General features: G+C 65.8%; 50 protein-coding genes and 1 pseudogene (2 of these 51 cut by a window edge). 33 read left to right on the forward strand and 18 right to left on the reverse strand.

Going from position 1 to position 57671, the window contains the following annotated elements; genetic code table 11:
* From ACTDI4_RS01050 to ACTDI4_RS01085, 8 genes are all read left to right on the forward strand, one after another.
* A protein-coding gene (locus tag ACTDI4_RS01050; RefSeq protein WP_442839359.1) for an ABC transporter permease crosses the window boundary here: on the forward strand, positions 1-320 show its final stretch. 544 nt of this gene lie to the left of the window's left edge; the window shows 320 of its 864 coding nt (coding positions 545-864); the start codon falls outside the window, past its left edge; it ends in the stop codon at positions 318-320.
* Positions 317-2041, forward strand: coding sequence for an ABC transporter ATP-binding protein (locus ACTDI4_RS01055; protein WP_442839360.1), 1725 nt, complete (start codon positions 317-319; stop codon positions 2039-2041). The genes ACTDI4_RS01050 and ACTDI4_RS01055 overlap by 4 nt, the downstream gene beginning before the upstream one ends.
* A gap of 35 nt (positions 2042-2076) precedes the next feature.
* Entirely contained in the window at positions 2077-3642 is a 1566-nt protein-coding gene (locus ACTDI4_RS01060) for an FAD-dependent oxidoreductase (protein WP_442839361.1), read from the forward strand.
* Between the two features lie 5 nt (positions 3643-3647).
* A complete protein-coding gene (locus ACTDI4_RS01065; protein ID WP_442839362.1) occupies positions 3648-5000 on the forward strand; it encodes an NAD(P)/FAD-dependent oxidoreductase in 1353 nt (450 codons plus the stop codon).
* Positions 5001-5043: 43 nt separating this feature from the next.
* Positions 5044-6474, forward strand: coding sequence for an FAD-binding oxidoreductase (locus tag ACTDI4_RS01070; RefSeq protein WP_442839363.1), 1431 nt, complete (start codon positions 5044-5046; stop codon positions 6472-6474).
* 77 nt (positions 6475-6551) lie between these two features.
* Positions 6552-7955 carry a 2-oxoadipate dioxygenase/decarboxylase HglS gene (gene hglS, locus ACTDI4_RS01075; protein WP_442839364.1) on the forward strand — a complete coding sequence of 468 codons (1404 nt, stop codon included), beginning with the start codon at positions 6552-6554 and terminating at the stop codon, positions 7953-7955.
* A 12-nt stretch (positions 7956-7967) separates the two neighbouring features.
* Entirely contained in the window at positions 7968-8315 is a 348-nt protein-coding gene (locus tag ACTDI4_RS01080) for a RidA family protein (protein WP_442839365.1), read from the forward strand.
* Positions 8316-8336: 21 nt separating this feature from the next.
* A complete protein-coding gene (locus tag ACTDI4_RS01085) occupies positions 8337-8696 on the forward strand; it encodes a cupin domain-containing protein (protein ID WP_442839366.1) in 360 nt (119 codons plus the stop codon).
* Between the two features lie 88 nt (positions 8697-8784).
* Here ACTDI4_RS01085 and ACTDI4_RS01090 read toward each other — a convergent pair whose 3' ends face one another.
* The 5 genes from ACTDI4_RS01090 to ACTDI4_RS01110 form a co-directional block, all read right to left on the reverse strand.
* Positions 8785-9879 carry an ABC transporter ATP-binding protein gene (locus ACTDI4_RS01090; protein ID WP_442839367.1) on the reverse strand — a complete coding sequence of 365 codons (1095 nt, stop codon included), beginning with the start codon at positions 9877-9879 and terminating at the stop codon, positions 8785-8787.
* The gene (locus tag ACTDI4_RS01095) at positions 9876-10712 is read right to left on the reverse strand and encodes an ABC transporter permease (protein ID WP_442839368.1); all 837 of its coding nucleotides are present in this window, start codon (positions 10710-10712) and stop codon (positions 9876-9878) included. The genes ACTDI4_RS01090 and ACTDI4_RS01095 overlap by 4 nt, the downstream gene beginning before the upstream one ends.
* Positions 10709-11554 carry an ABC transporter permease gene (locus ACTDI4_RS01100; RefSeq protein WP_442839369.1) on the reverse strand — a complete coding sequence of 282 codons (846 nt, stop codon included), beginning with the start codon at positions 11552-11554 and terminating at the stop codon, positions 10709-10711. The genes ACTDI4_RS01095 and ACTDI4_RS01100 overlap by 4 nt, the downstream gene beginning before the upstream one ends.
* Positions 11555-11777: 223 nt before the next feature.
* A complete protein-coding gene (locus ACTDI4_RS01105; RefSeq protein WP_442839370.1) occupies positions 11778-12917 on the reverse strand; it encodes a polyamine ABC transporter substrate-binding protein in 1140 nt (379 codons plus the stop codon).
* 92 nt (positions 12918-13009) lie between these two features.
* Positions 13010-13924 carry a LysR substrate-binding domain-containing protein gene (locus tag ACTDI4_RS01110; RefSeq protein ID WP_442839371.1) on the reverse strand — a complete coding sequence of 305 codons (915 nt, stop codon included), beginning with the start codon at positions 13922-13924 and terminating at the stop codon, positions 13010-13012.
* A gap of 96 nt (positions 13925-14020) precedes the next feature.
* On the opposite strand from ACTDI4_RS01110, the gene ACTDI4_RS01115 reads away from it, so the two are divergent.
* Entirely contained in the window at positions 14021-14800 is a 780-nt protein-coding gene (locus ACTDI4_RS01115; RefSeq protein WP_442839372.1) for a creatininase, read from the forward strand.
* A 58-nt stretch (positions 14801-14858) separates the two neighbouring features.
* On the opposite strand, the gene ACTDI4_RS01120 is transcribed toward ACTDI4_RS01115, so the two are convergent.
* From ACTDI4_RS01120 to ACTDI4_RS01130, 3 genes are all read right to left on the reverse strand, one after another.
* Positions 14859-15086, reverse strand: coding sequence for a hypothetical protein (locus ACTDI4_RS01120; protein ID WP_442839373.1), 228 nt, complete (start codon positions 15084-15086; stop codon positions 14859-14861).
* An 18-nt stretch (positions 15087-15104) separates the two neighbouring features.
* Positions 15105-16319 (reverse strand): M24 family metallopeptidase, encoded by a 1215-nt coding sequence (locus ACTDI4_RS01125; RefSeq protein ID WP_442839374.1) that lies wholly within the window; start codon positions 16317-16319, stop codon positions 15105-15107.
* Between the two features lie 278 nt (positions 16320-16597).
* Positions 16598-17170, reverse strand: coding sequence for an NADPH-dependent FMN reductase (locus ACTDI4_RS01130; RefSeq protein WP_442839375.1), 573 nt, complete (start codon positions 17168-17170; stop codon positions 16598-16600).
* A 211-nt stretch (positions 17171-17381) separates the two neighbouring features.
* Here ACTDI4_RS01130 and ACTDI4_RS01135 point away from each other — a divergent pair, with 211 nt between their 5' ends.
* On the forward strand, positions 17382-18317 hold the full coding sequence (locus ACTDI4_RS01135) for a mechanosensitive ion channel family protein (protein WP_442839376.1): 936 nt from the start codon (positions 17382-17384) through the stop codon (positions 18315-18317).
* Positions 18318-18371: 54 nt separating this feature from the next.
* Here ACTDI4_RS01135 and ACTDI4_RS01140 read toward each other — a convergent pair whose 3' ends face one another.
* Positions 18372-19313: a LysR substrate-binding domain-containing protein gene (locus tag ACTDI4_RS01140; RefSeq protein WP_442839377.1), complete on the reverse strand. Its 942-nt coding sequence runs from the start codon at positions 19311-19313 to the stop codon at positions 18372-18374.
* A 124-nt stretch (positions 19314-19437) separates the two neighbouring features.
* Between ACTDI4_RS01140 and ACTDI4_RS01145 the strand changes: the two genes are divergently transcribed.
* From ACTDI4_RS01145 to ACTDI4_RS01215, 15 genes are all read left to right on the forward strand, one after another.
* Positions 19438-20484, forward strand: coding sequence for a putative 2-aminoethylphosphonate ABC transporter substrate-binding protein (locus tag ACTDI4_RS01145; RefSeq protein ID WP_442839378.1), 1047 nt, complete (start codon positions 19438-19440; stop codon positions 20482-20484).
* Positions 20485-20569: 85 nt separating this feature from the next.
* Positions 20570-22285: a putative 2-aminoethylphosphonate ABC transporter permease subunit gene (locus ACTDI4_RS01150; protein ID WP_442839379.1), complete on the forward strand. Its 1716-nt coding sequence runs from the start codon at positions 20570-20572 to the stop codon at positions 22283-22285.
* Between the two features lie 47 nt (positions 22286-22332).
* Positions 22333-23160 (forward strand): inositol monophosphatase family protein, encoded by an 828-nt coding sequence (locus ACTDI4_RS01155; RefSeq protein WP_442839380.1) that lies wholly within the window; start codon positions 22333-22335, stop codon positions 23158-23160.
* Positions 23144-24280, forward strand: coding sequence for a putative 2-aminoethylphosphonate ABC transporter ATP-binding protein (locus ACTDI4_RS01160; protein WP_442839381.1), 1137 nt, complete (start codon positions 23144-23146; stop codon positions 24278-24280). The genes ACTDI4_RS01155 and ACTDI4_RS01160 overlap by 17 nt, the downstream gene beginning before the upstream one ends.
* Before the next feature lie 34 nt (positions 24281-24314).
* Positions 24315-24884, forward strand: a complete 570-nt coding sequence (locus tag ACTDI4_RS01165) for a peroxidase-related enzyme (RefSeq protein ID WP_442839382.1) — start codon at positions 24315-24317, stop codon at positions 24882-24884.
* A gap of 262 nt (positions 24885-25146) precedes the next feature.
* Positions 25147-26037, forward strand: a complete 891-nt coding sequence (locus ACTDI4_RS01170) for a helix-turn-helix domain-containing protein (protein WP_442839383.1) — start codon at positions 25147-25149, stop codon at positions 26035-26037.
* Positions 26038-26173: 136 nt separating this feature from the next.
* The gene (locus ACTDI4_RS01175; RefSeq protein ID WP_442839384.1) at positions 26174-28366 is read left to right on the forward strand and encodes a TonB-dependent siderophore receptor; all 2193 of its coding nucleotides are present in this window, start codon (positions 26174-26176) and stop codon (positions 28364-28366) included.
* A gap of 94 nt (positions 28367-28460) precedes the next feature.
* Positions 28461-29234 (forward strand): ATP-binding cassette domain-containing protein, encoded by a 774-nt coding sequence (locus ACTDI4_RS01180; protein WP_442839465.1) that lies wholly within the window; start codon positions 28461-28463, stop codon positions 29232-29234.
* A gap of 2 nt (positions 29235-29236) precedes the next feature.
* Entirely contained in the window at positions 29237-30118 is an 882-nt protein-coding gene (locus ACTDI4_RS01185; RefSeq protein ID WP_442839385.1) for an iron-siderophore ABC transporter substrate-binding protein, read from the forward strand.
* A complete protein-coding gene (gene fhuB, locus ACTDI4_RS01190) occupies positions 30111-32081 on the forward strand; it encodes a Fe(3+)-hydroxamate ABC transporter permease FhuB (protein ID WP_442839386.1) in 1971 nt (656 codons plus the stop codon). The genes ACTDI4_RS01185 and fhuB overlap by 8 nt, the downstream gene beginning before the upstream one ends.
* Entirely contained in the window at positions 32074-33171 is a 1098-nt protein-coding gene (locus tag ACTDI4_RS01195) for a DUF2218 domain-containing protein (protein ID WP_442839387.1), read from the forward strand. Before fhuB ends, ACTDI4_RS01195 begins: the two co-directional genes overlap by 8 nt.
* 39 nt (positions 33172-33210) lie before the next feature.
* Entirely contained in the window at positions 33211-34977 is a 1767-nt protein-coding gene (locus ACTDI4_RS01200) for an ABC transporter ATP-binding protein (RefSeq protein ID WP_442839388.1), read from the forward strand.
* A 180-nt stretch (positions 34978-35157) separates the two neighbouring features.
* Positions 35158-36171 (forward strand): tonB-system energizer ExbB, encoded by a 1014-nt coding sequence (gene exbB / locus ACTDI4_RS01205; RefSeq protein WP_442839389.1) that lies wholly within the window; start codon positions 35158-35160, stop codon positions 36169-36171.
* Between the two features lie 8 nt (positions 36172-36179).
* Positions 36180-36632 carry a TonB system transport protein ExbD gene (gene exbD / locus ACTDI4_RS01210; protein ID WP_442839390.1) on the forward strand — a complete coding sequence of 151 codons (453 nt, stop codon included), beginning with the start codon at positions 36180-36182 and terminating at the stop codon, positions 36630-36632.
* A gap of 2 nt (positions 36633-36634) precedes the next feature.
* On the forward strand, positions 36635-37588 hold the full coding sequence (locus ACTDI4_RS01215; protein WP_442839391.1) for a TonB family protein: 954 nt from the start codon (positions 36635-36637) through the stop codon (positions 37586-37588).
* A gap of 28 nt (positions 37589-37616) precedes the next feature.
* On the opposite strand, the gene ACTDI4_RS01220 is transcribed toward ACTDI4_RS01215, so the two are convergent.
* The 6 genes and pseudogenes from ACTDI4_RS01220 to ACTDI4_RS01245 all read right to left on the reverse strand — a co-directional run bounded on the left by ACTDI4_RS01220 (position 37617) and on the right by ACTDI4_RS01245 (position 44331).
* Positions 37617-38375: an iron ABC transporter ATP-binding protein gene (locus tag ACTDI4_RS01220; RefSeq protein ID WP_442839392.1), complete on the reverse strand. Its 759-nt coding sequence runs from the start codon at positions 38373-38375 to the stop codon at positions 37617-37619.
* Entirely contained in the window at positions 38372-39325 is a 954-nt protein-coding gene (locus tag ACTDI4_RS01225; RefSeq protein WP_442839466.1) for an iron chelate uptake ABC transporter family permease subunit, read from the reverse strand. The genes ACTDI4_RS01220 and ACTDI4_RS01225 overlap by 4 nt, the downstream gene beginning before the upstream one ends.
* Positions 39326-39335: 10 nt before the next feature.
* Positions 39336-40295: an ABC transporter permease gene (locus ACTDI4_RS01230; RefSeq protein WP_442839393.1), complete on the reverse strand. Its 960-nt coding sequence runs from the start codon at positions 40293-40295 to the stop codon at positions 39336-39338.
* Between the two features lie 100 nt (positions 40296-40395).
* Positions 40396-41322, reverse strand: a complete 927-nt coding sequence (locus tag ACTDI4_RS01235) for a siderophore ABC transporter substrate-binding protein (protein ID WP_442839394.1) — start codon at positions 41320-41322, stop codon at positions 40396-40398.
* A 45-nt stretch (positions 41323-41367) separates the two neighbouring features.
* Positions 41368-42327 carry an alpha/beta hydrolase gene (locus ACTDI4_RS01240; RefSeq protein WP_442839395.1) on the reverse strand — a complete coding sequence of 320 codons (960 nt, stop codon included), beginning with the start codon at positions 42325-42327 and terminating at the stop codon, positions 41368-41370.
* Positions 42300-44331 (reverse strand): annotated as a pseudogene (locus ACTDI4_RS01245) (TonB-dependent receptor domain-containing protein). The gene ACTDI4_RS01240 and the pseudogene ACTDI4_RS01245 overlap by 28 nt, the downstream one beginning before the upstream one ends.
* Positions 44332-44561: 230 nt before the next feature.
* On the opposite strand from ACTDI4_RS01245, the gene ACTDI4_RS01250 reads away from it, so the two are divergent.
* Entirely contained in the window at positions 44562-46124 is a 1563-nt protein-coding gene (locus ACTDI4_RS01250) for a glycosyl transferase family protein (protein ID WP_442839396.1), read from the forward strand.
* A 58-nt stretch (positions 46125-46182) separates the two neighbouring features.
* Here the strand turns inward: ACTDI4_RS01250 and ACTDI4_RS01255 are convergent, their stop codons facing one another.
* The 3 genes from ACTDI4_RS01255 to ACTDI4_RS01265 all read right to left on the reverse strand — a co-directional run bounded on the left by ACTDI4_RS01255 (position 46183) and on the right by ACTDI4_RS01265 (position 49277).
* A complete protein-coding gene (locus tag ACTDI4_RS01255; protein WP_442839397.1) occupies positions 46183-46800 on the reverse strand; it encodes a ParB-like protein in 618 nt (205 codons plus the stop codon).
* Between the two features lie 3 nt (positions 46801-46803).
* Positions 46804-48513, reverse strand: coding sequence for a SulP family inorganic anion transporter (locus tag ACTDI4_RS01260; RefSeq protein ID WP_442839398.1), 1710 nt, complete (start codon positions 48511-48513; stop codon positions 46804-46806).
* Positions 48514-48809: 296 nt separating this feature from the next.
* Positions 48810-49277 carry an NUDIX hydrolase gene (locus tag ACTDI4_RS01265; RefSeq protein WP_442839399.1) on the reverse strand — a complete coding sequence of 156 codons (468 nt, stop codon included), beginning with the start codon at positions 49275-49277 and terminating at the stop codon, positions 48810-48812.
* 157 nt (positions 49278-49434) lie between these two features.
* On the opposite strand from ACTDI4_RS01265, the gene ACTDI4_RS01270 reads away from it, so the two are divergent.
* The 7 genes from ACTDI4_RS01270 to ACTDI4_RS01300 form a co-directional block, all read left to right on the forward strand.
* A complete protein-coding gene (locus ACTDI4_RS01270; protein WP_442839400.1) occupies positions 49435-50997 on the forward strand; it encodes a CYTH and CHAD domain-containing protein in 1563 nt (520 codons plus the stop codon).
* A gap of 302 nt (positions 50998-51299) precedes the next feature.
* Complete coding sequence (locus ACTDI4_RS01275) at positions 51300-51893, forward strand: ankyrin repeat domain-containing protein (RefSeq protein WP_442839401.1); 594 nt, start codon at positions 51300-51302, stop codon at positions 51891-51893.
* Between the two features lie 16 nt (positions 51894-51909).
* Positions 51910-52383, forward strand: a complete 474-nt coding sequence (locus ACTDI4_RS01280; RefSeq protein WP_442839402.1) for a nucleoside deaminase — start codon at positions 51910-51912, stop codon at positions 52381-52383.
* A gap of 4 nt (positions 52384-52387) precedes the next feature.
* Positions 52388-53632 carry a cyanate transporter gene (locus ACTDI4_RS01285; protein ID WP_442839403.1) on the forward strand — a complete coding sequence of 415 codons (1245 nt, stop codon included), beginning with the start codon at positions 52388-52390 and terminating at the stop codon, positions 53630-53632.
* A gap of 151 nt (positions 53633-53783) precedes the next feature.
* Positions 53784-55586, forward strand: coding sequence for an acyl-CoA dehydrogenase (locus ACTDI4_RS01290; RefSeq protein WP_442839404.1), 1803 nt, complete (start codon positions 53784-53786; stop codon positions 55584-55586).
* A gap of 64 nt (positions 55587-55650) precedes the next feature.
* Positions 55651-56898, forward strand: coding sequence for a TetR/AcrR family transcriptional regulator (locus ACTDI4_RS01295; RefSeq protein ID WP_442839405.1), 1248 nt, complete (start codon positions 55651-55653; stop codon positions 56896-56898).
* Between the two features lie 93 nt (positions 56899-56991).
* Positions 56992-57671, forward strand: the 5' portion of a protein-coding gene (locus ACTDI4_RS01300; RefSeq protein WP_442839467.1) for an SDR family oxidoreductase. 103 nt of this gene lie beyond the right edge of the window; only the first 680 of its 783 coding nucleotides appear in the window; its start codon is at positions 56992-56994; its stop codon lies beyond the right edge, outside the window.

Raw genomic sequence — 57671 nt, forward strand, 5'->3', positions numbered from 1 at the left:
CGCGGGCGCGCGGCGAAGGGCTCGGCTGGATCCTGTTCGGCGAGATGTTGCCGCATGTCGTGCGGCCGCTGGCCGCCGACTTCGCCATCCGCATGAGCTTCGCAATCCTGTTCATGAGCGGCCTGAGCTTTCTCGGGCTCGGCGTGCAGCCGCCGCTCGCCGATTGGGGCGGCCTGGTGCGCGAAAACCTCCAGGGACTGGCAGGCGGCTCGTGGGCCCCCCTCTATCCGGCCGCCGCCATTGCCATGGTCTCCATAGCCCTCAATCTCCTCGTCGATGCGCTGGGCGAGCGCAGCGACGCAGCCGTGGCACAACAATGAACGTCTCTTCTCCTCCATTGCTCGACATCAACGGCCTTGTGGTCACGCCGGCTTTCGGCGGGCGGCCGGTCGTCAACGGCATCTCGCTGCAGGTGGCCAGGGGCGAAGTGCTGGCCCTGATCGGCGAATCCGGCTCGGGCAAGACCACCTTGGCGCTCACCGCGCTCGGGCGCGTTCGCCCCGGTCTCGCCATACGCCACGGCGCCGTGAGGCTCGACGACCGCGACATGCTGACGGCGTCGTCGCGCGAGTTGCGCCGGCTGCGGGGCAGCAAGGTGGCCTACATTGCCCAGAGCGCGGCCATGTCGTTCAACCAGCGCATGCGGCTCGACCGTCAGGTGACCGAGCCCGCGCGGATGCATGACGCCATGCCCTCCGTGCAGGCGTTGCGCCAGGCCCATGAGCTTTACCGCAAGCTCGGCCTGCCGTCGCCGGAGATCATCGGCTCCCGCTATCCGCACCAGGTCTCGGGAGGACAGTTGCAGCGTTTCATGATCGCCATGGGCCTGCTGCTGAATCCCAATCTGGTCGTCTGCGACGAGCCCACCAGCGCGTTGGACGTCACCACCCAGGTGGACGTGCTGCGCGCGCTCAAGGCCGGCATCAGGGAAAACGACACCGCCGCGCTCTTCGTCAGTCACGACCTTGCCGTGGTGGCGCAGGTCGCCGACCGCATTGCGGTGCTGAAGAAGGGCGAACTGGTCGAATGCGGAACCACCGCCGAAATCCTCCACGATCCCAAGGCCGACTATACGCGTGAGCTGATCGCCGCCTGCCGGCGCTGGCCGGCGGCCGATAAGCCGGCGCGCGTGCAGGCTTGCGACGGCGACCTGCATCTCGAGGCATCCGGTATCGTCGCGGGCTATGGGGCGGGCAGCGCGGGCCAGCCCGCGATCCGCATCCTCGACGAGGTTTCACTCAAGGTGAAACGGGGCCAGGTGGTGGCGGTGATCGGCGAATCCGGTTCCGGCAAGAGCACGCTGGCCAGGGTGATCGCCGGCCTGCTTCCCCAATCGGCCGGCACGGTCCGCCTTGCAGGGGCCGATCTGCCGCGGGGCGTATCCAGGCGCTCGCGCGACCAGTTGCGGCGTGTTCAGATGGTGTTCCAGTCGGCCGATACGGCCCTGAACGCCAAGCACACGGTCGGTCATATCCTCGATCGCGTGCTGCGCTTCTTTGGCGATGTCGCGCCTTCCCGGCGTCAGGCTCGCGTCGCCGAACTGCTGGAGATGGTACGGTTGCCGGCCGAATATGCGCGCCGCCGCCCGAGCCAGCTTTCGGGAGGCGAGAAGCAGCGCGTCAACCTGGCCCGCGCCCTGGCGGCCGGACCTGAAGTCCTGCTGTGCGACGAGATCACCTCGGCGCTCGACACCGTGGTCGCGGCCTCGATCGTGGCGCTGATCGAGGACCTGCGCGACCGGCTCAACCTGGCCATCGTCTTCATCAGCCACGACATGGCGACCGTCGCTTCGCTTGCCGACCAGGTCGTCGTGCTGAAGCAGGGCACCGTCGTGGAAACCGGCGACACCTTCGAGGTGCTGTCGACGCCGTCCTCGGCCTACACCCGGCTGTTGCTGCATTCCGTGCCGGAACTGCGCATCGGCTGGCTCGAAGATGCCGCGCCGGGCGCCGGCGACCGTCGGTGTGGCGAGCAGTCCGAGATGGAAAAAGGCGGTGGCGATCCGATCGCCGCCGGCCTGCCGCGCACGCATTCGGCTTGAGCCGAAATCAGAATTCGTGAGCCTGGAGCAACGTAGTGAGCACGCATTTATCGGGGATCGACAACCGGGCCTATGACGTCGTCGTGATCGGCGGCGGCGCGGCGGGCGCCAGCACCGCCCAGAACCTTGCGGCTGCCGGCTACAAGACGCTTCTGGTCGACAAGGGCGATTTCGGCAGCGGCACCAGCAGCCGCTCCAGCCGCCTGCTTTACTGCGGGTTGGCGCATCTGTCGCCGGACTATCCGATCTGGAAATTCATCATCCATCCGCGCGACCTGCTGCGGCGTCTGTGGATGGCGAGCCTCGCCATGAAATGCCGGGCACAGCTCGTCAGGACGATGCCCGAGCGGCTCAAGCCGCTGACCTTCTTCTTCCCGGTCTATCGGGGCGGCCAGTATCCGGGCTGGAAGGTGGATCTGGGCTTCCGCATGCTCGAACTGCTCGGCCTGCGCCGGGTCAGCCTCAACTACCGCCGCCTGTCGATCCGGAAGGCCGCCCGCAAATACGGCATGGTCGGGCTCATGGCCGAGCACAAGGACCTGTCGAGCATCGCCGTCTATACGGAATACCAGTACAACTGGGCCGAGCGGATCTGCGTCGATACGGTCCTGGACGCCGAGCGGCTGGGCGCCGACATCCGCAATTATGCCCGCGTGACGAAGCTGGAATCGCGCGGAAGCGACGGCTGGGTCGTAACCGTCGAAGACGCGCTTTCGTCCGGCGAGACGGCGACGGTGACCGGCAAGATGATCGTCAACACGGCAGGCCCGTGGGTCGACCGCGTCAACGCCGCTTCCGGCAAGCCCTCGCGCAAGCATCTGGTCGGCATCAAGGGCGTCAACGTGGTGGTGAAGCTGCCTCCGCAATGCGAGGGGCAGGGACTGGAAACGATCAGCAGCATCGACCAGCCCTTCTACTGCATGCCCTGGGGGAAGTATCACTTCTTCGGACCGACCGAGACGATCTTCGAAGGCGATCCGGACGATGCGCGCGTGCTGCCCGAGGAGATCGACTTCATCCTCGATCAGGCCAACCGGCTTTTCCCGACGCTGAAGCTCAAGCGCAGCGACGTGGTCTATTCGTGGTGCGGCATCCGTCCGCGCACCTCGAGCACCGCGAAGGAAGGCATCAAGGCGCTGACGATCCACGACATGGGTGAAGAGGGCATGCCCAACATGCTGGCGCTGACCGGCACGCCGATCATGAACCACCGCTACGCGGGCTCCAAAATCACCGAGCAGGTCGGCGCCACCCTGAAGCCGACCCTGCCGGCGCGCGCCCTGTCGCATGCGGCCAAGCTGTTTCCGCAGAACCATGGTTCGCCTGCGGTGGACGCGGACCATCCCGGCGTCTCGCTGGCCGACCTGCGCCATGCCGCCGGCAATGAACATGTCCGCACTCTCTCCGACTTGCTGTTCCGTCGCACCGACCTCGGCTGGAGCCCGTCCATGGGGCTCGGCGCCGCACGTCGGGCTGCCTCGGAAGTCGCCGACATTCTCGGCTGGGACGCGGCGCGCATCGACCGCGAGGTCGAGCAGTACGAGAAATTCGTGCGCGAGAATTTCGACCCCGCCATCGCTTCCGAAAAGGTGCCGGGATGACAACCGTGGAGACTTTGGCCGGACGCGGCCCGGAAGCGCCGGACGTCGCCCGGCGCGGCAGCGGCATCTTCCATCCCGATTTCGCCGTGCGGCCCTACTGGTGGGACATCGCGCCGCCGCCGGAAAGCCGCAATCCTTTGCCGGCCAAGGTGGACGTGGCCATCGTCGGCAGCGGCTATTGCGGGCTTTCCGCAGGGATCGAGCTGGCCCGATCCGGGCTCTCGGTGGCGATCCTCGATGCGGGCCGCCCGGGCGAGGGCGCCAGCACGCGCAATGGCGGCATGGTCAGCGGCGGGCTGAAGCTGCCGGCGGCGATGCGCGCCAAGCTGGGCACCGAGCGGTTCGCGCGGGTGATGAAGGAGGCGGTCGCTTCCTTCCACAATCTCGAAGACTTTCTGGCGCAGGAAAATTTCGATGCCGACTATGCGCGCTGCGGCCGCTTCACCGGCGCCCACTCCGGCGGTGCCTACAAGCGGCTGGCGCGCAGTGCGGAGGTGCTGACCGAAGAAACGGGGTTCACCTTTTCCATGGTGCCGAAGGCGCGCCAGCGCGAGGAGATCGGCAGCGATTTCTACCATGGCGGCATGGTGGTCGAGGAGAGCGGCGGCCTGAACCCCGCAAAATTCCATCAGGCACTGCGGCAGGCCTTCGAAAGGGCTGGCGGCAGCCTGCACGGCTTTTCCGAGGTGCGGAAGATCGAGCGGCAGGCCGGCGGTTTCCGCCTGGTCACGGCTTCGGGCGAATTGCGGGCCGAACAGGTTTTCGTCGCCACCAACGGCTATAGCGGCCGGGTCCTGCCCTATCTCCAGCGGCGGCTGATCCCCATAGCGAGCTTCATCATCGCCACGGAGGAATTGCCGGGCGACCTCGTGCGGGAACTCAACCCCAAGGCGCGCATGCTCGTCGATACCAAGCGCATTCTCTATTATTTCCGGCTGTCGCCGGACGGCAAGCGCATCATTTTCGGCGGGCGGGCCAGTTTCCGCGACTCGGCCGAGGCCGAGACGGGCCAAACCCTCTACCGCTTCATGTGCGATGTGTGGCCGCAATTGCGCGGCACCCGGATAACGCATGCCTGGAAAGGCAACGTCGCCTTCTCCTTCGACATGCTGCCGCATATGGGCAGCCGCGACGGCGTTCATTTTGCCGGCGGGTGCCAGGGCACCGGCGTGGCAATGGCCACATATCTGGGGCAGCAGACGGCGCGCAAGCTGCTGGACCGCAAGGGCGAGCCTTCCGTCTTCGGGGAATTGACGTTCCCCGCAAATCCGCTCTACCGCGGCAAACCCTGGTTTCTCCCCATCGTGGGAAATTACTACCGCACACGCGACAGGATCGAGCAGTCGCTGGGCCTGTGAGGGCGGTTTTCGGGTCGGCGACATCAGGGGATTTTCTTTGAACATGGACGAAATATCCACGCCTTCGCAGGAGTGGCTGGCAGCGCGTTTGTCCGAGGCCTTGGGCTCCGGCCGCGTCGTCACGGCGCCGGCAGACCTCGAACCGTTCCTGCATGAGGAGCGCGGCCTCTATCGCAGCCGTTCCGGCATCGTCGTGCTGCCGCGTTCCACCGAAGAGGTCGCCGCAGCGGTGTCGATCTGCGCGGAAGCCGGGGTGTCGATCGTGCCGCAGGGCGGCAATTCCGGGCTGGTCGGCGGCGCGGTCGCCGGCGAGGGCGAGGTGCTGATCTCGCTTGCCCGCATGAACCGCATCCTGTCCATCGACCCGGTCAACTTCACCATGACCGTCGAGGCCGGCGCGATCCTCGAAACCATCCAGGACGCGGCCGAAGCTGCCGGGTGCCTGTTTCCGCTGAGCCTGGGCGCGCAGGGTAGCTGCCAGATCGGCGGCAACATCGCCACCAATGCCGGCGGCATCAACGTGCTGCGCTACGGCAATACGCGCGATCTCGTCCTCGGCCTGGAGGCGGTGCTTCCCGACGGCCGGATCTGGAACGGGTTGCGTGCCCTGCACAAGGACAATACCGGATATGCGTTGAAGCACCTCTTCATCGGTTCGGAAGGCACGCTGGGCATCGTCACCAAGGCCGTGCTGAAGCTGTTTCCGCTGCCGCAGGAGCAGCAGCTCGCGCTTTGCGCCCTCGGCACGATCGACGACGCACTGACCCTGCTTTCACGCCTGAAGGCGCGGGCGGGTGACTCGGTCACGGCCTTCGAGCTGATTTCGGGATTTGCCCTCGATCTGGCATGCGGCCACAGCGGCGCAGCCAGGCCGATCGCCGAGGCGCATCCCTGGTTCGTCCTGCTCGAGCTTTCCGGCTCGCAGGGCGGAAGCGCCCTGCGCGACACGCTGGAGGAAAGCCTCGGCGAGGCACTCGAACAGTCGATCATCGGCGATGCCGTGATCGCCGAAAGCCTCGATCAGGCGGCGTCTTTCTGGCGCCTGCGCGAACGTATCCCGGAAGGCCAGAAATCGATCGGTGCAAGCATCAAGCACGATGTCTCGGTGCCTGTCTCGCGTATTCCGCAGTTCGTCTCGGAAGCCGGTGCCGCGGTGGTCGAGGCGCTGCCCGGCACGCGCATTTGCGTCTTCGGCCATCTGGGCGACGGCAACCTCCACTACAACCTGTCGCCGCCGGCCGACGCTTCCGATGCGGCCTTCATGGCGCGCTACAAGGAACTGAATGTGATCGTGCATGACATCGCGCACCGCCTCGACGGTTCGTTCTCCGCCGAGCACGGCGTCGGGCTGCTGAAGGCGGCGGAGCTTCGCCGTTACAAGGACCCGCTCGAAATCGAGCTGATGCAGCGGGTCAAGGCCGCATTCGATCCGCAGGGCAGGATGAACCCCGGAAAACTGCTGGGCACGATCTGAGCCTTGACCTGCCCGAACGCAATCCCGACCGCGCAAGAGCCGGCAGCCGAGCCGGCAAGACATTCAAGGTAACCAACATGCAGGACAACAGACTGATCCCGGCCGACGATATCCGGGCCGCCTTCTCGGCGGCCATGTCGGCGATGTATCGTGAGGAAGTTCCCGCCTATGGCGAATTGCTGTCGCTCGTGGCCGAGGTCAACCACGCCACGCTCGAACGCGACCCGTCGATGCGCGACCGGCTGGAACGGACGGATTCGCTCGACCGCATTTCAGAGGAACGCCATGGAGCGATCCGCCTGGGAACGGCGGACGAACTGGTCATGATGCGGCGCATCTTTGCCGTCATGGGCATGCATGCGGTCGGCTATTACGACCTCAGCGTTGCAGGTGTCCCGGTGCATTCGACGGCGTTCCGCCCGGTTGCGGACGCCTCTCTCAGGCGCAACCCGTTCCGCGTCTTCACGTCGCTGCTGAGGCTCGACCTGCTCGCCGACGAGCAATTGCGCGAGGAGGCCCGCAGCGCCCTGGCCGAGCGCGATATCTTCACCCCCGAGGCGCGCCGCCTGGTCGAGGTCGCCGAGCTGCAGGGCGGGCTGGACGAGAACGATGCCGCGCGCTTCGTGCGCGAGGTGCTCGAAACCTTCCGCTGGCACGAGAAGGCCAGGGTCGATGCCGATCTCTATCGCCGCCTGCACGACGCCCACAGGCTCGTTGCCGACGTGGTTTCTTTCCGAGGGCCGCACATCAACCATCTTACGCCGCGCACGCTCGATATCGACGCCGTGCAGATCGGCATGCCGGAACGCGGCATCCGGCCGAAAGCCGTCGTCGAAGGCCCGCCGACGCGCAAATGCCCGATCCTGTTGCGGCAGACCTCGTTCAAGGCACTGGAGGAAAGCATCCTGTTCTGCGGGGCCGACGGCATCTGGACCAGCGGTTCCCACACGGCGCGCTTCGGGGAAATCGAGCAACGCGGGATCGCCCTGACGCCGAAGGGACGGGCCCTCTACGACCAACTGCTCGAAGCGGCGCGAAGCAGCGTCTCACCCGGGGCACAGGGCGAGAACGCGGGCGCCTATGTCGCCGCGCTGGAGCAGGCCTTTGTCGCCTTCCCCGACGATTGGGAAGCCATCCGCCGCCAGGGACTGGGCTATTTCCGCTATTCACTTGCCGCCGGTGGCGGACAAGCGGCCAAGCAGGCGGCGGAGAACGAGGACATCGACCGCCTCGTCGAAGCGGGCATCCTGACCTATGACGCGATCGTCTACGAGGACTTCCTGCCGGTCAGCGCCGCCGGCATCTTCCGCTCCAATCTGGGCGACGAGGAAGCGCAGAATTTCGTCGAAAGCCCCAACCAGAAGCTTTTCGAGCAGCAACTGGGCGGCGCCGTGATCGACGCCTTCGAGCACTACGCCTTGCTCGAGCAGGCTTCCATCCGCGAATGCCTGGCCGCGCTTTCCATCACCCGTGCGGCCTGACCGGAGAATTCGATGAGCATCGTCCGCCTCAACACGCGCCCGCGCTCCAGTTCGGTCGTCATCCATGGCAAGACCGTATATCTGGCGGGGCAGGTCGGAACCCCCGGCGACGATGTCGCCGGCCAGACCAGAACCATCCTTGCCGCCATAGACCGGCTGCTGGCGGAAGCAGGCACGGACAAGAGCCGGCTGCTTCAGGCCACCATCTGGCTGGCCGACATGGACGACTTCGGCGCGATGAACGCCGTCTGGGATGCCTGGGTTGCTCCGGGCGAAGCGCCCGCGCGGGCAACCGGCCAATCGCGCCTGGCGCTGCCGGACTACAAGGTCGAGATCGTCTGCGTGGCGGCCTTGCCCTGAAAAATGGAAAGGAAACATCTCATGACCGATACCCCAGTCATTTCATTCGCCGGGGCACCTTTGAAGGACCAGGCCGGCGCTCCGGATCCGAAGCAGGTGGTGGAGGGAAATCCCCAGAACCGGACCAAACTGTTCTTCGCCAGTGCCGATGGCGAATTCGTCTCGGGCACCTGGAAAAGCACGCCGGGCAAATGGCGGGCGCTCTCGGGAAAGGATGAATTCTGCTACATCGTCCAGGGTCATGTGCGGCTGATTTCGGATTCCGGCGAGATTGCCGAATTCCGGGCAGGCGATTCCTTCGTCGTGCCCAACGGTTTTTCGGGGTTCTGGGAGATCGTGGAAGAAACCGTCAAGCACTACGCCATCCGGAAATATTCGTGACGGCCGGTGGAATGACATGCACCGCGGCCGCCTGACGGCGGCCCGGAGCCCCTGCGGCTGGATGCCGGGCGAATGCCAGGGGAAAGATCTACTCGCGCGGCAATATGTGCGTCGCCTCCGGCGACCAGGACACCCAGACCTTCGTGCCCGGCTCGAGGTCCAGTTCGCCAAGTTCGTCATGGCTCTTCTGCGCCTTGATCTCGGTGCGTTCGGCGCCCTCCAGATGGATGATGGCGGTGGCGCCTACGAATTCCTCGCCGACCACTGACGTTTCCAGCCGGTTCAACCCGTTCACGGGCGGGCTGTTGCTCAGATGCATCCTGTCGTCGGACACCACGAACGTGGCTTTGTCGCCCTTTGCGAGCGGCCTGGCGGCGTTGGGCGCCACCTCGAATTCGCCAGCCGGTGTCGAAATCGTGACCGCATGGCTGCTCACGTTCGACACGTTGCCTGCGAATATGTTCGACGATCCGAGGAACTCGGCGACGAATCTGGTGCGCGGCGTGCGGTAGATTTCCTGCGCATTGCCGATCTGCTCGACGCGGCCGCGGCTCATGATGACGACCCGGTCGGCCATCGAGAAAGCCTCCGATTGGCTGTGCGTGACGTAGACGAAGGTGATGCCCAATTCCCGCTGCAGATTAGACAGCACGGTCTGCATACGCACCTTCAGATGTGCATCCAGTGCCGACAGAGGCTCGTCGAGAAGGAGGATTTCGGGCTCGGTCACCAGCGAACGGGCCAGCGCCACGCGCTGGCGCTGACCGCCCGATAGATGCGCAACGTTCCGGTCGGCGAATTCGGCGATCTGCATGCGTTCCAGCCATGTGTCGACGCGCTTGCGACGCTCCGTCCTTTCCACGCCACGCATCCGCAGGCTGAATTCGACATTCTCCCTTACCGTCAGGAAGGGAAAGAGCGCCAGACTTTGCCACACCATCGGCGTGTCGCGCCGCCAGGTCGGCAGGTCGTTGATGCGTTTGCCTCCAAGACGGATCTCGCCTTCGGTGGGCGCTTCGAGACCGGCCAGCATGCGCAGCGTCGTCGTCTTGCCGCAGCCGCTGGAACCCATGATGGCCAGGAATTCCCCCTTGCGTATATCAAGGTCGAGTTTGTCGACCGCAACGAAGCTGCCGAAACGTTTGACGACGCCGTCGAAGACGACAAGAGGCTGGTCGGTCATGGCGTGACTGCTCCGGTTTCTTTCGCGCCGCCGGCGGGTGCTGCGCTGCGCTTCATCAGCAGAATCTGGGCGAGGATCACCAGCGTCATGGACGCGATGAAGACAAAGGTGCCGATAACGTTGATGCGCGGGCTGACCTGACCCTGCAGGAAGCCGAGCACCTTGACCGGAAGGGTCTCGTTCAGGCCGGAGACGAACCAGGCCACGGCGAATTCGTCGAAGGACACGGCCATGGTGATGAACAGGGCGGAAAAGATCGCCGGCTTGCAGAACGGGATGATGACGTGCCGCATGGCCATCCATTCCGTCGCGCCGAGATTCCAGGCCGCGGCCTCGAGCGACGGGTCCATCTGCGACAGGCGCAGCCGGCAGATCGCCATCGCGAACGGGGCGCACATGACCACATGGGCGATCATGACCGAGTAGATGGCTCCGGAAAGATGGGTGCTGGACAGGAAGGCAAGCATGGCGAGACCCAGGATCACCACCGGGATGGTCGGCGGCAGCAGGGCGAGCGCGACGTAGACGGTCTTGCCGAAGAACCTGTAGCGGAAATCGGTATAGGCGGCGCCGAAGCCGATGACCGTGGCCAGCACCGAAACCACAATGCCGGCGATCAGCGTGTTGCGAAGCCCTTCCCATACCAGCGGATCATTCCATACGGCTTCATACCAGACCGTGGAGAAGCCGCCGAGCGGGAGCGAGGGAAAGCGGTCGGCATTGAAGGAGAACACGAAGCTTGCTGCGATCGGTGCGAAAATGAAGCCGAACGACAGCGCCACATAGAGTTTCAGCGCCCAGTCAACCAGCCTGTTGCGGTTGAAGTCGTTCATCGTCCGCGCTCCCTGTAGGCGAAGCTCACCGCCGCGAAGGCTATCGCCAGCAGCGTCGCGATCATGGTGAGAGCGATCACCGCGGCGCGCGGCCATTGCTGGCCCGACTTGGTGGTGTCCGTAATGAGAATGGAGAGCGTCGGCGGGTCGCCGCCTCCGAGATAAAGCGGGCTGACGAAATCGCCGAAGGTGAGGATGAAGCAGAACAAGGCGGCGATGACGAGGCCCACCTTCGAAGCCGGAACGACCACTTCGAACACCGTGCGCAGGCGGCCGCAGCGCAGGTTGTGCGCAGCTTCGATCAGCGTCTTGTCGACGAAAACCAGGCTGAACAGTTGCAGCAGCACCACGAGCGGGAAGCTCAATGTCAGATAGCCGATCATCATGCCGAAGACCGAGTTCAGCATGGCGAACGGCCCCAGTCCGACCTTGGCGAGCAGCGCGTTGATGATGCCGTTGTCGGACAGGAATATCTGCCAGGAATAGATCCGCACCAGATAGGAGGTGAAGAAGGGGATGACCATCAGGAAGATCGCCCAGCGCCGCGCCGTATCCGACAGTTTGAAGGCGATGCCATAGGCGCAGGGAAATGCCAGCGCACTGGTTATGACGGCAGCCGAGGCCGACAGGAGCAGGGTGCGCAAATATGTCTGCCAGAAGACGGCGCGGCCCAGCATCCTTGTCCAGTTTTCCAGGTTGAAGTCGGGCTCCATGCGGAAGTTCCGCACGGACCAGAAGCTGAGCGCGATCAGGAAGAGCAGCGGGGCCAGGAAGAACGCGGCTTGCCACACGAACATCGGCAACGAGAAGGTCAGTCCATATAGGGTAATCGATTTCCGCATCGCGCAGTCCCGATATCAGGGGCTCGTCGTTGGCCGCCATTTCCTGGCGCCGGAATGGACGGGCGGGCACGTCGGCCCGCCCGAACTTTCAAACTTCAATGGCCACTATTTCAAGGCCGAATGCATGGAGCGGAGCCGGCTCCGCAGGTCCGCAGCCGTCGCTAGGGCCGGACGACTTTTCCTCGAACCGTCATCTTGCCCGCCCCCTTTGCTGGACCATGCTCTAGGCGCCCTTGTATTCGGACCAGAAATCGTTCCAGTCCTCCAGGCTCTGCTGGACCGGAAGCTGGCGATATTTGATCCGGCCGGAGCGGATCAGTTCCATGGCATTGTTGCTCTGGTCGAGCAGCATTCCCTGCCGCTTGGCTTCGTCGGGCGTTTCCTTGGCCAGCAGCTTCCAGCCCTTCTCGTTCGGGATCAGGCATGGATAGGCGGCCATGTTGGCCGACTTCACCTGCCCCTTGGGCGAGGTGATGTACTGGATCCACTTCTTGGCCAGATCGGCCTTTTTCGTGCCCTTGCCGATCGAGAAGGATTCGGTGAACTGCAGGCCGCCTTCCTCGGGAATGGTGCTGCGCACCTTGGCGCCGTTCTTTTCCAGCACGCCGGTGATCCAGTCGCCTATGCCGGCCATGGCCAGCATCTGGCCGTTCTTGAGCGAGGAGAAGGTGCCGCCATAGTCGAAGAAACCGCCGATCTGCGGGCGCAGCGTCATCGTCTTGTCCTGCACGGCCTTCCAGGCCGCTTCATTGATGTCATAGGGTGCGGCGTTGCCATTGAGCAGGCTGATCTGCCCGAGATTGGGCAGGTGCCAGTCGAAGTGGCCGACCTTGCCTTTCAGTTTCTTGTCCCAGTAGACGTTGTAGGTCGAGGCCTCCTTCTCGGTGACCGCCTCGGTATTGTAGGCAACGCCGAGGAAGCCGAAGCGGGTGATGACCGAATAGAGGTCGTTGCCTTCCCAGTGCCCCGGGAAATGCTGGAATTCCGGGAAGAAATCGTCGAACGGATAGTCCGCCGCATCGAGCTTCTCGATGTAGCCGGCAGCGTTGAGCTGCTGGACGTATTCGGCGTCGGACAGGATCAGGTCGAACGTGCCGGGAGGGGACTGGGAGATCAGGCCCAGCATGTTGTCGCCGCCGGTATAGTATTTCGGCTTGAATTTGACGTTGTTCTCGGCTTCGAATTCACCGACCACGTCGGGCTCGGCGTGGCCGTACCAGGCCAACATGGTCAGTTCGACCGGCTCGGCAAAGGCAAGTCGGCTCAGGAACGGCGTGGCCAGAACTCCGCCACCCAGAGCGCCTGCGCGTTTAAGCATCTCACGACGGGTATGCACGCCCGCCAGCGTCTTCTTGATGGTCATCGCATTCCCCTTCTTGCTTATTATTGACCCAACGCTATGCAGTGCAGATGCATTTGGAAAATTAATTCTAATAATTTCAGCATTTGCGGCCCTTATTGACGATCCAGTTCGCCGCTGCGCCGGACGGGATCGCCGGAAACGCCCGCCTCGTCCAATTGCGCAATGATGTGATTGACGAGGCGGATACCGGCATCCGACAGGCGCGGATGCTTGTAGAACAGGCCGACGCGAATTTCGGCCAGCGGCGGGAGCCCGTCGATCTCGTCAAGAACCCTCATGCCGGGCAAGATCGTGTAGCGGGTCAGCGCGCTGACCCCCAGACCGTTGATCACCGCGTTCTGCAGGCCGGAGATGCCGGATCCGGTGTAGGCGACACGCCAGCGCAGTTGCGCCGAGTCGAGCGACTGGATCATGCGTGCCCGGTAGGCGCAGCCCTCCGGGTGGGCCGCGAGGGGGATGCCCGCCGCGAGGTCGAAACGCGTGCCTTCCGCGGCGGCCCAGATCGGCCGCTCGATCCATGAGCGGGACAGATATTGGGCCCGCTCGTCATTGGCCATGGCAATCGCCAGGTCGAGTTCGTCCGCCCGCAGGCGATCGAGGATCTCCGCGCTCCATCCGCAGTAGATTTCCAGCGATATCTCGGGATGCTGGCGCGTGTATCCGGTGATCACGCCTTGCAGGAAGGCCACCGCATAGTCGTTTGGCAGTCCGATGCGCAGGACGCCGGCGATCTTGGCGCGGTTGAAGTAAGAGGCCGCCTCGTCGTTCAATCTCAGTATCTCGCGGGCGTAGCTCAGCAGCATCTCGCCCTCGCCGGTCAGCATCAGCGAGCGCCCAACATGCTTGATGATGGGCGCGCCCACCAGTTCCTCAAGTCGCTTGATCTGCAGCGAAATGGCCGGCTGGGTGCGGCCCAGAATGTCGCCGGCCTTCGTGTAGGCGCCGAGGTCGATCACCGACACGAAGGTGCGGAGAAGGTCGGTCTGGAAATTGACGATGTTGCGCATGGATTTCCATTCCTCATACGAAGATGACAATTATAAATTTCTCATATCTCTGCAATGGCTCCAATTGTTGGCTGCAAGCCAAAATGGGAGGTCACCATGCCTGAGCAATCCGTCTTTGCCGCCGAGCTTTCCTGGCCCGACTATGATGCCAGGGTCCGGAACGGCGGCACGCCGATGCTGCTGCCGATCGGTTCCATGGAACAGCACGGCCACCACATGCCGATGAATGTCGACGTGCTGCTGCCGGTGGAGTTCGCGCGCCGCGTTGCCGGCCGCATCGGCGCGCTGGTCGCCCCGCCGTTCACCTATGGCTACAAGTCGCACCAGAAGTCAGGCGGCGGCAACCACCTGCCGGGCACCACCAGCCTGGACGGCGCGACGCTGGTTGCGGCGCTGCGCGACGTCATCAAGGAATTCGCCCGCCATGGCGTCCGCCGCATCTGCCTGGTGAACGGTCATTTCGAGAATTCCTGGTTCATCATCGAGGGCATCGACCTGGCGCTGCGCGAGCTCAGATGGAGCGGTATCGACGACATGAAGATCGTCGTGCTCTCCTATTGGGACTTCGTCGACAAGGACACGATCGCCCGGCTCTACCCCAAGGGCTTTCCCGGCTGGGACATCGAGCATGGCGGCGTGCTCGAAACCTCGCTGATGCTGGCGCTCCATCCCGGCCAGGTGCGCCTGGAGCGCGCGATCGATCATGCGCCGGCAAGCTTTCCGCCCTACGACGTCTACCCTCCCAAACCGGAGTGGACGCCCGCCAGCGGCACGCTGTCATCGCCGAGGGAAGCGTCTGCCGAGAAGGGCGAGATCCTGCTTCAGGTTTGCACCGACGGGATCGTGAAAGCCCTGGAGGCGGAATTCCCGCGTTGAGAACAAGTCTTCCGGCCGACAAAAAAGCCGCGGCGTTCCGCGGCTTTTTTCTTGCCGGTCAGAAGGGGCGCCGCGGCATGGCAAGCCCCTGCCGCCGCTCGGCCTTGCGCCCGCCGCCCGGCCCTGAAGCGCGTACCGGCATTGGAAGGCGCTTGAGCGTCGCGGCAACGGTGCGCGCGACGAAGGACAGAAGATGTGCCGCGCCCCGGGCCGGCGGCGGAGAATGGTGGACGGACGGGTCGTCCGTCCACGGGTGCGGCCAGTCGTGGGGGATATGGAAGCCCACAAGGACCCTCCCGCCCGGTCAGTTCCTGATGACGTTGTGCTCCGGGCCGAAGGGGAAGCCGGTGATGTTTTCGGCGCCGTCCTCCTTGACGATCAGGATGTCGTGCTCGCGATAGCCGCCGGCGCCCGGCATGCCCTGCGGCAGCATCACCATCGGCTCCATCGACACCACCATGCCGGGCTCCAGCACGGTGTCGATGTCCTCGCGCAGTTCCACCCCGGCCTCGCGGCCGTAATAGTGGCACAGCACGCCGAAGGAGTGGCCGTAGCCGAAGGAGCGGTATTTCAGCAGGCCCCATTGGCGGTACATGTCGTTCAGTTCGATGGCGATGTCCTTGCAGCGGGCGCCCGGCTTGATCAGCTCCAGGCCACGGCGATGGACCGCCACGTTCTTCTCCCAGATGTCGAGGCTGGCGTCGTCGACATGGTCGCAGAACAGCGTGCGCTCGAGCGCGGTGTAATAGCCGAAGATCATCGGGAAGGTGTTGAGCGACAGGATGTCGCCCGGCTGCACGATGCGGTTGGTGACGGGATTGTGGGCGCCGTCGGTGTTGATGCCCGACTGGAACCAGGTCCAGGTGTCCATCAATTCCACGAAGGGGAACGACCTGGCGATTTCGCGGACCATGGCGTTGGTGGTGGCGATGGCCACCTCGTGCTCGGGCACGCCGGCCTTGACCGCCGCCACGCAGGCGGCGCCGCCGACGTCGCAGACGCGGGCGCCTTCGCGGATCAGCTTGTGCTCCTCGGCCGACTTGACGGTGCGCATCCACATGGAGGGCTGGCCGACATCGATGAACTCGACACCGGGAAGCGCGGCTTCGAGCTGCCGGCGGAAGTCGAGCGAGACGTGGTCGAACTCGATGCCGATGCGCTTGGCGCCCGGCGTCAGCTGGCGCACGGCCTGGTAGAAGTTGTCGCGGCGCCAGTCGGTGTAGGTGACGTTGTCGCCATAGCTGCGGCGCCAGGGCTGGCCGCCGTCGATGCCGGCGGAGATGGTGGTGGCATTGTCGTGGTCGATGACCATGCCGTATTTGCGGCCGAAATAGCAGTAGAGCCAGCCGGAATAATAGGTGATGCAATGGTAGGACGTGAACAGCGCGGCATCGACATTGTTCTTCGCCATCCAGCCGCGCACGTCGTTCTGGCGGCGTGCCATTTCGGCATCGGAAAACGGCGAGAAGCTCTTATCGCCATTATGCCATTTCATCACATGAAGCATGTCGTCCGTCATCAGGTCGTCCTCCCGGAAAATAGATCCTTGTAAGACGAAGCTAGAATGAGAGCGGTCATTACGAAAATTTATTCAATTAATGTTCGGATAAACACTATTTATCTGAAGCGGCACGTGATCCGGGTGCCGGCATTTTCGCTGCCCGGAAGCTGCGAAGCTTGGCGACGGCTAGCCGGCCTCGAAGGTCAGCGAGGTGCTCGGGTTACGATCAGCGCCGCATGCGCGCAAGCCGCCGCGGGCTCCTCGGTACGAAAGATCGTCCGCGGCAAGGCCGTTGTTCAGACCTCCCGGGGCAGGACCTGCAGGACGCGGGTGATGAAGGTGGCGAATTCGGACATGTAATTGCGCAGGAATTCCTCGGTGGATTCGACGGTGACCTCGCCGTCGTCGGTGATCAGGCCCGGTGTGAACTGGATATAGGCTTCAGGCGCATTCATCTGAGGCGAATTGCAGAAGCTCAGCACGCTTCGCAGGCTTTGCTGGGCGACGGCGGTTCCGATCGCTCCCGGCGACGTGCCGATGACGGCGGAAGGCTTGCGCGCAAATGAATTCTTGCCGTAAGGCCTGCTGGCCCAGTCGATGGCGTTCTTCAGGCCGCCTGGGATCGAACGATTGTATTCGGGCGTGATGAACAGGACCGCGTCGACCGCCGCGATCGCTTCCTTGAATTTTCGGGCGACCGGCGGGAAATCGGCATCGTAGTCGTAGCTGTAGAGCGGAAGCTGCGCGAAGGAGATTTCCTGCATCTGGAGGTGCGCGGGCGCAAGTTGCACAAGTGCCTTGGAGAGCTTGCGGTTGATGGAGTTCTTGGCAAGGCTGCCGATGAGGTAGCCGACTTGATGCGTGGTCATTTTCTACTCCCACGGTTTTGTCGTGCTGATGGCGATGGTCGGGCGCCAATTCCGAAGACCATCTGGAAAATCAGCACCACTTAATGGCCGAAATCGGACGATGGAAACGTCGCGTAAAGGCTGTGAGCGCCAGGTGCCGCGGGTGGGCGGTTGAGAACGGCGGCGGGAAGGGGTAGCCCGGAGGCACTGGTCGAAAATTCGGAGAAGTGGTGTGGCAGAGCGTTCGCGTTTCCTCAGGTTCTTCTGGCCGGCGTTCCTCTTCATCCTCTCGATCGCCGCCTATGTTTTTCACGATCTGGCCTTCCAAAGATTGGCGCCGGATGCCGACCCGAACGCCGCGCGGCATCTGAGCGCGGCGGCAGCCTATTATTCCGGCGCCTGGCTGATGGCACGGATCATCGGCACGGCTCTGAAAAGAACGGGAAGCGGCCGCCGCAAGGTGCCCAAGCTGCTGCGGGAGCTCGTTACCGCCGCATTGTTTCTGGCCGCGACCGTGGCGACCGTGGCCATGCTGCTCGGCCAGTCGGCGGGCGGGGCTCTCGCCAGTTCGGGCCTCATCATCGCCATCCTCGGCTTTGCCATCCGCAACGTGCTCGCCGACGTGCTCTCCGGAATTGCGCTGGGCCTGGAAGCGCCGTTCAGGATCGGCGACTGGGTGGAGATCGACGGAGCCATTCGCGGCCGGGTCATCGAAATCGGATGGCGCACCACGCGCCTGCAGACGCGCAACGACACCTATATGATCCTGCCCAACAGCCAGATTTCGCGCCAGAGAATGACCAACTACAGCGCGCCGCGAAAGCAGTATCGCGCCAGTCTGGAGATCGTGCTCGGTCACGACATTCCGGTCAGCCAGGGCAAGGAACTGCTGGCGGCGGCGGCGGCATCGACCGACATCATCCTCAAGTCGCCGAAGCCGGATGTGCGGGCGCTGTCCTACGATGCCGAAGGGGTGAGGTTTGCCGTGCGCTACTGGGTGCCAAGCTTCATCGACGACATCGACTGCCGCGACGGCATGCTCGTCGCCGTCGATGCGGCGATCCGGGAGCGCGGGCTGCCGCCGCCATACAGCCGGGTCAAGCTGGTGGCGGCAACGCCCGATCGCCAGAAGAGCGATGGCCCGCAAGGCAGCGAAGCGGCCGACTGATCAGCCCCCGGGGGGCGGGCTCGCCGGCGCACGGCGTTGCAGCCATCTCCCGAACTATGCGCAGGCCACGACATAGTCCGATGCGCGGCAGGCCTTGCCCATTTCCTCGTCGAACAGGTCGAGGAACTCCTGTGCGGCCATGGAAAGCGGCGCCTCCGGAGACGACACGACGCACATCTCGAAAGGAACGTTCTCCGCCAGCGGTCGGATCACGATGCCCCGCGGCTCGCAATGCATTGCGGTAAACGGGTCCACGATGGCGACACCGACCCCCTCGGCGACGAGTGCGCAGGCCGTGATGGACTGATGCACCTGGATCCGCAACGTGGCCGCGATATCGTCGTAAAGCGCGGCGCCGGACGCATAACGCGACAGGAACTCGCGTTCCAGTCCGATCACGCTTTCGCCCGCCAGGCTGGCTGCCGAGACGGTGCCGCTTGCTGCCAGCGGATGCCCCGCAGGCACGGCGCACACGCATCGGAACTGCCATCGCCGTTCGACGCGGACTGCGCTGGTGACCGCGATCGGATCGACGATTCCGAGGTCGGCGAAGCGTGAGGCGACGAGATCGACGATCTGCCGGGACTGGGCCGTGGTGCACGAGATGTGCATCTGCGGATGGGCTGCGTTGAACGCCTTGATCACCGCGGGCGTGACGGCGATCGAAAGCGCTATGAAGGAACCGAGCCGCAACTGGCCACGCGCAAGCGCGCGAATGTCGGCCGCCGTATGCGCCAGCCGCAGCATGTTCCGGAAATATTTCTGGATCTCGTCGTAGAACAGCATGGCTTCGGGCGTGGCCACCAGGCGGCCCTTTCTGCGCTCGAACAGGTCGAAACCGATGCTCTCCTCCAGGCTGCGCAGCAGCCGGCTCACGCTCGGCTGCGAGACATGCATGCTGGCAGCGGCCGCAGTGACCGACGCGGTCTCCACGATCGCCTTGAAGGCTTCGATCTGGCGCGGGCTGATCGTATCCAGCCTTGCCGCCTTGTGCATGCTGATCTCCTTGTCAGCCCCATAGCATTTATGCATGGGTTGCGTAAATCTTGTTCTTTGACTTTATGGAATCGCATTCCGATACTCTCCCCAAAGAGTTCAAGAAAAAGGGGAGAAGCGACCAATGATACAGTTCAAGATTCTGGCCCCGGCGCGGCTGCTATGCGCGGCGCTGGCGGTGTCCGGCTCCGTCGGCTTCGGCACCTGGGATGCGCAGGCCGAGGAACTGACCGTCTACAGCGCCATGGCCAAGGAGCATTTCGCGGAACTGATCGCCGCATTCCAGGAACGCGAGCCGGACCTCAAGATCAACCAGTTGCTGGACTCCAACGGGCCGATCATGGCGCGTCTGCTGGCCGAACAGGAGAATCCGCGCGCCGACATCATCCTTGGTGCCTCGGTGCCCGGACTGGTGATGCTGGAGGAAAAGGGCATGTTGGCGCCCTACGCGCCTGCCGGCCTCGACCAGATCAAGGATCGCTTCTACGATCACAAGAGCGAAACACCGCATTGGGTGGGCACCGATGCCTGGGCCTCGGCCGTGTGTTTCAACAAGGTCGAGGGCGCCAATCATGGCGTCGAGGAGCCGAAGAGCTGGAAGGACCTGGTCAAGCCCGAATACAGGGGCATGATCACCATGCCCAATCCCAATTCGTCCGCCACCGGCCTGCTTGCGATTGTCGGCTGGATGAAGATCTTCGGCGAGGACCAGGCATGGACCTACATGGACGCGCTGCATGAGAACATCGCGCAATATGTCCATTCCGGCAGCAAGCCATGCCGCATGGCCGCCACGGGCGAGGCGGTGATCGGCATCGCCTATCCTGCCCCGGGCGTAAAGGCGATCAACGACGGCGCGCCGCTCAGCGTGGTGATTCCCGAGGAAGGCGTCGGCTCCGAAGTCGAAGGCGTAGCCATCGTCGCAGGCGCTAAGCACCCGGACGCGGCCAAGAAACTCGCCGATTTCGCCGCCAGCCAGGAAGGCAACCAGATCCACAACAAGTATTACGCGCTGGTTGCGCGCAAGGGCGTCTCCACCTCTGTGCCGAACTATCCCGAGGGCGAGGAAAAAGCCCTGGTGGACATGGACTTCTATTGGGTGGCCGCCAATCGGGATCGCATCCTGGCCGAATGGCAGAAGCGCTACGGCGCGAAGGACGAGCCGAAATAGTCCTTTGCGCGCGGACGCGGGTGGTGGGAACGGGCCTGTCCTCGGCGGGCCCGCCCTTTCCGACATGGCGAAGGACGACTGGCAGATGATCAATCAGGTTTCGGCAGTGCCGGCATACGCACGGAAAACTCGCATCGGCCTCGGCGGCGAGGACGTTCTTCTGCGCCTGTGCCTGGCGGGACTCGGCCTGTTCCTGCTCTTCGGCCTGCTGCTGCCGGTCTATACGCTGCTGTCGAAGGGGTTGCAGGACGCCGATGGCAATTTCGTCGGCCTGCAGAACTTCGTCAGCTATTTCCGCGAGCCGAGCGTATCGGTCGTCTTCTGGAACAGCCTGCGCATTTCGGTTCTCTCCACGCTGCTGACGCTGGCGATCGCCGGCGTCTATGCTTTCGCGCTGACCCATTCGCGGATGCCGGGGCGCGCATTCTTCCGCGGGGTAGCGCTGGTGCCGCTGCTGACGCCGTCGCTGTTGCCCGGCATCGCGCTGATCTACCTGTTCGGCAATCAGGGCTTTTTCCGCAGTGCCCTGTTCGGTCACAGCCTCTACGGTCCGATCGGCATCGTCATCGGCGAAGTGTTCTTCACCTTTCCTGTCGCCCTGCTGATCGTTCTCACCTCGCTTCTGACCGTCGACCGCAGGCTTTACGAGGCGGCGACCGCGCTGCGGGCGGGGAGGGTGCGTATCTTCTTCACCGTGACGCTGCCCGCCATGCGCTTCGGCCTCGGAGCGGCGTTCTTCGCCACCTTCACCAAGGTGTTCACCGATTTCGGCGTGCCGGTGGTGGTCGGTGGATCCTATCCGGTGCTGGCCACCGACCTCTACCAGAAGGTGATCGGCGGCTTCGATTTCCAGATGGGGGCCGTGGTCGGCATCCTGCTGTTCATCCCCGCGGCCATCGCCTTTCTCGCCGGCCAACTGCTCCAGCGCGGTCGAAGCGGCGGCATCGACGGGCGTGCGGTGATCTATGTGCCGGCAAGGAGCAAAATGCGCGATCTCGCCTGCTTCGGCTTCTGCTCGGCGGTCGCCCTGGCGATCCTGGCTGTGCTGGTGATGGCGGTGCTGGGCTCGCTGTTCAAGCTGTGGCCCTACAATCTCAGCCTATCGCTTGCCAGCTACAATTTCGCCGAGCACGAGCCGAGCGGCTGGGGTGCCTATCGCAACAGCCTGCGCCTTGCCGCCGGGGTGGCTATTTTCGGAACCGCAGTGGTGTTCTTCGGCGCCTATCTGCTGGAGCGCGTGCCGGGCGCTGCCTGGCTGCGCGGGGCGATCAATTTCTGCTGCATGATCCCCCTGGCGCTGCCCGGCATGGTGCTGGGCCTTTCCTACATCTTCTTCTTCAACAGCCCCTCCAACCCGTTAGGGGGCATCTACGGCACAATGGCGATCCTCATTTTGAGCACGGTCGTCCATCTCTACACGGTGCCGCATCTGACCGCGCTGACCGCGCTCAAGCAGCTCGATCCCGGGCTCGAGGCTGTCGGCTCGTCGCTCAAGGTGTCGCGCTTCGTCACTTTCGGCCGGATCGTCGTGCCGGTGTGCCTGCCGACGATCCTGCGCATCGCCAGCTATCTGTTCATGAACTCCATGACGACGATCTCGGCCCTGGTGTTCCTCTATTCCGCCAACACCAAGGTCGCCACCGTCAGCATCGTGTTGCTGAACGACAACGCCATGCTCGGGCCGGCCGCGGCGATGAGCGTGCTGATCGTGGCGACGTCGGCCACGGTCGTCGCCCTGCAATGGCTGCTCATGCACGGCCTCTTGCGCCGCACCCAGGCCTGGCGCGGAACAGAAAGCTGAAGACACAACCGGCCGCGCCCGGCGGCCGCCCAACCCAAGGACAATCCATGACCGTTTCGTCAGCCACCACCACGCCAACGGAATTCATCCGCTTCGCCGAGGAACTCGCCGACGCCAGCCGCGCGCTCATCCGCAGCCGGTTCCGCCGCAACGCCGATGTCGAGATGAAGCCGGACAACACCCCGGTGACGCCGACCGACCTGGAGGTCGAGACGCTGATCCGCGGCATGATCGCCGACCGCTACCCGGCCCATGGCATAATCGGCGAGGAGCATCCGGCCAGCGCGGCCTCGGCCGAATGCGTCTGGGTGATCGATCCGATCGACGGCACCCGCTCCTTCATCGCCGGCCGTCCGGTGTTCGGGACCCTGATTGCGTTGACCGTCGACACCGTTCCCGTGCTCGGCGTGGTGGACATACCGATCACGCAGGAGCGCTGGGTGGGCGCGAAAGGCCACGCGACGCGGCTCAACGGCAAGATCGCCGGCACGCGCAAATGCCCTTTCGCCGCGGGCGCGATCCTGCTTGCCACCTCGCCGGAATATCTCGACGGGGATGCCGCGCAGCCCTTCCGCAATGTCGCCGAGGCTTCCCGTTTCACGATCTACGACGCCGGCACGCAAGCGTACGGTCTGGTGGCCAGCGGCCATGCCGACATCATGATCGCGGCGCGCTACGGCATCGTCAACTATCTCGCCGCCGTCCCGGTCATCGAGGGCGCGGGCGGCGTCATGCGGGACTGGAACGGCGCGCCGCTGACGTTGCACTCCGGCGACCGCTTCGTGGCGGTCGGCGATGCCGGGCTTCTGCCCGAGGCTCTGGCGCTTCTCGGACGCGCCGAAACGAAAGGCTGGGCCCATGCTGAACGTGCCTGAACCCGTCGCGAACCACGTGCCGCCGAAGCCGGACGGCAAGGACGGCGGCACGCCGGCGCTGCGGATCAGAAGCCTGTCGAAATCCTTCGGCAAGTTCGTGGCGCTCGACGGCATCGATCTCGACATTGAGCCGGGCGAGTTCGTCTGCTTCCTCGGTCCTTCGGGCTGCGGCAAGACCACCTTGCTGCGCGCCATTGCCGGCCTCGACCCGCAAGACCGCGGCACGATCCATCAGAACGGCCGCGACATCTCCCGTCTGCCCGTGGGCCGGCGCGATTTCGGCATCGTGTTCCAATCCTACGCGCTGTTTCCCAACCTCACGGTCGAACGCAATGTCGGCTACGGCCTGCATGCGGCCGGCCTGTCCGGGCAGCAGAGGAAGCAACGTGTCCACGAGCTCCTCGAACTTGTCGGCCTGCAAAACCAGGCTGCGAAATATCCCGCCCAGCTTTCCGGCGGCCAGCAGCAGCGCGTGGCGCTGGCCCGCGCGCTGGCGCCGTCGCCCGGCCTCCTGCTGCTGGACGAGCCGTTGAGCGCACTCGACGCACAGGTGCGGCTGCATCTGCGCGACCAGCTCAGGCAGTTGCAGCGCAGTCTCGGCGTCACCACCATCATGGTCACGCACGACCAGGACGAAGCGCTGGCCACGGCAGATCTCATCGTGGTGATGAACCAGGGCGAGATCGAGCAGGTCGGCACGCCGGAGGAGGTGTTTTCGCGGCCCGCATCGCCCTTCGTGGCGGGCTTCCTCGGCGACATGAATTTTATTCCCGCGATCGCAGCTACCGGCAACAGCGTGACGGTGGCGGGAATGACCTTCGCGGTCCCGGATATGGAAGGCCTTGCCCCCGACACTCAAGTCAGCCTGTGCATCAGGCCTGCCGACATCGCGGTAGGGATGGTGACCGCCAATAGGCCCGGCGGCCTCGAAGCGGTGGTCGAGACGGTGTCGTTTCGTGGAAATTTCTACCGGCTTTCGGTGAATTGCCGGCAGATCGGACAGACTTTGGATGTCGAGATAATGCGCAGCGCCTGGGAAGATCGCGGGCTTGCGAGCGGATCGAAGATCGTGGTTACCTTTCCTGCAACAAACCTGCGTGTCTTCCCAAGAAGGGCCTGATTGGGAATCATGCCGATTTCCGAGGAGACCAGCCGTGACCGCATATCCGATCAGCCGCTTTGCCGTTCCCGAGATCAAGGACCTTCCCAGCGATATTGCCGAGCGCATCCTCGCCGTGCAGGAGAAGTCGGGCTTCGTGCCCAACGTGTTCCTGGTGCTCGCCCGTCGGCCGGACGAGTTCCGCGCCTTCTTCGCCTATCACGACGCGCTGATGGACAAGCCCGGCGACATCACCAAGGCCGAGCGCGAAATGATCGTCGTCGCCACCAGCAACGCCAACCAGTGCCAGTATTGCGTTGTGGCGCACGGCGCGATCCTGCGCATCCGCGCCAAGAACCCGCTTGTTGCCGATCAGGTCGCCATCAACTACCGCAAGGCCGACATCACGCCGCGCCAGAAGGCGATGCTCGATTTCGCCATGAAGGTTTCGGCGCGCGCCTATGATGTCGGCGATGACGACATGGAGACGCTCAGGGCGCACGGCTTCTCGGAAGAGGACATCTGGGACATCGCCGCCATCGCTGCCTTCTTCGGCATGTCCAACCGCCTCGCCAATGCCACCAGCATGCGGCCCAACGACGAGTTCTACTCGCTGGGGCGCTGACCATGGCGGCACGCCACTCGCCATCGATGCTCCGCGCGTGATCCTGGCAGCCTGAGCGCGGTCCGGCCCGCGTTGAAGCGGTGTCTCGCCGCAGCATTGCGGTCAATGCCCATTTTATGACTGGGGGCAGAACCTCCGGCACGCGGTTGCCTCGGCGGTCGGGCACGATCGCCAGCGGAACATGTTGAGCCGGCCAAAAACATGATATAAATTGTCAAGATAATGGCAGGCCGGCGACGCCGATCAACGAAAGAGGGCGCCTGTGAACTTCATTCCGCGCATGGAAAGCCGCATCCAGGGCTTTTCTGTCCAAGGCGGCCTGAAATGGCGCGTCTGGGATGGCGTTGTCGCCGATCTTTGGGACGTGTCATGCTCCAAACATGCCGAAGGCCGCTACATCTCTCCCGATCCCAGGCTGTTCATCGTGCTGGAACTGGATGGCGACGGGGCCTTCGACCTCAGGGAAGAGGCGTCCGGCAAGTTCAGGCAGCATCAGCGTCCATTCTCGATGAGCTATATTCCGGCGGGACTGCCGGTGAACAGCCGGGTCGAGGGCCTGCACCGCATCAAGCATCTCGATCTGCATTTCGACGAGGCCGCCTTGACGCGGCGCTTCGGCAGGGGCTTCGAGCGTGACGCTCTCCACGAAACACGCCTGCAATTCCATGACGACACGGTCGCCGCCTTTGGCGGCCTGATTGCGGCCGAATGCGGCAGCAGCAATCCGACCCACGACCTGTACGGCGAAAGCCTCGTGAACGCCCTGTTCGCCAAGCTTTTCAGCGTGAAGCGGCCGAGCGAACCGCGCCGCCGCATGGCGCTGCCGTCCCGCAGACTGCGCCTGCTCACCGACTACATCGACGCACATTGCCTGGAGACGATACGCCTCGCCGATCTGGCCAATCTCGCCGGCCTGTCGGAATCGGCCACCAGCCACGCCTTCAAGGCGGCAACCGGCATGCCTCCGCATCGCTGGCAGATGTATGCCCGCACCAGGAGGGTCCAGGACATGATGCTTCGCAATGCGGGATCGCTGGCCGATATCGCCGAGGCGGCGGGGTTCTTCGACCAGGCGCACATGACGCGCGTCTTCAAGTCGTTCGTCGGGCTGACCCCGGCGGCCTGGAAGAAGGGGCGCGCCGGGCTCGGGTGACATTTCCGCAACATGAGATGGAAACCATCCCTTTTTGGACAAAAACCGACAACCCGCGCAAATCGGTCCAATGACCAATAAATAAGTTGATATAAGCACTCAGGTATACGAGTAACGGACGACCTGGGGTTTTGGCATGGATCGCATTCGAGTGACAAAGTGGCTTCTGGCGGGAGGAACAAGCATCATCGCGCTGGTCCAGCCGTTCGGCGCTCTTGCACAGGATGCCCAGGAACGCATCCAGCTCGAAACGGTCGTGGTCGAGGGGCAGGGCGGCGGAACCGCGGGCGATGCGGCCACCGGCCCGGTCAAGGGGGTCGTGGCGAAGAAGACGCTGACCGGCTCGAAGACCGCGACCGACATCAAGGAAATCCCGCAATCCGTTTCGGTCGTCGGCCGCCAGGAGATCGACGACCAGGGCGCGCAGAAGGTGGATGAGGCGCTGCGCTACACGGCCGGCGTCTTCGCGCAGCCTTTCGGCCCCGACAGCGACACCAACTGGCTGTTCATCCGCGGCTTCCAGGCCACCGCGACCGGCGCCTACCTGGACGGGCTGCAACTGTTCAGCTACGGGTTCGGCGGCTTCTACGTGGATTCCTTCGGGCTGGAGCGCATCGAGGTCCTGAAGGGCCCGGCTTCGGTGCTCTACGGCGGCAGCAATCCGGGCGGGCTCGTCAACTACGTCAGCAAACGCCCGGATGGCCGCCTGCGCTATCTCGAAACCGGCGTCAACGACGCGGGCAATGCTTATCTCGGCTTCGACATCGGCGACATCGCCAATGAGGGCGTGGTCAGCTATCGCGTCAACGGCCGCGTGGCCGGAGGCGACACCTACAGCGATCTCCAGTACGGCTGGCGCGGCTTCGTCTCGCCCAGCATCACCTGGAAGCCGGACGAGCAGACCAGCCTGACGCTTCTGGCCAACTATTCCCATATCGACGAGAACCATGGCGGCGGCAGTTTCCTGCCCTATGAAGGCACCGTCGTGGATCGCGTCGTGGACGGCGTGAACTATGGCCGCATTCCGCGTGACGCCAACTACACCGAGACGAGCGTCGATCTCTACAAGCGCCAGCAGGGATCGCTCGGCTATGAGTTCGAGCACACGTTCGACAATAACTGGACGGTTCGCTCGAATGCCCGCTTCGGCGCCGCCGGCATCAGGGAAGTGAGCGTCTATCCGAACGGCTGGATAAGCCCGACGGAACTGGACCGCATCAATTTCGGCCATGACACCGACATCACGACCTTCCTGTCCGATACCCGGATCGAGGGTAAAGCGGACACCGGCCCGGTCGAGCATACGCTGCTGGCCGGCATCGACTACAAATACTACAACATCGATCAGGTTCAGTCGTCCGCCCTCTACGGCACGACGCCGCCGATCGATGCGTTCAACCCGATCTACGGCGCGCCGCTGACGCCGCGCGTCAGCTACCTCAACGAGGACCTCACGCAAAGGCAGCTCGGCATCTATGCGCAGGATCAGCTACGTTTTGCCGATGGCTGGCTGGTGACGCTGAACGGGCGCTACGACAGGGGCTGGCTCAGCGCTCACGAACGCCCGACCTTCTACGCGCCCGACCAGGATTTCGTGGACAAGCGCAGCGACGGCCAGTGGTCGGGCCGCGCCGGGCTGGCTTACGAGTTCGACAGCGGGATCACCCCTTATGTCAGCGTGGCGACCTTCTTCAACCCGATTATCGGCACGGATGCGAACGGCGCTCTGTTCGAGCCGGAAGAGGGCGTGCAATATGAAGCCGGAGTCAAATACACCCCGACCTTCATCGACGGCCTTTTCACGCTTTCGGTTTTTGACCTCACCCGCAGGAACGTGCCGGTGGCGAGCCCCAGCAATCCCTTTGCCCAGGTGCAGCTCGGGGAGGTGCGTTCGCGCGGCGTCGAGCTTGAAGGCAAGGTCAACGTCACCGAAGACTTCCGGCTGACGGCGGCCCTGACGGCCTACGACCTCGACATCACCAGGGACACGGACCCGACGGTGATCGGCAAGACGCCCTTCATCGTCCCAGAAGTCATGGCCTCCGCATCGGTCGACTATACGTTCCGGGGCGGCTGGTACGACGGCATCTCGCTCGGTGCCGGCGTGCGCTATATCGGCTCCTCCTGGGCCGACAACCAGAATACGCTGAAGGTGCCGGCCGCCGCGCTGGCCGACGTGAAGATCGGCTACGAGAAGGAGAACTGGGGCGTCAACCTCAACGTCACCAACCTCTTCGACAAGAACTATGTGGCGAGTTGCCAGACGGCGTTGACCTGCAGCTATGGCGAAGGGCGATCGTTCAAGCTGAGGGTCCACACGACTTGGTAGTTTTGCGGCTCACTATCGGCGCGGCATGGCGGGAGGGCGTGATCGCGCTCCCGCATCGCCTTGGGAAGCCGCCGTGAACGCCGGGGCTCGGGATATGCCGCTCTACCGGATCGACGGGGCGACGCTTTCCATCGGCGGGCGCCTGATCGTCGAGCCGACGAACCTGACGCTTGCGCCGGCGCGCATCTACGGCCTCGTCGGGCCGAACGGTTCGGGAAAGAGCTCGCTCGTCAAGATGCTGGCCCGCCAGCAGCAGCCGAGCGGCGGGGCGATCAGCCTTCTCGGCCGGCAGCTTGCCGGGTTCGCTGATCGCGACTTCGCCCGCCACGTCGCCTATATGCCGCAATTCACGCCGCCGGCCGAAAGCCTGACGGTGCGCGAACTGGTCGCGCTGGGGCGGTTCCCATGGCACGGAACGCTGGGGCGCTTCTCCGCCGCCGACCATGCAAAGGTCGAACAGGCCCTGGCGCAGGCCGACCTGCAGGCTTTCTCCGGCCGCCTGGTCGACAGCCTCTCCGGCGGCGAACGCCAGCGCGCCTGGCTTGCCATGATGCTGGCGCAGGATACGCGCTGCCTCCTGCTCGACGAGCCGACATCGGCGCTGGATGTCGCCCATCAGGTCGAAATGCTGTCGCTGGTGCGCAAGCTCAGCCGCGAGCGCGAGATCGGCGTGCTCATCGTGCTGCACGACATCAACATGGCCGCGCGCTATTGCGACGAGATCATCGCGCTGCGTGGCGGGAAGGTGGTCGCGCAAGGCGTACCGGAAGAGATTTTTCACGGCGACGTGCTTGCCGAGATCTACGGGCTCGCCATGGGCATCATCCCCCACCCGGTCACCGGCGGCCCGATCGGCTACGTGCTCTGACAATGAAGCTTTGGCCCAATCGACGCCATGTGCTCGGGCTTGCGGCCGCCGCGCTGCTGGCGCCCGTCACGGCCGGATCGGCGACGCCGGTCCGCGTCGCCGCGATCGACTGGGGCATGCTGGAGACCCTGATTGCGCTGGGTCTGGAGCCGGTTGCGGCGACCGAACTCGTCCAGTTCCGCAAGATGGCGGTGGAACCGGTGGTGCCGCAGGCCGTCTCCGATCTCGGATTGCGCGGCACGCCGAATTACGAACTGCTGCGCATCATTGCGCCCGACCTCATCGTCATCTCCAATTTCTACGAGTATCAGCGCGGCCTCCTGGAGCGGATCGCGCCGGTCTTTTCGCACACCGTCTACCAGCCCGGAACGCCGCCCTATGCTCTGGCCGAGCAAGCCACGCTCGCGCTCGGTGAAAAGCTCTCGCGGCGGACCGAGGCGGGCAACTACGTCGCCGGGACGGCGGCCGAAATGGAGCGGCTGCATGCCCGGCTGTCCGCCGGCGCCAAAAGGCCCGTCTTCGTCATCAGCCTCGGAGATTCGCGCCATTTCCGCGCCTTCGGCCGGGATTCGATGTTCGGCGACGTGCTTTCGCGGCTCGGCGTGGCCAATGCGTGGATCGACGAGACCAGCTACAGTGCCGCCGCCCCGGTCGGACTGGAGGCGCTGGCGCTTGTGCCCGACGCCTCTATCCTGATCGTGGCGCCGCTGCCGGCCGATGTCGGACGGACGCTGCCCGAAAACGCCTTGTGGAACGCCTTGCCGGCCGTGCGCGAGGGGCGGGTCTCCATTCTGGAGCCGGTCAATCATTTCGGCTGCCTGCCGTCGGCGCGGCGTTTCGCGCGCCTTGCCGCGGCGGCCTTGCGCGAGCAGGCCGATGGCTGAACGCGTTTCTCCGCCTCTTGCTCTGTGGAGCGCGATGGCGTTTGCCGCCGCCCTCTTGTTTGCCTGGCACATGAGGATGCCGCCGAGCGTTCCGACCGGCGGGTTGGAACTCGACCGGGTCATCCTGCTCTACAGCACGTTGCCGCGCGCGGCGGTGGCGGTGCTGGCCGGTGCGGTGCTCGGCCTGTCGGGGCTTCTTTTGCAGCGCGTGCTGCGCAACCCGCTGGCGGAACCCTCGACGCTCGGCATTTCGGCCGGCGCCCAACTGGCCATGGCCGCGGCGACGCTCCATGCGCCCGCGCTGATGGCGTGGTCGCAGGGGATGGTGGCGTTTGCCGGCGGCATTGCGGCGGTGGCGCTGGTGCTGTCGCTGACATGGCGGCGCGGGCTGGAGCCGGTGTCCGTCGTGCTCGCCGGAATGATGGTGGCCCTGACCGCCAGTTCCGTCAGCGCCGCGCTCATCCTGGCCAATGGCGACTATCTGTTCTCGCTGTTCATCTGGGGCGGCGGCTCGCTGGTGCAGCAGGGCTGGGGGCCGAGCGTGGCGCTGGCGGTACGGCTGCTGATCGGTGCCGGCGGTGCCATGCTGCTGTTGCGCCCGCTGACCATTCTGGGCCTCGACGACGCCTCGGCGCGCAACCTCGGCGTGGGGCGCCACGCCAGCCGGTTCCTCATCATCGCGCTGGCTGTCTGGATGGCGACCACGGTCGTCGCCGAAGTCGGCGTCATCGGCTTCGTCGGCCTTGCCGCACCCGCGCTGGCCACGCTTTCGGGCGCGCGCTCGCTGCGGCAGAAGCTGTTGGCGGCGCCGCTGATTGGCGCCATCCTGCTATGGCTGACCGACGGGCTGGTTCAACTCGCGGCCGGCGCCGGCGGCGAACGCATCCCGACCGGCGCCGGCACGGCGCTTCTGGGCGGCCCCGTGCTGCTCTGGCTCCTGCCGCGGCTGCGCATGTTCGAATGGCCGAGCCTGAGCGCCGCCGCCACGCCGCTGCGCAAGCTGGGCAGGCCCTGGCCGGTCATCGCCCTGATGCTGGCGGTGGCGTTTTTCGCGGCAGCGGCCGCCCTTCTTCTCGGGCGTGGGCCGGGAGGCTGGACGGTCGCGCATGGCGCCGCGCTCGCCGACCTTGCCACCTGGCGCGCGCCGCGCATCGGCGTGGCTGCGGCAGCCGGCGCCATGCTTGCCGCGGCCGGCGTGGCGATCCAGCGCATCACCGGCAATCCGCTGGCAAGCCCGGAGGTGCTGGGCGTCGGCACCGCCGCCGGCGCCGGCCTTGCGGCGGTGCTCACCGTCAGTGCCACCGCCGGGCTCGGCTGGCAGCTTGCCGGCTCCGCCCTCGGTGCGCTTGTGGCGCTCATCGCCATGCTGGCCGTCGCCGCGCGGGCGCAATTCGGCCCCGAGCGCCTGCTGCTGGCCGGCATCGCCATGAGCGCGCTGTGCAGCGCCCTCGTCACTGCCGCGATCGCCATGGGCAACATGCAATCCTATATGCTGCTGCGCTGGCTGAGCGGTTCCACCAGCCAGGCATCCGGCATGGACGCATGGACGGCCTTTGGCGCGCTGGCCGTGCTGACCGTGCCGCTGTTTGCGGTCGCCCGCTGGCTCGACATCCTTCCGCTCGGCAGCGCCGCGGCGCGGGCGCTGGGTGTTCCGGTCGCCGGCGCGCGCCTTATGCTGGTGGTTCTGTGCGCAGTATTGACGGCGATCGCGGCGATGTTCGTCGGACCGTTGAGCTTCATCGGCCTGATCGCCCCCCATCTGGCCCGGCTGATCGGCTTCGGGCGCGCCCGTGCCCACCTGGCCGGCGCGGCGCTGGCCGGCGCGGTCCTCATGATCGTGTCGGACTGGCTCTCGCGCATGGCCGCCTTTCCATACGAATTGCCGGTCGGCCTGTTCGCCTCGCTGATCGGCGGCCCCTACCTGGTTTACCTGCTTGCAAAAGGAATACCGCGCCATGGCTGACATGCCGAGGAATTTCAAGGCTTCCGCCGAAATCGTGCTGTCCTGCCCGCAGGACATCATGAAGCGGCTTTGCGCACACTTTGCCGAGCATGGCGACGTTTCCGTCCAGGGGGCCTGCAGCCGCATCGACACCGGTTTCGGCTCGGCCAGCCTGGAGGCCTGCGAACGCTGCCTGAAGGTTTTTGCCGAGAGCAGGGACGACGCCTCCCTCGCCTATGTCAAGCTCGCCATAGCAGAGCACCTGCTTCATTTCGCTTCGGCCGAAAGCCCCCGCATCGTCTGGCAGGGCGATGGCGCCGCCGGGCAACCGCTGCCATATTTCCGTGAGATGCGGGTCGTGCGCGCCGTCTCCGTCACGCCGCGCATGCGGCGCCTGACACTTTCGGGCAACGATCTCGGCCGCTTCGCCAGCGGCGGGCTTCACGTCCGCCTGCTGCTGCCGAAGGCAGGCGCCGCTCCCGCATGGCCGGTGACCGGCGAGGACGGCAGGCCGGCATGGCCGCAGGGAGAACTGCGGCCGGACGTGCGCATCTATACGATACGCCGCCTCGACGTGGACAAGGGAGAGGTCGACATCGATTTCGTGCTGCATGAAGGCGATCACATGCCGGGTGCGCGCTTCGCGGCCTGCGCGTCCGCCGGCGACGTCGTGGGCATGACCGGTCCCGGTGGCGGAACCGTGGGGGAAGCCGACTGGTATCTGCTGGCCGGCGACGAAACCGCCCTGCCGGCGATCGGCCGCATAGTGGAAAGCCTGCCGGCCCATGCGCAGGCCGTGGTTCGCATCGAGGTCGCCGACCGCGACGAGGAACAACATCTGGCGTCGGCGGCAGCGCTCGACATCCAGTGGCTGCATAGAAATGGCGTGGAACCCGGCAAGTCGACCTTGTTGGAGGATGCGGTCAGGCAGGTCCGCTGGCCCGGGGACGAGCGTCGCGTCTTTGCCTGGGCGGGGTGCGAACACAAGAGTTTCCGTGCCATCCGCGCCTATCTGCGCAAGGACAGGGAGCTGGCGCGCGAACAGCACCTGGCGGTCGCCTACTGGCGTTTCGGCTTCGAGGGTGATACCGCGCGCCGTAACGACGGTTGATCGGACGCCGTTTCCGCAACGCATACACAGCCGAAAGCCATGCTTAGCCGTTTCATCGAATATTACCGGCCCTGGAAGGGGCTTTTTCTGCTCGACTTCAGTTGCGCGGTGCTTGCGGGCCTGCTCGAGCTCGGCTTTCCCATGGCCGTCAAGCTGTTCATCGACCGTCTCTTGCCGACACAGCAATGGGTGACCATCCTGCTGGCGACGATAGGATTGCTTGTCGTCTATCTGGTCAATACCGGCCTCATGGCGGTGGTGGTCTATTGGGGCCACAAGCTCGGCATCAACATCGAGACCGAGATGCGCCGCAAGAGCTTCGACCATCTGCAGAAGCTCTCGTTCCGCTTCTACGACAACAACAAGACCGGCCATCTGCTGGCGCGCGTGACCAAGGATCTGGAGGAGATCGGCGAGGTCGCGCATCATGGTCCCGAAGACCTGTTCATCGCGGTCATGACGTTCCTGGGCGCCTTCGTGCTGATGTTCATGGTCAATCCGAAGCTGGCGCTGATAACCGCTGCCATCGTGCCGATGGTGGCGTGGGTCACCAGCCGCTACGGCGCACGCATGACGCGCAATTGGCAGGCGCTCTACAGGCGCGTCGGCGATTTCAACGTGCGGCTGGAAGAGAATCTCGGCGGCATGCGCGTCGTGCAGGCCTTCGGCAACGAAGACCATGAGCGCGACCTTTTCGCCCGGGACAATGCGGGCTATCGCCGGACCAAGCTCGCGGCCTATCGGATTATGGCCGCCAGCACCTCGCTCAGCTATATGAGCATGCGCCTGATCCAGCTCGTGGTGATGATCGCGGGCAGCTATTTCGTGTTGAACGGCGAGCTTTCGAACGGCGGTTTCGTCGGCTTCCTGCTGCTCGTCAACGTCTTCTTCCGGCCGATCGACAAGATAAACTCGGTGATCGAAACCTATCCCAAGGGGATCGCCGGCTTCCAGCGTTATCTGGAACTGCTCGACATGGAGCCGGACATCGCCGACAGGCCGGGTGCGAAGACCGTGAGCCGCCTGCATGGTGATATCGCCTATCGCGACGTGTCCTTCGGCTATTCCGGCGAGCGCCGGGTGCTGGAGCATGTCAACCTGGAGATTTCGGCTGGCGACACGGTGGCGTTCGTCGGTCCTTCGGGTGCCGGCAAGACGACGATATGTTCGCTGCTGCCGCGCTTCTACGAAATCGAGTCGGGCGCGCTGACGATCGACGGTATCGACATCCGCGACATGACGCTGGCCTCGCTGCGCGCGCAGATCGGCATCGTGCAGCAGGACGTGTTTCTGTTCGGCGGAACCCTGCGCGAGAACATCGCCTATGGGCGGCTCGACGCCTCCGAGGCCGAGATTCGCGAGGCCGCCCGCCGCGCCCGGCTCGAACAGGTCATCGACAGCCTGCCGGAAGGGCTCGACACCATCATCGGCGAGCGCGGCGTGAAGCTGTCCGGCGGCCAGAAGCAGCGCCTTTCGATCGCCCGCATATTCCTGAAGAATCCGCCTATCCTGATCCTCGACGAGGCGACGTCCTCGCTCGACACCGAAACGGAGCGTGAGATTCAGCGGTCGCTCTCGGAACTGTCGAAAGGGCGCACGACGCTGGTGATCGCGCACCGGCTGGCGACGATACGCCACGCGGATCATATCGTCGTCATCGACAGATCGGGCATCGTCGAGCAGGGCTCTCACGACCAGCTGCTGCTCTCCGACGGCTTGTACAAGCGATTGTACGCCACTCAATTCGACCACTCCGCCGCCACGGAAAAGACGGCGTCCGACCCGAGGTCCAAGCTGCTGAACTGAGCCGCCGCTCTCCAAAACCGTCATACAGCGCGTGCCGCTTTATTCTTGATAAAAATAGTCATGAATGGTACCGGATGCCGCGGCCGCTGTTGGCCGGCCGTCGAGAAGGCTTGTCGGCGGCTGGCGTCCCGGCTCGCCCTTGCGGCGCAGAGAGGAAGAGAGACGGTGCACTGTTTGAGAATGCTGAAGATATCCGGCGGCATGGCAACGTTGCTGCTGGCTGCGATCCCGATCTTGCCGGCGGGCGGCGCATCGGCTCAGGAGGGTGCGGCGCCGCCGTCCTTGTCGGAAAACTCCGCTTCCCGGCCGTCGGAGAATGCGCCTGCGCCGGCCGCCGAGCCTGCTCCCTCCGCTGCGGGCGGCACGTCGCTGCAATCGGATGCCGCGCCTTCCGCGACTGCAGACGGCGTCGGCGCGCCGACCGTCCTTTCCCAGCCGGAGCAGGAAGCCTCGGCAGCCGCTCGCATCGAGGAAGGGGCCTCGCAGCTACCCCGCAATTTGTCGCCATGGGGCATGTTCATGGCAGCCGACTGGGTGGTGAAGGCGGTGATGATCGGGCTGGTCTTCGCCTCGCTGGTCACCTGGACCGTCTGGCTGGCCAAGTCGCTTGAACTGGCGGGCGCGAAGCTTCGGCTGCGCGGCGCCCTGCGCACCATCCTGCACGCACGTTCGCTCGACGAAGCCGTGGAGCAACTGGGTCGGCGCACCGGCCCCGCGGCCCTGTTCGTGCGTGCCGCCGCGGACGAAATGCATGTCTCCGCCCCGAGCCTCGACCATGCGGAACCGTCGGGCGTCAAGGAGCGTGTCGAGTCCCGTCTCGCCCGCCTTCAGGTCCAGACCGGCAGAAGGTTGGGCATGGGCACGGGCGTTCTCGCCACCATCGGCTCGACTGCGCCCTTCGTCGGCCTGTTCGGCACGGTATGGGGCATCATGAACGCGTTCATCGGGATATCGGAGGCGCAGACCACGAACCTGGCCGTGGTCGCGCCCGGCATTGCGGAGGCGCTTCTGGCAACGGCGCTCGGCCTCGTCGCCGCCATTCCGGCGGTGGTCATCTACAATGTCTTTGCCCGCTCCATTGCCGGCTATCGGCAAGTCCTTGGCGACGCTGCAGCCGGCGTCCAGCGTCTGGTCAGCCGCGATCTCGATCGGCGGCGGGCGCCGGCGTCGCCGGCCGTCATGGCGGGGCAATAGGAGCGGATATGGCTGGCGGCATAAGGGACGGGTTCGGCGAGGACGACCTTCAGGAAAGCCACGAGATCAACGTGACCCCGTTCATCGACGTGATGCTCGTGCTCCTGATCATCTTCATGGTGGCGGCGCCGCTGGCGACGGTGGACGTGAATGTGGACCTTCCGGCCTCGACGGCCACGCCGGCGCCGAAACCCGACAAGCCGCTCTATGTCACCGTCAAGGACGACCTGTCGCTGGCGATCGGTCAGGATGCGGTTGCCCGCACGGCATTCCAGCAGGCGCTGACCCGGGCCACCGACGGCGATACCGAGCAGCGCATCTTCCTGCGCGCCGACCGGGCGGTCGCCTACGGCGACCTGATGGATGTCATGAACCTGCTCAGGGGCGCAGGCTATCTCAAGGTCGCCCTTGTCGGACTGGAAACGGTTCCCGACGCTGGCAGCGCTTCGCCGGTTCGATGACCATGGCGGCTTCATATGCGCAAAAGCCCTCTCCCGAGTTTGGAGGGTCGGACGCGATCCTCTGGTCGGCGGCGGCAGCGCTGGTCGTTGCCGCACATGCCGCCATCGGATGGTACGCCTACAATCGCGCGCCAGAGCCTTTCGCATCGGAACCGCCCGCCTCGGCGGTTATGATCGACCTTGCGCCGATGGCGGTCGCGCCCGAAGCGGTGCCGCTCGACGAAGCCGATCTGGTCGACAGCGCGGAGTCCGAGGCCGTGGAGGAAACCGAAACAGCGGAGCCGGTGCCCCAACCGGAGGCCGTCGAGGCCCAGCAGGCCGAGACAGAGGCGGCCGATACGGTCGAGACAGAGGTGGCCGAGCAGGCCGTCGCCGAAGCGCCGGTGCACGACCCCGTGGTCGAAGATGTCGCCGAGAGCGTTCCGGTCGACCAGGAAGAGATTGCCGAAGTCGTTCCCGATCCGGTCAACGTGCCGCTGCCCGAAGTGGCGATGGCGGTTCCGCAGCCGCGCCCCAGGCCGGCCGAACCTGCCCGGGTGAAAGAGCGCGATCCGGTCGAAAAGCCGGTCGTCAAGCCGGTCAGAAAGCCGCCGCCCGCGGCTGCGGCGCAGAAGGCAGCCGAGGCAGCCCCGCGCGCCGCCGCGCCGGCACCCAGCGCAGGCGCAGGGCGCTCGGTTTCTCCGGCCAGGTGGCAGGCGCGGGTCAACGCGCATCTCAACCGCTACAAGCGTTTTCCGACCGGCGCCAGGGCCGGCGGTATCGCCATGGTCCAGTTCACCATCAACCCGACCGGCGCCGTCACCGGCGCATCGCTTGTCCAGTCGTCCGGAGATGCCGCGCTCGACACCGCCGCCGTGGCGCTGGTGCAGCGGGCGTCGCCCATCCCCGCGCCGCCGCCGGAGATCGCCAAGGCCTCGATGCGGCTGACGGTGCCGATCCAGTTCTCGCGCCGCTGACCGGCCGGCGGGTCATGCCCCGGCGCCGTCAGCGGTAATAGATGCCGATGCGCTGGCCATCCATCAGCTCGACCCGGATGTCGAGGTCGTAGACGTCCCTCAGTATCTCGGGCCGGATCAGCGCTTCCGGCGGGCCCTGGTGGACGACCTTGCCGTTGCGCATGGCCACGATGTGGTCGGAGTAGCAGGAGGCGAAATTGATGTCGTGCAGCACCAGCATCACCGTCTTGCCCAGTTCGTCGGCGGCGCGGCGCAAGAGCTTCATCATGGTCACGGCATGCTTCATGTCGAGATTGTTGAGCGGCTCGTCGAGCAGCACGCAGTCGGTGTCCTGGCACAGGACCATGGCCACGAAGGCGCGCTGGCGCTGGCCGCCCGACAATTCGTCGAGGAAGCGTTCCGACAGGTCCTCCAGCCCCAGATAGGCGATGGCCCGCTCGACATGGCCGCGGTCGTCCGGCGTCATGCGGCCCTTCGAATAGGGGTAGCGGCCGAAGGTGACGAGGTCGTGCACCGTCAGCCGCGAAGCGATGGAATTGTCCTGGCGCAGGATGGAGAGCCGGCGCGCCAGCACGTCGCCGGGCGTCGTGGCGACGTCGAGCCCGTCGACCAGCACGCGGCCGCGGTCCATCGGCAACAGCCGGCTTATCATCGACAGGAGCGTCGACTTGCCTGCGCCGTTCGGACCGATGATTGAGGTGATGCCGCATGCCGGCAGGGCGAGCGTCACCGAATCCACCACCACGGTCTCGCCATAGGCCTTGGTGACGTCGCTTGCCTCGATCAACGCACGGTCCTCCGCAGGATGAGGGCGATGAAGGTGATGCCGCCCAGGAACTCGATGATGATGGAGAGCGCGGTATTGAAGGAGAACACCCGCTCCAGCACGAGCTGCCCGCCCACCAGGCAGATCACCGCCAGCAGCACGGCAACCGGCAGCACCACCGCATGGCGCGATGTGCCGGCAAGCTGGTAGGCGAGATTGGCCACCAGCAGGCCGAAGAAGGTGACGGGTCCGACCAGCGCCGTCGACACCGAGACCAGCACGGTGACCAGCACCAGTATGGCGGTGACGGTGCGCTTATGCGCCAGCCCGAGGTTTATCGCCGTCTCGCGCCCCAGGGCCAGCACGTCGAAGGTGTGGAACAGGCGCCAGGCGGCCAGCGAGGCGGCCAGCACGAGCACGGCCGCGATCAGCAGAAGCTCGCCATGGATGGTGTTGAAATTGGCGAAGAAGCGGTCTTGGAGCACCGCGAACTCGTTGGGATCGATCATGCGCTGCATCAGGTTCGACAGGCTGCGGAACAGCACCCCGAAGATGATGCCGACCAGCATCAACAGGTGCAGGCTGCGCAGTTCGCCCGACAGCATCCAGCGGTAGAGCATGGCCGAGAAGCCGACCATGGCGGCGGCTTCGACCACGAACATGACGCTGGGCCCGGCCTGGGCGAGCTGCGCCGAGCCGAACAGAAACACCACCAGCGTCTGGATCAGCATGTAGAGCGCGTCGAAGCCCATGATGGAGGGGGTGAGGATGCGGTTGCCGGTGATCGTCTGGAACAGCACCGTGGAGACGGCGATGGAATAGGCCACCAGCAGCATCGCCGCCAGCTTGGTGCCGCGGAACGGCAGCACGAAGTCCCACCTTCCCTTCACGCCAACCGTCATGAAGGCGACCGCCAGCGCGGCGGCCAGCAGCGCAAGCAGCGCCAGCACCGCGGCCGGACGCGAACGCAGTGCCATCGTCCTAACCAAGCTGCCTGCGCCTTCCGAGCAGCAGATAGAGGAACAGCCCGCTGCCCACCACGCCCATCATCGTGCCGATCGGGATTTCGTAGGGGTAGCGCACCAGGCGTCCGACAATGTCGCAGGCCAGCACCAGACCTGCGCCCAGCATGGCCACCCAGGGCAGGGAACGGCGCATGTTGTCGCCCATGGCCAGGCTGACCACGTTCGGCACGACCAGGCCGAGGAAGGGGATCATGCCCACGGTCACGACGACGGCGGCCGTGACCATGGAGACCACGGCCATGCCGAAGGCGAGCACCCGCCGGTATCCGAGACCCAGATTGGTGGAAAAATCTTCGCCGAGGCCGGCGACGGTGAGGCGATGCGCGGCGGCATAGGTCAGCGCCGTCAGCCCCGCCGACAGCCACAGCAGCTCGTAGCGGCCGCGCAGCACGCCGGAGAAGTCGCCCGTGGTCCACGCGTTCAGCGATTGCAGCAGTTCGAAGCGGTAGGCGATGAAGGTGGTCACCGCATTGACGACGCCGCCCAGCATGATGCCGATCAGCGGCACCACCAGCACGGAACGCAGCGGCACGGCCTTCAGGATGCGCAGGAACAGCGCCGTGCCGGCCATGGCGAAGGCCGAGGCCACCAGCATCTTGCCGAAGACCGGCGTCTGCGGCGCCACCAGCATGACGGCGAGGATGCCGAGCCCGGCCGATTCGGTGGTGCCGGCCGTCGACGGCTCCACGAAGCGGTTGCGCACCAGCATCTGCATGATCATGCCGGCCACAGCCAGCGACATGCCGGCCAGCAGCAGGGCGAGCGTGCGCGGCACGCGGCTGGCCAGGACGATCTGGGCGGCACGCCCGTCGGCGCCGGCGCCGAACAGCGTGTCGAGCGACACGTCGCTGACGCCGACGAAGACGCTGACCAGCGCCAGCAAGGCAAGGACGGCGGCTGCGGCGAGAGCTTTCAAGGGACGGAACCGTTTCCTGAACCGGCGCGGCCGCCCGTCTGGACGGGCGGCCCGCGAAGCTTGCGTGTGAGGCTGGCGGCGGCTCGATCGACTGTTTCGATCAGGACGACTTGTCGAAGGCCTGCCCAATCTGGTCGATAGACTGGTGCAGGCCGGTCAGGCCGCCGCCGACCAGATACCAGTTGGCGGGATTGAGGTAGACGACCTGCCCCTTCTGCCATGCGGTGGTCTGGCGCACCAGTTCGTTGTCCAGAAATTGCTGTGCGGATTGGCCCTCGCGGCCGACGGCGGCGTCGCGGTCGATGACGAACAGCCAGTCGGGATTGGTCTCCAGGATGAACTCGAACGATGCCGGCTGGCCGTGATTGCCGATGCTGAGATCGGGCGCTGCCGGCTCGACGCCGAGAGCGTCGTGCAGCACGCCGAAGCGCGAGCCCGGGCCGTAGGCGCTGATCTTGCCGCCGGTGGTGAGAACGAGCAGGCCCTTGCCCTTTCCTTCAGCCTTCTGCTTCAGCGCGGCTATCGAGGCATCGAGCTTTTCGATCTCGGCGGCGGCTTCCGTTTCCTTGCCGAAGATGCGGCCGAGCGTGGTCACGTTGCGCTCCACCGAGCCGATGAAGTCCTTGGCGTCGCCGGTCAGGTCGATGGTCGGCGCAATCTTCGAAAGTTCGCCATATTTGGCTGCCGAGCGTCCGCCGATGACGATGAGGTCGGGCTCCGCCGCGCTGACCGCCTCGTAGTCCGGCTCGAACAGGGTGCCGATCTTGGCGTAGTCGTCCCCGCCATATTTCTTGAGATAGTCCGGCTTGACGCCGCCCGGCACGCCGGCCACCGCAACATCCAGCCGGTCGAGTATGTCGAGCGCGCCGAGATCGAAGACGAGCACCTTGCCCGGGTTCTGGGGCACGGCGGTTTCGCCCTGCGCATGCTTGACGATGACGTTGTCGGCCAGGGCCGGAGCGCCCGCCAGGCCCAGCGCGCCGGCGAGGGCGAAGGCGGTTGCGAATTTGCGGATTGTCGGGGTCATGATCTGCCTTTCGATGTTGATGTCGACGGTGCTGCGCCCGTCTGCTCAGTCGGGTTTTCCTGCTGCCGCCGCAGGCGGGTCCTGTCCAAGCAGCGCAAAGCGCAGAGCGTCGGCAACCGTCAGCGGGATCATGCTGCCGTGGCTCTCCTCGGGGAAGGTGCGGAAGGCGCGCTGAAGTCCGGGAACGGTACCCAGCGCCTCGTGGACGGCGCGGCCGCCCGGCCCGCCGCGCACTGACTTGAGCCGCTCGGCCTCGGAGGTGCCGGCTCCGGGACGGACGGCCTTCTTCCCGCTGGTCTCGATCAGCAGCCGCAGGCCGGCCGCCTTTCCCTGCCGTTCCCGGAGGAAGGCGGCCTGCTCCTCCAGGATCGAGCGGCCGTTCCACCAGATCGAGGGATCCGCCGCGACATAGGTCTGGAAGGCGTCCGGCCGGGCAAACAGCACATGCAGCGCAAAAAGGCCGCCGAGCGAATGGCCGAAAAGGGTCTGCCGCGTCCGGTCGACCGGAAAGGCGCGCTCGATGCGCGGCCTCAACTCATTGTCGATGAAGGAGAGAAAGGCGTCGCGGTTGCCCGTCTTCGGCGGGCTGGCGCCGGGTGCCAGCGGAATGAGGCCGGCGGGCGTCTCCGGCGTCAGGTCGAAATAGCGCCGGGCGACGATCTCGTCGCGCTCTTCGGTCGGATAGCCGATGCCGACAAGAACGGCGGCCATGGCCGGATCGGCGGCCATGAGGTCGCGCGCGATCGGCAGCATCCTGTTGCCGTCGATCAGGTACACCGCCGGCAGGCCCGCCGCCGGCGCCTCGCCCGCCGGCATCGCGGTGAAGATGCGGTAGGAGACGCCGCTTGCCGAGGTCATGTCGAAGGCGTCGGTCACGATCGGCCTTTCCTGGCTTGCGGCGGAAGCGGACAGCGCCGCGAGCACCAGGCCGGCGGCGACCAGCAGCCGGCGAAACGCCGGCCGCCGGGTGCTTCCCGCTAGAATTTGGACGTCAGCGAGACCCAAAGCCTGCGTCCTTCCACGACGGTGTTGAAGTCATCGACGCCGACACTCTTGTCGAACAGGTTGTAGACGGCGGCGTTGAGCGTGGCGTTCTCGTTGAAGTCGTAGGTCAGGCCGAAGTCCACCGTGGCGTAGGGATCGTATTTACGCGCCACGACCGTGCCCGCCGCATTGTAGACCGGCTTGCCGGCGGAGCCGATGCGAAGGCCGGCATTGGTTTCGGAGCCGTGATAATTGGCTGCCGCCCAGGCGCTCAGGCCGTCCAGCGGCGTGATCCAGTCGGCCCGGAGATTGGCCATGTGCGCCGGTGTGCGGGTCAGCGGGAAGCCGGCATAGTCGCCCGTCTTCTGCTCCGAGTCGGTGTAGGTGTAGCTGGCGCGCAGGGTGATGGTGTCGGTGGCCTCCCAGTCGGCGGTCAGTTCCACGCCCTGCATCACGGCCGCATCGATGTTGTAGCTGTACCAGAGCCGGTAGTTGCGGTCCTCGCTCCAGCGCGCGATGCTGCCGTCGGCATTGTAGACCAGCGCGTTGGAGATCTTGTCCTTGAAATCGGTGTAGAAATAGGTGGCTCCGGCGCGGAAGCCGGAAAGGCTGTCCCACAGTGCGCTGACCTCGTAGCTGGTGCTCGTTTCCGGCCTGATGTCGGGGTCGCCGATGATGACGCCGCAGGTGCCTTCCGGACCGTAGCTGCAGCCCTTGCCGCCGGTGGTGTAGGCATAGCCCGGCGCCACGGTGCGAATCTCCGGCGCCCGGAAGCCGGTCGAACACGCCGCCCTTCAGGGTGATCTGGTCGGTGGCGTGCCAGACGGCATAGCCGCGCGGGCTGAAATGCGTTCCGTAGATTTGATGGTCGTCCATGCGGATGCCGCCGGTGAAGGCGAGGTCCGGCGTGACCCACCATTCGTCCTCGGCAAACAGCGCCCACTGCCGGACGCCGAATTTCTCGTCGAGGTCGGTGCGCCGGCCGGGGTTCTGGTCGGTCAGGCTGGCGTCGATGAACTGGCCGCCGGTCACCAGCGTGTGCCGGCCGAGCAGTTCAAACGGCGTGGTGAACTTGCCGTCCACCACCGTATTGCGGATCTCGGGCGAGCGCAGGTTCTCGGAGAAAGCCGAGCTGGCGTTGTCCCAGTTGAAGTTGGTCCGCTGCGCCACCTCCTGGGAGACGGAGAGCTCTGACGTCGTCCAGCCCCAGCGGCCGGTATGGCTGAGCGACCAGTGGTCGCGGTCGTTGTAGTTGTAGGTGTCGCCGCCCGCCTCGGCCACGGTGTTGCCGTAGGTGGACTCGCGCCGCAGCCGCGTGTGCCCCGCTTCCAGCACGATGTCGTGGTCTTCATTGGGCGTAAAGGTCAGGCGGCCGGTCAGGTCCATGTCCTGCCACGCCGGCGTGCCGGTGACGATGGCGTCTTCCTGCCGCTTCAGGCCGCGGCCCCACAGTTGCACATTCAGCAATTCCGGGATGAACGGTCCGCTGGCGTAGAACGAGGCTTGCCCGGAATTGCCGTACCGGGAATGCTGCTGGAGCGTCCCGTCCACGGTGAAGGAGCCGGTCCAGCGATCGGCGCCCTTCCGGGTGATGATGTTGATGACGCCGCCCATGGCATCCGAACCGTAGAGCGAGGACATCGGCCCGCGCACCACCTCGATGCGCTCGATGGCCGAGAGCGGCGGCAGGAAGCTCTGCTCGAAGCCGGAGCTGCCGTTTGTGCGCGCATCGCGCGTGTTCTGGCGCTTGCCGTCGACCAGGATGAGCGTGTAGGTGCCGGGCAGGCCGCGGATGAAGATGTCTTGCTCGCCCGCGGCGCCGGTCACCGTCACGCCCTGGACGCTGCGCAGGGCATCGGTCAGGTCGCGGTAGGAGCCCTTTTCCAGTTCCTCGCGCGGCACGACCGTGATGCTGGCCGGGGCATCGGTCACGTTCTGCTCGAAGCCGGTGGCCGTCACCACGATCCGCTCCAGCACGGTGTCGCCCGCCTGCTGGGCCGCGGCATCGCGCGCCTGAGCGACCACGCAAGCCGAGAGCGCGACTGCGCCGAGCAGGGCGGCAGGACCCACGCGTTTGGGGTCGGCCGGCCGCTGGGCCGCGGCGCCTTGCGCCTGTGCGAGATCGGCAGGGCGCGCGCCCGATCCGGATATCATTCCATCTACCCCCGATAAAAGTTGAGATTTCCACTCCTCTTATTTATCAGGATAAGTTGAGGTCAACATTCATGTTTAAGAACGATTCCAAATTGCGGAAAATGCAAACCGGGACTGCGCCCGCAGCCGGCCTGCCGGAGGCGGGCGGGCAGGCGCCGGACGAGGCGCCGAAGCGCCATTTGGCGGGGCGCGGGGCGGCAGAGCAAAGCGGCCGGTACCCTGCGGTCGAGGACGCAAGCGCGGCGCCCGCATCCTATCTCGGCCGGCTGCGGCTTCTGGTCGCGCTCGATTGCCTGCTTGTGGAAGGCAGCGTCGGCAAGGCGGCCGCGCGCATGGGTCTGAGCGCTGCCGCCATGAGCCGGATGCTCGCCCAGGCGCGGGGCATGTTCGGCGACAAGCTCCTCGTCCGCTCGGCGCGCGGGCTGATACCGACCCCGCGCGCGGAAACGCTGCGCGGCCGCCTGCGGGCGCTGGCCGCCGAGGCCGAGGCGCTGCTCGACGCCGAGAGCCCGCGCGTGGCGGGCAATGCCGCGGCGGTGGCCGAAAGCTGGAAGCGGCGCCCGCTGGTCGAGGCCCCGCCGCTTGCGATCCGGCCGTCGCTTCTGCTCGACGACCAGCCCTCTCCGGAAGAGCTTGCCCGCCAGTTGGCAAGGCTGGACGCCGAGAACGACCCGCGCCGCCGTCTGGCGAAATACATCGCCATCATCGGCCGCAAGGCCGGCAATTCGCGTCCGCTTTCGCTTGAAGAGGCGCAAGACGCCTTCTCGCTGATCCTGCAGGGCGAGGCTGATCCCATGCAGATCGGTGCCTTGCTGCGCCTGTTGAGCTATCGCGGCGAGACGGCGCCGGAAATGGCCGGCATCGTCAGGGCTGCACGAGGCGAGGTGCAGGCCGCCACGCCAGCCGCGCCCCTGGCCGACCTCGACTGGCCCGCCTATCTGTCGCCGCGGTCATTGCGCACGCCCTGGTTCCTGCAGGCCGCCTGCCTCGTCGCCATGGCCGGGCACCGCGTGGTGCTGCATGGAAGCTATGCCGACGACGCCAGCGGCAAGCTGGAACTCGCCTGCGAGGCGCTGCGCATTCCCGTCTGCCTCTCGCTGTCCGAGGCCGAGGCTGCCCTGCAGCATAGAAGGATCGCCTTCCTGCCTCTGCCGGCCTTCTCTCCGAAGATGGCCGGGCTGCTTTCGCTCTATGCGCTGTTCGAGGCGCGTTCGGCGGTCAACGGCGCGGTACACCTCCTGAACCCTTTGAATGCGCCGGCCGCCCTGTTGGGCGTGGCCCAGCCCGCCTATAGCGAACTGCACCGCGACACCGCCATGCTGCTCGGCTACGGGGAACTGTCGGTGATCGGCAGCAGCCGGGACGTTGCCGAATGGATTCCCCATCGCTCCGTCACCATCCACAGGCTGGTGGGCGGGGAGCCGGGCGACATGCGCCTCAAGCCCTTTGGCGCGCCGCGACCGCAGCCGCGGCTGCCGCTTTCCTCGCATGAATATTGGCGGGCCGTCTGGAACGGCACCGCCGATGACGACCGGGCCGTGCAGATCGTCGAGGCAACCGCGGCACTGGCGCTGATGACGATTGCGAAGGCCGGGCCGGACCGGTTCGGATACTGGCACGACAAGGCCGGGCAGCTCTGGAAGAACCGCGTCCAGTGGCACTGAACCACTCCGTGGCCGCCGCGCCGTCGCCGGCTCCTGCCGAGGCAGCAATGCCGCCTGATCACTGGTCCGGGCCGCTCCATCCGGGCAGATAGCCGGCGGCGCCGCGCCTGGCCAGTTGCAGGGCCTCTCCGGCCGCCTTGTCGAAATCGTCCTTCAGGTCGCGCGCGTCCATGCGGCGGCGGAAGAAGTCGGCCCACAGGAATTCGGCGAAGGGCGTCGTGTCCTTGGCATAGCCGCCCAGGCGCCTCACTTCGCCGGCGAGGCTGCGGAAGGGGTCGTCGCTGAGCTTGTCGAGGGTCTTGGGAATCTCGCCATAGGGCCTGCGCTTGCCGGAGGCGTCGAACGGATGCATCCAGGCGCGGTTGTCGAGCACGGTGAGAAAGGCGTCCTTGTCGAGCGCGGAAAGATCGCAGATGACCGTGACGAGGACCTGCTCGATGCTCTCCTGGCGCAGAGCGAGCGCCAGGTGATGGTGGTCGACGATATGGTAGCGGCCCTTCGGCCCGATGACGGCGGGGAGGGAATGGCCGCCCAGGAACGTGCCGGTCCTGCCGGTCGTCATCTTCTGCAGGTCCTTGCGCTTCAGCGCCACCTCGCGCATGCCGACGGTCATCTGGGTCGGGCGCAGGGCCTTTACGGAAACGGTGTGCAGGATGGGGAGGACGTTCGTTGACATGGCTCATTCCTTGCTGCCGGCGGCCGGCGTCGCGGCGGCCGTCAATGCGCGCACGGCGTCGTCGACGCTGCGATAGACACCGGCCTGGCCCAGCATGGCCGTGATGCCGTAGCGCCGCAACGCCTTCTGCGCCCTAACCGATTCCAGCCGCGCGATCGAGAAAGTGATCCCGGCACCGCGGCAATAGGCGATGATGTCGCGCAGCGTCTGGGCCGCCGTATAGTCGATGTCGATGACGCTGCTGGCCTCGAACACGACATGCTTCAGACTGCCGGCGCGCTCGCTCACCATGGCGCGGAAATCCTGGCCGAAGCGGCCTGCGTTGACGAAGGACAGCGGCGCCTGGAACGCCGCCACCAGCACGCCGCCGACGCGCTCGCCCCGCGGCTCCCCGTCGGGCGGCCACCATATGGAGGTGCCCGGCACGTGCTCGAACTCGATCGCCCTGGCCTGCGTGATCGTCCACAGGCCGTGCAGCAGCGACAGGCCGATGCCGATGGCTACGCCGATCTCGACCGGCAACGCCACGATGGCGAGTGCGGTGACGACGATCAGCAGGAATTCGGTGGGAGCCTGACGCAGCGTTGCCGTAAAGGTCTGCCAGCGCAAAATGCGCATGGCGATGAAGAACAGGATGCCGGCGAGCCCTGCCTGCGGCACGTTCTTGAGAAGGTCGGCGCCGAACAGGATCAGCGCCAGCACGATGGCTGCGGCAAGCAGGGCGGCGGCCTGCGAGCGCCCGCCCGTCTCGACCGCGATGGCGGTGCGCGGCGGGCTTGCATTGACCGGGAAGGCGCCGACGAGGCCGCAAAGCAGGCTTCCGGCGCCGACGCCGACGAAATCGCGGTTGACGTCGTCCGCGCCCGAAGCTTTTGCGCCGGCGAAGGAGCGCGTGGTGGCCGCCGTCTGCACCATGACGACGATGGCGACCAGCAGCGCCAGCGGCACCAGCGTGCGCATGTCCCCGAACGTCACCTGCGGCGGATGCAGCCCCGGCGCCGCAGCCGGAAGCGTGCCGAGGACCGCGACGCCGCGCGCCGGCAGGTCGAGGGCGCCGACCGCCAGCGTCGCCGCCGCCAGCGCCACCAGCGCGCCGGGAATGCGCGCGCTGATGCGCTCGCTCAGCGCCACGACGGCGAACACCGAAATGCCGATGGCGGCGCTGAAGGGATTGATGCCGCCAAGCTTCTCATAGACCGCGGCGAGGCGATGGAAGACGTCGCCGCTCCCGGCGGGAAGGCCGAGCAGTTCCGGCAATTGTGAGACGACGATATGGACGGATATGCCGGCGAGGAAGCCGGCCGTCACCGGCACGGAGAGCAGGTCGGCGACCCAGCCGAGCCGCAGCAGCCCGGCGGCCGTCACCGTGGCGCCCACCATCAGCGCCAGCAGCGCCGCCAGTGCGGCGTAATGCGGCGATCCCGAGGCGGCCAGGAGCACCAGGCCGGCCGCGAATATCGGGGTGATGGTGGAATCCGCTCCCACCGACATGTGCCGGCTCGCGCCGAACAGCACGAAGGCCATGGTGCCGGCCAGGAAGGCCAGGAAACCGGCCTGCGGGGAAAGGTCGCCGAGACGCGCGGTGGCCATCTGCTCGGGAATGGCGATGGCCGCCAGCGTCAGGCCGGCGAAGGCGTCGCCGCCCAGGTCCTTGCCGCTCCAGCCGCGAATGGAGGCAAACAGCAAGGGCTGTTTCGCCTCTGCTTCCCGCATCGGTCCCGTCCGCGCTTCCTGCATAACCGCGACCTTTCCGATTTCACCGGAAACGCCTCCGGATGACGCGCATCACGCGCTCGCCCGCAGAACGGACCCGCCCGAAAGGAACGGTAGCCTAGCACAAATCGCAATGCCCGGCCCATCCATAGCAAGGCTGGCGAGGCGTCTTCGCGGACGGGGATCGTCACGCCATCGAGCGCGACAATGGCGAGGGTGATTTCCTGGCCAGGCGCTGATATCCCAAGCGGTAACAGGCGGCCACGGCCGCCTTTCCACTCCTGCACCGGGCGCAGCTAGGCGGCAATCGGATTGGTCCGCGCCGGCAGGAAAGCGCCCGAAAGCCGGCGGGTCATGTACTGTTCGATCAGGGCTGAAAGGCCCGGCGAGGTGACGAGGGAAAGCGCAGTCGTAAGATCGCAGCTTTGCACCGATCGCTGGCCGGCCTCCGCCCAGCGCCGCAATTGCCGTTCAACGAGGAGCGGGTAGACCTCGACACGACAGATTATGTCCGACCTCTGGCGGCGGTCGAATACAAATGTTCCGATGCAGTCGCGAAGAACATGGCCGACAAGGCCTGCCTCTTCCAGGGCCTCGCGCGCAGCGACCTTATGCGGGGCAAGGCCGCGGATGGGATTGCCCTTCGGGATGATCCACCGGCCGCTTCCCCGAGACGTAACGAGATAGACGTGGGGGGTACCATCTCGCTCGAAATGAAGCGGCAAGGCGCCGAACTGGCGAAGTTCCTGTTTCAGCGAGGCCATGGCGCCGCGTATCTCAAATCAGTGACATCCAAGTGACACTCATTCACGCTAGGGTCGCGCAGCTGCGAGGATCATTGGCGGCAGGCCTTGCGGTTCGACGAAAGGCTCATGGGCCGCGGCCGCAACATGAAGGCGGGTTCGCTGGAGGTTTTCCCGGATGAATGAGGAATCGGATCCCGATCCCGATCAGGATGAGGGCGGCGCGAGCCGCGAGGCGGAGGTCAGGTTCCGGACGGATCCGGACGGTCTGAAGCAGATGCTGGCCTCGCCGCGCTTCGCCCCGCCCGCCACCGTCCGCAGCGAGACGCTGCGCACCATCTATTTCGATACCGGCTCCGGCGACCTGCGCAAAGGCGATATCGCGCTGAGCGTTCGCAAGCGGGGACGCGGCGGTACGATCCTCGGCATGAAGGCAGGGCGCGCCGCGACGACGGGTCTCTTCCCACGCGCCGAGATCGCGGTCCGCTCGCGCGGCCCGCAGCCCGATCTTGCCCTGTTCGGCGCGGACACGGCCGCCGGACTCGCCCGCCTTGTCGGCCAGAGGCCGCTCGAGGCGCAGTTCGAAACCAGGATCAGGCGACGGAGAGTCCTGCTTCAGCAGGGTCGTTCGCAAATCGAACTGGTCTTCGACGAGGGCGGCATCGTTGCCGGAGACCGGACCGTCGCCCTCGCGGACGTGGAACTCAACCTCAAGGCCGGCGAGGAGGGCGATCTCTACGACCTCGCAATGCAACTCGCGGAAGAATTCCCGCTGCGCCTCGATTTCGTCAGCAAGGCGGAACGAGGCTTCGGCCTCGTGTCCGGCGAAGGCCCGCCGGCGGCCAAGGCGGCTTCGCTCGAATACGAAGCCGACACAACGCTCGACGACGCCGTGGTCGCGATCGTCTCGAACGCGCTTGAGCAGTTCGCCGGCAACTGGGCCGCCTTGCGTGCGACGGAGCAGCCGGAGGCCGTCCATCAGGCGCGGGTGGCATTGCGGCGTCTGCGCGCGGCGTTGGGCATATTCGGGCACGCCCTGCCATGCGCGCAATTCGATGCGTTGCGCAACGAGGCCCGGCGGATCGCCTCCATTTTCGGCCCGACGCGGGAATGCGATGTCTTTCTCAAATCCCTGGCCGAAGGGCCTTTCGCCCATGCGGATCGACCGGCAGGCTGGGAGATGCTGCTGGCCTCCGTTGAGCAGCGCCGCGCCGGGGCCTCTCGCGACGTCCGCGCACTTGTCGAGGATATCGATACCACCCGTTTCGTTCTCGACGTCCGCAAACTTCTGGCGTGCCGCGCCTGGCGCAACGGGCTCGACAGCGCCGAACTTGCTTTGCTTTCCGGCCCCGCCAGGGCTTTCGCGCGAGAGGCTCTGGGCAGGCTGCATGCCCGGGCCTTGAAGCGCGGGAAGCGCCTTGCCGAACTGCCCGACGCGGCGCGCCACGAGCTCAGGATCGCCCTCAAGAACCTGCGCTACGGCGCCGAGTTCTTCGGGACGTTGTTCGGCGGCCGCCGCAAGGTCAGGCGCTACGTCGCGACCGTGTCCGCCCTTCAGGACCTGCTGGGCGCGCACAACGACGTGGTCGGTGCCCGACAGCTACTCGACGCATTGCCTGCGGGAATGGAGAAGACCTCGGGTTTCGTGCTGGGCTGGCTTGCCCGGCAATCGTCCATTGCCGATGCGGAACTCGGCGAAGCCTGGAAAGCCTTCAAGAAGGCCGACCGGTTCTGGCGGTGAAGGATGGCGGCGGCCGGGCAGCCGCCGCTCGCTTCATGTCGACGGTGCACGGGCACGCCATCCACCTCGGGACAGGTTCCCGAGACTATTGGCAACCACGATATGAACCGTCTCGATATTTAATTTTCAAATTTGGATTTCCCGTCCTATCTGGACGCGGTAGCCACAGCACCAGGACCTTCACGCAGCCGGGCCGATCGCGGCCATTGACAAGGGAGCCCAATCTGCTTCGTCGTTCGATCCTTGCAGGGGCCGCCTGCCTGCTGCTGGTGGCAGCGCCCTTCGTCGCAGCGGGAACAACCATGGACGGAACGGAATTGCACAAGGCGGCCGACAAAAACGATGCCGCCCTTGTCATCCTGCTATTGGCCGAAGGCGCGGAAATCGACGCGCGCGACGGCACCGGGGCGACGGCGCTGCTGATCGCCGCACATGCCAATGCGGTCGAGGCGGCCCGCGCCCTCATCGAGGCCGGTGCCGATGTCAACGCCAAGGACAAGATCAACGACAGCCCCTATCTCTACGCCGGCGCGCGCGGCCATCTGGAAATTCTCAAGATGACGCTGGAGCATGGGGCCGACCTGAAGAGCACCAACCGCTACGGCGGCACGGCGCTGATCCCGGCTTCGGAACGCGGCCATGTCGAGACTGTGAAAACGCTGATCGAGGCCGGCGTCGATGTCGATCACGTCAACAATCTCGGCTGGACCGCGCTGCTGGAGGCGATCATCCTCGGCGATGGCGGTCCGCGCCACCGGCAGATCGTCGACCTGCTGGTCAAGGCCGGTGCCAACGTCAATCTGGCGGACGGGGACGGCGTGACGCCGCTCCAGCACGCCCGCACCCGCGGCTATGGCGAAATCGAGCAAGTTCTCGTCGCCGCCGGCGCCCGCTAAAACAATGGAGATTTCGATGGACGATGCAAACCGTTTCCTGTGCCAGGCGATCGAGCTTGCGCACGCCAATATCGCAGCAGGCGGCCGGCCCTTCGGGGCCGTGGTGGTCGGCAACGGCCAGGTGCTCGCGACCGCCGTCAACGAGATGCATCTCAGCCATGACGTCACCGACCATGCCGAGCTTGTGGCCATCCGCGCCGCGGCGCGCGCGCATGGGCCGGAGGCGCTCAAGGGCAGCACGGTCTATGCCAGCGGCCATCCCTGCCCGATGTGCCTGGCCGCCATGCGGCTGGCCGGGGTGGGCACGGTCGCCTATGCCTATTCCAACGAGGACGGCGCGCCTTTCGGCCTGTCCACGGCGGAGATCTATGCCGAGCTCAGGCGGCCGTTCGCCGAACAGTCGATGGCGATCGGCCATGTGCCGGTGGAGCGCAAATCCGGCCGGCACCTTTACGAAGAGTGGGCGCAAGCCCGCGAAGGGCAGAAGTAAGGCGATGCAAGGCACCGCCGCACCGGCGTCAAGCCGTTTGCTGCTGCTCGCGGCCATCGTTCTGGTCGGGCTCAATCTTCGGCCCTTCATCACCGGCATCGGCCCGCTCGCATCCGATATCGGCGCGCAAACCGGCCTTGGCCTGCAAGGCATCGCACTGTTGACGCTGGTGCCGATGTTTCTGATGGGCGTGCTGGCATTTGCCGGCCCCTCGTTGCAGGCGCGGGTGGGAGCGCGACATTCGATCATCGCCGCGCTCGCCATCCTGGCGATTGCTTCGTTTTCTCGCCTGTTCGTGTCGACCGGCTGGCAGATGGTGGCCACGGCCGCCCTGCTCGGGTTGGGCGCGGCGGTGGTGCAGGCCATGTTTCCCGGCGTCATCAAGCGGCATTTCCCCCGCCATGTCGGCGTGGTGATGGGGCTCTACTCCGCCATGCTGATGGGCGGCGGCGCGCTGGGCGCGCAATTGGCGCCGCTGATCGCCACCGCCGCCGGAGGCTGGCATGCCGGGCTTGCCTGGATGGCGTTGCCGGCCGTGCTGGCGCTGTGGCTGGTCGCGCGAAGCCTGCCCGAAGACACGCAGGGCAGGGCAGGCGCAAACACGGCGCTCGCCTTTCTCAGGCGCCCGCGGACCTGGCTTCTGATGGCCTGTTTCGGTCTCGTCAATGGCGGCTATTCGACCGTGGTGGCATGGCTTGCCCCCTTTTATCGGGATCTGGGCTGGACCGCCGCCGCCAGCGGCAGCCTGCTGGCGATCATGGCCGTGTCCCAGGCCCTTGCCGCCTTGCTCTTGCCGGTGCTGGCCGGCCGGCGGGAAGATCGCCGGCCCTGGCTGTGGCTGACCCTTGCCATGCAGGCAATCGGCTTTGCGGCGCTGGTGCTGCGGCCCGAGGCTGCGCCTCTGCTGTGGGCGGCCGTTCTGGGCGCGGGGCTGGGCGGCTGCTTTGCGCTTTCCATGATCGTGGCGCTCGATCATCTGCCCGACCCGGCCGAGGCCGGCGCGCTCTCGGCGCTCATGCAGGGAGGCGGGTTCCTGCTCGCGGCGCTGCCGCCTTGGATCGTCGCCGTCCTCCACGATCTGACCGGCACCTTCGCGGCCGGCTGGATGCTTCACCTCTTCTGCGTCGCCCTCGTCACGATCCTCTACTGGCAGGTCTCGCCGGCAGGTTATGCGCGCGCAATGGGCGTCGAGGCGGCAGCATCGCGTGCCGACATGGCTGACGGTACGTGCGCCCCCGAAACGTCGTGACGGCGCCCGCCACTTTTCTTCCTTGGCGCCGGAACTGACAGGCAGGGAAGCCCCAAGGCGGACGGATAAAACGGTACAAACGTACAATTAATATCGACAGAGGCGGTGCGCTGCGCTATTGGAGCGTCGTCGTCACTCAGGGGAGGCAGCCATGTCGATGGTCGTCGATCGGCGCGAACTGGACTTCGTTCTGTTTGAACTGCTCGACGTCGGGCGGCTGCAGGCCCATCCGCGATATGCCTCCTACGATCGCGATGCGATGCGCCAGATGCTGGATACGGCGCAGGGCATCGCCGAGACGGAGTTCCTTCCGATAGCCGCCGCGGTGGACGCCGACGAGCCTCGCTTTGTCGACGGCGGCGTCGTGCTGCCCGCAGGCATCGGCCAGGCGCTCGGCGCCTATGCGCAGGCGGGCTTCTTCGCCTTGCCCTTCGAGGCGGAACTCGGCGGCCTGCAGGCGCCATGGGTGCTCCACACCGCCGCCAGCGGCATGTTCAGTTGCGCCAACACGGCGGTCACGAACTACGCCTTCCTGACCATCGCCGCCGCGAACCTTTTGAGCGCATTCGGATCGGCGGAACTGAAAGGCCGCTTCCTGCCGCCAATGCTCGAAGGCCGATGGTTCGGCACCATGTGCCTTTCCGAGCCGCAGGCCGGCTCCTCGCTGGGCGACATCCACACCACTGCCACGCCCGGCGCGGACGGCCTCTACCGCATTCGCGGCAGCAAGATGTGGATTTCGGGCGGCGAGCACGAGATCTCGGAAAACATTGTCCACATGGTGCTCGCCAGGATTCCCGGCGGCCCCGCCGGCAGCAAGGGCATCTCGCTGTTCCTCGTGCCGAAGCGCCGCGTGCGGGCCGACGGCTCCATCGCGGAGACGAACAACATCGCTCTCGCCGGGCTCAACCACAAGATGGGCCAGCGCGGCACCACCAACTGCCTCCTCAATTTCGGCGAGGCCGGAGAAACGCTGGGCTATCTTATCGGCGAGCCGCATCGCGGTCTCGAATATATGTTCCATATGATGAACGAGGCGCGCATCGGCGTCGGCCATGCCTCGGTCATGGCGGCTCTCGGCGGCTATCTCTACGCCTCGGACTACGCCAGGACACGGACGCAGGGTCGGCGGATCGACCAGAAAAGCCCGCTCGCGGAGCCGGTGCCGATCATCGAGCACGCCGACATACGCCGCATGCTGATGGCGCAGAAAGCGGCGGTGGAAGGGGCCCAGGCGTTGTGCCTCTATTGCGCGACGCTCGTCGACGAACTGGCGGTGGCCGAGGATCCAGAAAGCGCCGCATGGCTGGGCGCGCTGCTCGGGCTGCTCACGCCCGTCGTCAAATCATGGCCGGCCGAACATTGCCTCGAGGCCAACAAATGGGCGATGCAGGTGCTCGGCGGCTACGGCTACACGCGCGACTATCCGCTGGAGCGGCTCTATCGCGACAACCGGCTCAACCATATCCACGAAGGCACCTTCGGCATCCAGGGCATCGATCTCGTCGGGCGCAAGCTCGGCGCCGACAAGGGCCGGACGATGCGGCGCTTCATCGGCGTGGCGCGCGAGACCGTGGCGGCAGGGAGCAGGATCGAGCGCCTCGCCAAGGATGCCGCGATCCTGTCCGAGTGCCTTGCCGCTCTTTCGGAGGCGACCGACACCCTGCTCGGCTGCAGCGAGCCGGAGGTCCGGCTTGCCAACGCCACCCTTTATCTCGACGCGTTCGGCCATGTCGTCGTGGGCTGGATGTGGCTGAGGCAGGCTATCGTGGCGGCCGGGAGCCTCGCGCAGGACGACGGTCCGGAAGCGGAGCGCGGATTCTACGAAGGCAAGATGACGACATGCCGATATTTCGGCCGCTACGAACTGCCGCTGGCGATCACGCGGCTGAGGCTGTGCGCTGCGCTCGACAGGACCTGTCTCGACGCGCCGCCGGCAATGTTCGGCTGCTAGGCTTGTCCGCCGGACTGGGCTATCCAGTCGGGCGATGGAGATCGAAAGGCCCGCAACGAGAGACATGCGCGACAGCGGCACGGCGATGAAGCGCGCGGTGCAGGGGAGAACCCTGACAACGCGCCGGAAGATCGCGGAAGGCGCGATCAAGGTGCTGGCATCGCACGGCGTCCCCGGTTTGACCCACCGGGCGGTCGCCCATGCCGGCGGGGTCAGCCTGGCCGCGACGACCTATCATTTCGCGACCAAGCAGGACATCCTTGCCGAGACCTCGCGAACCCTCATGGAGGGCTATCTCGATGCCTTCCGGCGTCTGCGGCAACGCCTGCTCGCCAATGAGGAAACCGCGATCCGGTCGCTGGACGATCTCGTCGCCCGCGTGGTCGCCACCGCCCTTGGCCGCGAGCGAACACGTTCCCTGGCCTGGTGCGAGCTGATGCTGCATGGCGGCCGCCACGACGAGGGGCGGGCAATGGCGCGGCGCTGGTATTCGGAGCTGGATGCGATCTGGGCCGGGATCGCCGAAGCCTTCCCGGGCCCTTCGCCGTTGCGCGCCGCCGCCGCGATCGACATCACCGTCGGCTTCACGGTCCTGCTACACCCTTTGATGCTGGATCAGGAAACCGTCTTCGACCTGCTCTGCGGTCGCGTCGGCATCGATCAACTGCCGGGGATCAAGGCCCTGGCCGAGACGAGCGTGCCCCGGGCGCCTTCGCCCGAAGCGCTTCGCCCGCGGCAATTGGAGACGCGCCAAAGGCTGATCGAAGCGACGATCGACATGCTTGTCGCCGAGGGGGCGGCGGCCGTCTCCCACGCCAGCATAGCCGAGCGGGCCGGAATGGTGCGCAGCGGTCCAAGTTATTATTTCCCGACGATCGGCAGCCTGCTGGAGGCTGCCCAGACGACCATGTTCGAACGCGCCAAGGCCCGCTACCGGGCGGGCATCGAGGCCGTCGCGGTGGCGGACATGGATCGGGACCGGCTCGTCGACCTCACCACGACAATCTTCTTTCGCGAGGTGCTCGAATTCGCGCGTGAAAATGTCGGCTACTATTCGGTCTGGATGAGCGCCGTCCAGGATGCGGAGCTTCGCGGCGCGGTGAGCAGCGCCCTGCTCGACCAGCAAAATGCATGGAGGCGACGGCTGGTCGTCTGCGCCGCCGTGGCCGGGTCGCCCTTGCAATTGCAGGCGCTGTTCGTCGGAAAACTGATCCGCGGCATCGTCTCCCAACTCGACACGACGGATCTTTCACATTCCCGCGAGGATTTTGCCGTTGCCGTCGGCAAGAGCATCGCGGGGTCTGGTGAATAACCGTACATTCGTACAAATTTCCTTGCCATCATGGCCGGCACGTCGTATCAGGCGGCACGCGGCCATCCAGTTGGGAGAGACATCGTGCTGGACATCGCATCACTCTTTTCGCTGGAAGGGCGCGTCGCGCTGATCACCGGCGGGTCGCGCGGCATCGGCAGGATGATCGCGGAGGGTTTCCTGGCTCAGGGCGCGCGCGTCTATATCTCGGCCAGAAAGGCCGACCAGTGCGAGGCGGCCGCCAAGGAGATGGGGCCGAACTGCCTCGCGCTGCCTGCCGACGTCTCCTCAGTCGCCGGCGCCCAGGCGCTGGCCGCCGCGCTCATGGATCGCGAGCCTGCCCTCGACATTCTCGTGAACAATGCCGGCGCGGCATGGGGCTCCGAGTTCGAGACCTTCCCGGAAAGCGGCTGGGACAAGGTCTTCAACCTCAACGTCAAGGCGCCGTTCTTCCTCGCGCAGGCGCTGTACCCGGCGCTCAAGGCCGCAGCCCGGCCGGACCGGCCGGCGAAGCTGATCTCCATCGGGTCGATCGACGGCTTGCGCATCAGCCCCTGGGAGACCTACAGCTACCAGGCCTCGAAGGCGGCCGTTCATCATCTGGTTCGCCGGATGGCCGCCCGGCTGATCCGCGACAACATCGTCGCCACGGCGATCGCGCCCGGCGCCTTCCCGTCGGAGATGAACAGGGCGGCCCGCGATCACGGCGAGGACTACATCGCCTCCATACCGGCGGGCCGTGTCGGCCGGCCGGAGGATATGGCGGCGGCGGC

The organism is Mesorhizobium sp. PUT5 (genome assembly GCF_052216645.1).
Classification (GTDB): Bacteria; Pseudomonadota; Alphaproteobacteria; order Rhizobiales; family Rhizobiaceae; genus Mesorhizobium.

What these genes read in the sequence shown, in the direction of transcription:
- ACTDI4_RS01055 (WP_442839360.1), top strand. Translation starts at nt 317, where the DNA reads ATGAACGTCTCTTCTCCTCCATTGCTCGACATCAACGGCCTTGTGGTC.
- ACTDI4_RS01070 (WP_442839363.1), top strand. Translation starts at nt 5,044, where the DNA reads ATGGACGAAATATCCACGCCTTCGCAGGAGTGGCTGGCAGCGCGTTTG.
- hglS (WP_442839364.1), top strand. Translation starts at nt 6,552, where the DNA reads ATGCAGGACAACAGACTGATCCCGGCCGACGATATCCGGGCCGCCTTC.
- ACTDI4_RS01080 (WP_442839365.1), top strand. Translation starts at nt 7,968, where the DNA reads ATGAGCATCGTCCGCCTCAACACGCGCCCGCGCTCCAGTTCGGTCGTC.
- ACTDI4_RS01085 (WP_442839366.1), top strand. Translation starts at nt 8,337, where the DNA reads ATGACCGATACCCCAGTCATTTCATTCGCCGGGGCACCTTTGAAGGAC.
- ACTDI4_RS01090 (WP_442839367.1), bottom strand. Translation starts at nt 9,879, where the DNA reads ATGACCGACCAGCCTCTTGTCGTCTTCGACGGCGTCGTCAAACGTTTC.
- ACTDI4_RS01095 (WP_442839368.1), bottom strand. Translation starts at nt 10,712, where the DNA reads ATGAACGACTTCAACCGCAACAGGCTGGTTGACTGGGCGCTGAAACTC.
- ACTDI4_RS01100 (WP_442839369.1), bottom strand. Translation starts at nt 11,554, where the DNA reads ATGCGGAAATCGATTACCCTATATGGACTGACCTTCTCGTTGCCGATG.
- ACTDI4_RS01105 (WP_442839370.1), bottom strand. Translation starts at nt 12,917, where the DNA reads ATGACCATCAAGAAGACGCTGGCGGGCGTGCATACCCGTCGTGAGATG.
- ACTDI4_RS01110 (WP_442839371.1), bottom strand. Translation starts at nt 13,924, where the DNA reads ATGCGCAACATCGTCAATTTCCAGACCGACCTTCTCCGCACCTTCGTG.
- ACTDI4_RS01115 (WP_442839372.1), top strand. Translation starts at nt 14,021, where the DNA reads ATGCCTGAGCAATCCGTCTTTGCCGCCGAGCTTTCCTGGCCCGACTAT.
- ACTDI4_RS01125 (WP_442839374.1), bottom strand. Translation starts at nt 16,319, where the DNA reads ATGACGGACGACATGCTTCATGTGATGAAATGGCATAATGGCGATAAG.
- ACTDI4_RS01130 (WP_442839375.1), bottom strand. Translation starts at nt 17,170, where the DNA reads ATGACCACGCATCAAGTCGGCTACCTCATCGGCAGCCTTGCCAAGAAC.
- ACTDI4_RS01140 (WP_442839377.1), bottom strand. Translation starts at nt 19,313, where the DNA reads ATGCACAAGGCGGCAAGGCTGGATACGATCAGCCCGCGCCAGATCGAA.
- ACTDI4_RS01145 (WP_442839378.1), top strand. Translation starts at nt 19,438, where the DNA reads ATGATACAGTTCAAGATTCTGGCCCCGGCGCGGCTGCTATGCGCGGCG.
- ACTDI4_RS01150 (WP_442839379.1), top strand. Translation starts at nt 20,570, where the DNA reads ATGATCAATCAGGTTTCGGCAGTGCCGGCATACGCACGGAAAACTCGC.
- ACTDI4_RS01155 (WP_442839380.1), top strand. Translation starts at nt 22,333, where the DNA reads ATGACCGTTTCGTCAGCCACCACCACGCCAACGGAATTCATCCGCTTC.
- ACTDI4_RS01160 (WP_442839381.1), top strand. Translation starts at nt 23,144, where the DNA reads ATGCTGAACGTGCCTGAACCCGTCGCGAACCACGTGCCGCCGAAGCCG.
- ACTDI4_RS01175 (WP_442839384.1), top strand. Translation starts at nt 26,174, where the DNA reads ATGGATCGCATTCGAGTGACAAAGTGGCTTCTGGCGGGAGGAACAAGC.
- ACTDI4_RS01180 (WP_442839465.1), top strand. Translation starts at nt 28,461, where the DNA reads ATGCCGCTCTACCGGATCGACGGGGCGACGCTTTCCATCGGCGGGCGC.
- ACTDI4_RS01185 (WP_442839385.1), top strand. Translation starts at nt 29,237, where the DNA reads ATGAAGCTTTGGCCCAATCGACGCCATGTGCTCGGGCTTGCGGCCGCC.
- fhuB (WP_442839386.1), top strand. Translation starts at nt 30,111, where the DNA reads ATGGCTGAACGCGTTTCTCCGCCTCTTGCTCTGTGGAGCGCGATGGCG.
- ACTDI4_RS01195 (WP_442839387.1), top strand. Translation starts at nt 32,074, where the DNA reads ATGGCTGACATGCCGAGGAATTTCAAGGCTTCCGCCGAAATCGTGCTG.
- ACTDI4_RS01200 (WP_442839388.1), top strand. Translation starts at nt 33,211, where the DNA reads ATGCTTAGCCGTTTCATCGAATATTACCGGCCCTGGAAGGGGCTTTTT.
- exbB (WP_442839389.1), top strand. Translation starts at nt 35,158, where the DNA reads ATGCTGAAGATATCCGGCGGCATGGCAACGTTGCTGCTGGCTGCGATC.
- exbD (WP_442839390.1), top strand. Translation starts at nt 36,180, where the DNA reads ATGGCTGGCGGCATAAGGGACGGGTTCGGCGAGGACGACCTTCAGGAA.
- ACTDI4_RS01215 (WP_442839391.1), top strand. Translation starts at nt 36,635, where the DNA reads ATGGCGGCTTCATATGCGCAAAAGCCCTCTCCCGAGTTTGGAGGGTCG.
- ACTDI4_RS01235 (WP_442839394.1), bottom strand. Translation starts at nt 41,322, where the DNA reads ATGACCCCGACAATCCGCAAATTCGCAACCGCCTTCGCCCTCGCCGGC.
- ACTDI4_RS01250 (WP_442839396.1), top strand. Translation starts at nt 44,562, where the DNA reads ATGCAAACCGGGACTGCGCCCGCAGCCGGCCTGCCGGAGGCGGGCGGG.
- ACTDI4_RS01255 (WP_442839397.1), bottom strand. Translation starts at nt 46,800, where the DNA reads ATGTCAACGAACGTCCTCCCCATCCTGCACACCGTTTCCGTAAAGGCC.
- ACTDI4_RS01260 (WP_442839398.1), bottom strand. Translation starts at nt 48,513, where the DNA reads ATGCGGGAAGCAGAGGCGAAACAGCCCTTGCTGTTTGCCTCCATTCGC.
- ACTDI4_RS01265 (WP_442839399.1), bottom strand. Translation starts at nt 49,277, where the DNA reads ATGGCCTCGCTGAAACAGGAACTTCGCCAGTTCGGCGCCTTGCCGCTT.
- ACTDI4_RS01270 (WP_442839400.1), top strand. Translation starts at nt 49,435, where the DNA reads ATGAATGAGGAATCGGATCCCGATCCCGATCAGGATGAGGGCGGCGCG.
- ACTDI4_RS01275 (WP_442839401.1), top strand. Translation starts at nt 51,300, where the DNA reads ATGGACGGAACGGAATTGCACAAGGCGGCCGACAAAAACGATGCCGCC.
- ACTDI4_RS01280 (WP_442839402.1), top strand. Translation starts at nt 51,910, where the DNA reads ATGGACGATGCAAACCGTTTCCTGTGCCAGGCGATCGAGCTTGCGCAC.
- ACTDI4_RS01285 (WP_442839403.1), top strand. Translation starts at nt 52,388, where the DNA reads ATGCAAGGCACCGCCGCACCGGCGTCAAGCCGTTTGCTGCTGCTCGCG.
- ACTDI4_RS01290 (WP_442839404.1), top strand. Translation starts at nt 53,784, where the DNA reads ATGTCGATGGTCGTCGATCGGCGCGAACTGGACTTCGTTCTGTTTGAA.
- ACTDI4_RS01295 (WP_442839405.1), top strand. Translation starts at nt 55,651, where the DNA reads ATGCGCGACAGCGGCACGGCGATGAAGCGCGCGGTGCAGGGGAGAACC.